Source organism: Microbacterium sp. GW823-FHT02G05 (assembly GCF_058797175.1).
Genome location: NZ_JBXAJK010000002.1, coordinates 1128499 through 1185548, shown reverse-complemented (window position 1 = coordinate 1185548; position 57050 = coordinate 1128499). Strand labels below are relative to the sequence as shown.

50 protein-coding genes and 1 tRNA gene (1 of these 51 running past the window's edge) are annotated in these 57050 nt (G+C 67.8%); 39 read left to right on the top strand and 12 right to left on the bottom strand.

Going from position 1 to position 57050, the window contains the following annotated elements:
- The 5 genes in view from phnD to AC1REM_RS15580 are tightly spaced (at most 5 nt apart) and all read left to right on the top strand, a layout consistent with a single transcriptional unit that may run on beyond the window.
- Window positions 1-818 carry the 3' portion of a phosphate/phosphite/phosphonate ABC transporter substrate-binding protein gene (phnD, locus tag AC1REM_RS15600; RefSeq protein ID WP_492515435.1) on the top strand. The gene continues 172 nt to the left of window position 1, outside the view, so the window shows 818 of its 990 coding nt (coding positions 173-990); its start codon lies beyond the left edge, outside the window; its stop codon occupies window positions 816-818.
- A complete protein-coding gene (phnC, locus tag AC1REM_RS15595; RefSeq protein ID WP_492515434.1) occupies window positions 818-1642 on the top strand; it encodes a phosphonate ABC transporter ATP-binding protein in 825 nt (274 codons plus the stop codon). Before phnD ends, phnC begins: the two co-directional genes overlap by 1 nt.
- 5 nt (window positions 1643-1647) lie before the next feature.
- A complete protein-coding gene (phnE, locus tag AC1REM_RS15590) occupies window positions 1648-2442 on the top strand; it encodes a phosphonate ABC transporter, permease protein PhnE (protein ID WP_492515511.1) in 795 nt (264 codons plus the stop codon).
- On the top strand, window positions 2439-3254 hold the full coding sequence (gene phnE, locus AC1REM_RS15585; RefSeq protein WP_492515433.1) for a phosphonate ABC transporter, permease protein PhnE: 816 nt from the start codon (window positions 2439-2441) through the stop codon (window positions 3252-3254). The genes phnE (AC1REM_RS15590) and phnE (AC1REM_RS15585) overlap by 4 nt, the downstream gene beginning before the upstream one ends.
- Window positions 3235-4101 carry a MurR/RpiR family transcriptional regulator gene (locus tag AC1REM_RS15580; RefSeq protein WP_492515432.1) on the top strand — a complete coding sequence of 289 codons (867 nt, stop codon included), beginning with the start codon at window positions 3235-3237 and terminating at the stop codon, window positions 4099-4101. The genes phnE (AC1REM_RS15585) and AC1REM_RS15580 overlap by 20 nt, the downstream gene beginning before the upstream one ends.
- Here AC1REM_RS15580 and AC1REM_RS15575 read toward each other — a convergent pair.
- Both AC1REM_RS15575 and AC1REM_RS15570 read right to left on the bottom strand, forming a co-directional pair.
- Window positions 4098-4949 (bottom strand): alpha/beta fold hydrolase, encoded by an 852-nt coding sequence (locus tag AC1REM_RS15575; RefSeq protein WP_492515431.1) that lies wholly within the window; start codon window positions 4947-4949, stop codon window positions 4098-4100. The two genes, AC1REM_RS15580 and AC1REM_RS15575, sit on opposite strands and share 4 nt — an antisense overlap.
- Window positions 4950-5005: 56 nt before the next feature.
- Complete coding sequence (locus tag AC1REM_RS15570; RefSeq protein WP_492515430.1) at window positions 5006-6505, bottom strand: PucR family transcriptional regulator; 1500 nt, start codon at window positions 6503-6505, stop codon at window positions 5006-5008.
- A 95-nt stretch (window positions 6506-6600) separates the two neighbouring features.
- Here AC1REM_RS15570 and gabT point away from each other — a divergent pair, with 95 nt between their 5' ends.
- The 17 genes from gabT (at window position 6601) to rplA (ending at window position 23462) form a co-directional block, all read left to right on the top strand.
- Window positions 6601-7962, top strand: coding sequence for a 4-aminobutyrate--2-oxoglutarate transaminase (gene gabT / locus AC1REM_RS15565; RefSeq protein WP_492515429.1), 1362 nt, complete (start codon window positions 6601-6603; stop codon window positions 7960-7962).
- 94 nt (window positions 7963-8056) lie between these two features.
- Window positions 8057-9415, top strand: a complete 1359-nt coding sequence (locus AC1REM_RS15560) for a flavin monoamine oxidase family protein (RefSeq protein WP_492515428.1) — start codon at window positions 8057-8059, stop codon at window positions 9413-9415.
- Window positions 9412-10317: a universal stress protein gene (locus AC1REM_RS15555; protein ID WP_204937958.1), complete on the top strand. Its 906-nt coding sequence runs from the start codon at window positions 9412-9414 to the stop codon at window positions 10315-10317. Before AC1REM_RS15560 ends, AC1REM_RS15555 begins: the two co-directional genes overlap by 4 nt.
- Window positions 10314-11876: an APC family permease gene (locus AC1REM_RS15550; RefSeq protein WP_492515427.1), complete on the top strand. Its 1563-nt coding sequence runs from the start codon at window positions 10314-10316 to the stop codon at window positions 11874-11876. Before AC1REM_RS15555 ends, AC1REM_RS15550 begins: the two co-directional genes overlap by 4 nt.
- A 44-nt stretch (window positions 11877-11920) precedes the next feature.
- Window positions 11921-13396: an NAD-dependent succinate-semialdehyde dehydrogenase gene (locus tag AC1REM_RS15545; protein ID WP_492515426.1), complete on the top strand. Its 1476-nt coding sequence runs from the start codon at window positions 11921-11923 to the stop codon at window positions 13394-13396.
- Between the two features lie 72 nt (window positions 13397-13468).
- Complete coding sequence (locus AC1REM_RS15540) at window positions 13469-14833, top strand: NAD-dependent succinate-semialdehyde dehydrogenase (RefSeq protein ID WP_492515425.1); 1365 nt, start codon at window positions 13469-13471, stop codon at window positions 14831-14833.
- A 105-nt stretch (window positions 14834-14938) separates the two neighbouring features.
- A complete protein-coding gene (locus AC1REM_RS15535; protein ID WP_492515424.1) occupies window positions 14939-15376 on the top strand; it encodes a pyridoxamine 5'-phosphate oxidase family protein in 438 nt (145 codons plus the stop codon).
- Between the two features lie 23 nt (window positions 15377-15399).
- Window positions 15400-16122, top strand: a complete 723-nt coding sequence (locus AC1REM_RS15530; protein ID WP_492515423.1) for a FadR/GntR family transcriptional regulator — start codon at window positions 15400-15402, stop codon at window positions 16120-16122.
- Window positions 16123-16166: 44 nt separating this feature from the next.
- On the top strand, window positions 16167-16451 hold the full coding sequence (locus AC1REM_RS15525) for a hypothetical protein (RefSeq protein WP_492515422.1): 285 nt from the start codon (window positions 16167-16169) through the stop codon (window positions 16449-16451).
- Window positions 16452-16597: 146 nt separating this feature from the next.
- Window positions 16598-18031, top strand: a complete 1434-nt coding sequence (locus tag AC1REM_RS15520) for a four-carbon acid sugar kinase family protein (protein WP_492515421.1) — start codon at window positions 16598-16600, stop codon at window positions 18029-18031.
- A 5-nt stretch (window positions 18032-18036) separates the two neighbouring features.
- Window positions 18037-18927 carry an NAD(P)-dependent oxidoreductase gene (locus AC1REM_RS15515; protein ID WP_378788139.1) on the top strand — a complete coding sequence of 297 codons (891 nt, stop codon included), beginning with the start codon at window positions 18037-18039 and terminating at the stop codon, window positions 18925-18927.
- A 66-nt stretch (window positions 18928-18993) separates the two neighbouring features.
- Entirely contained in the window at window positions 18994-20415 is a 1422-nt protein-coding gene (locus AC1REM_RS15510) for a GntP family transporter (RefSeq protein ID WP_492515420.1), read from the top strand.
- A 230-nt stretch (window positions 20416-20645) separates the two neighbouring features.
- Window positions 20646-20718: transfer RNA gene (locus tag AC1REM_RS15505), tRNA-Trp, on the top strand.
- Window positions 20719-20758: 40 nt separating this feature from the next.
- Window positions 20759-21037: a preprotein translocase subunit SecE gene (secE, locus tag AC1REM_RS15500; RefSeq protein WP_378788136.1), complete on the top strand. Its 279-nt coding sequence runs from the start codon at window positions 20759-20761 to the stop codon at window positions 21035-21037.
- A gap of 41 nt (window positions 21038-21078) precedes the next feature.
- On the top strand, window positions 21079-22089 hold the full coding sequence (gene nusG / locus AC1REM_RS15495) for a transcription termination/antitermination protein NusG (RefSeq protein ID WP_492515419.1): 1011 nt from the start codon (window positions 21079-21081) through the stop codon (window positions 22087-22089).
- A 240-nt stretch (window positions 22090-22329) separates the two neighbouring features.
- Complete coding sequence (rplK, locus tag AC1REM_RS15490; protein WP_204937947.1) at window positions 22330-22761, top strand: 50S ribosomal protein L11; 432 nt, start codon at window positions 22330-22332, stop codon at window positions 22759-22761.
- Window positions 22762-22772: 11 nt separating this feature from the next.
- Complete coding sequence (gene rplA / locus AC1REM_RS15485; RefSeq protein WP_492515418.1) at window positions 22773-23462, top strand: 50S ribosomal protein L1; 690 nt, start codon at window positions 22773-22775, stop codon at window positions 23460-23462.
- A 67-nt stretch (window positions 23463-23529) separates the two neighbouring features.
- Here rplA and AC1REM_RS15480 read toward each other — a convergent pair whose 3' ends face one another.
- Window positions 23530-24222: a LysE/ArgO family amino acid transporter gene (locus AC1REM_RS15480; RefSeq protein WP_492515417.1), complete on the bottom strand. Its 693-nt coding sequence runs from the start codon at window positions 24220-24222 to the stop codon at window positions 23530-23532.
- 84 nt (window positions 24223-24306) lie between these two features.
- Here AC1REM_RS15480 and AC1REM_RS15475 point away from each other — a divergent pair, with 84 nt between their 5' ends.
- Both AC1REM_RS15475 and ligD read left to right on the top strand, forming a co-directional pair.
- Window positions 24307-25215, top strand: coding sequence for a LysR family transcriptional regulator ArgP (locus AC1REM_RS15475; RefSeq protein WP_492515416.1), 909 nt, complete (start codon window positions 24307-24309; stop codon window positions 25213-25215).
- A gap of 41 nt (window positions 25216-25256) precedes the next feature.
- Window positions 25257-26318 carry a non-homologous end-joining DNA ligase gene (ligD, locus tag AC1REM_RS15470; RefSeq protein ID WP_492515415.1) on the top strand — a complete coding sequence of 354 codons (1062 nt, stop codon included), beginning with the start codon at window positions 25257-25259 and terminating at the stop codon, window positions 26316-26318.
- Here ligD and AC1REM_RS15465 read toward each other — a convergent pair.
- Window positions 26315-27355, bottom strand: coding sequence for an ATP-dependent DNA ligase (locus AC1REM_RS15465; RefSeq protein WP_492515414.1), 1041 nt, complete (start codon window positions 27353-27355; stop codon window positions 26315-26317). The two genes, ligD and AC1REM_RS15465, sit on opposite strands and share 4 nt — an antisense overlap.
- 50 nt (window positions 27356-27405) lie before the next feature.
- Entirely contained in the window at window positions 27406-28857 is a 1452-nt protein-coding gene (locus AC1REM_RS15460) for a phytoene desaturase family protein (protein WP_492515413.1), read from the bottom strand.
- Window positions 28858-28918: 61 nt separating this feature from the next.
- Here AC1REM_RS15460 and AC1REM_RS15455 point away from each other — a divergent pair, with 61 nt between their 5' ends.
- Complete coding sequence (locus tag AC1REM_RS15455) at window positions 28919-29419, top strand: hypothetical protein (protein ID WP_492515412.1); 501 nt, start codon at window positions 28919-28921, stop codon at window positions 29417-29419.
- A gap of 26 nt (window positions 29420-29445) precedes the next feature.
- Here the strand turns inward: AC1REM_RS15455 and AC1REM_RS15450 are convergent, their stop codons facing one another.
- Complete coding sequence (locus tag AC1REM_RS15450) at window positions 29446-30117, bottom strand: TetR family transcriptional regulator (protein WP_492515510.1); 672 nt, start codon at window positions 30115-30117, stop codon at window positions 29446-29448.
- Between the two features lie 214 nt (window positions 30118-30331).
- Here AC1REM_RS15450 and sucC point away from each other — a divergent pair, with 214 nt between their 5' ends.
- The gene (gene sucC, locus AC1REM_RS15445) at window positions 30332-31498 is read left to right on the top strand and encodes an ADP-forming succinate--CoA ligase subunit beta (protein ID WP_492515411.1); all 1167 of its coding nucleotides are present in this window, start codon (window positions 30332-30334) and stop codon (window positions 31496-31498) included.
- A 25-nt stretch (window positions 31499-31523) separates the two neighbouring features.
- The gene (gene sucD, locus AC1REM_RS15440; RefSeq protein ID WP_492515410.1) at window positions 31524-32426 is read left to right on the top strand and encodes a succinate--CoA ligase subunit alpha; all 903 of its coding nucleotides are present in this window, start codon (window positions 31524-31526) and stop codon (window positions 32424-32426) included.
- 100 nt (window positions 32427-32526) lie between these two features.
- Here the strand turns inward: sucD and AC1REM_RS15435 are convergent, their stop codons facing one another.
- Window positions 32527-33090, bottom strand: a complete 564-nt coding sequence (locus tag AC1REM_RS15435) for a TetR/AcrR family transcriptional regulator (RefSeq protein WP_492515409.1) — start codon at window positions 33088-33090, stop codon at window positions 32527-32529.
- 74 nt (window positions 33091-33164) lie between these two features.
- On the opposite strand from AC1REM_RS15435, the gene AC1REM_RS15430 reads away from it, so the two are divergent.
- Window positions 33165-33569: a VOC family protein gene (locus AC1REM_RS15430; RefSeq protein ID WP_492515408.1), complete on the top strand. Its 405-nt coding sequence runs from the start codon at window positions 33165-33167 to the stop codon at window positions 33567-33569.
- Window positions 33570-33635: 66 nt separating this feature from the next.
- On the opposite strand, the gene AC1REM_RS15425 is transcribed toward AC1REM_RS15430, so the two are convergent.
- A complete protein-coding gene (locus tag AC1REM_RS15425) occupies window positions 33636-35105 on the bottom strand; it encodes an NCS2 family permease (RefSeq protein ID WP_492515407.1) in 1470 nt (489 codons plus the stop codon).
- Window positions 35106-35210: 105 nt separating this feature from the next.
- Here AC1REM_RS15425 and AC1REM_RS15420 point away from each other — a divergent pair, with 105 nt between their 5' ends.
- The 7 genes from AC1REM_RS15420 (at window position 35211) to AC1REM_RS15390 (ending at window position 45164) form a co-directional block, all read left to right on the top strand.
- On the top strand, window positions 35211-36575 hold the full coding sequence (locus tag AC1REM_RS15420; protein WP_492515406.1) for a cell division protein PerM: 1365 nt from the start codon (window positions 35211-35213) through the stop codon (window positions 36573-36575).
- A 69-nt stretch (window positions 36576-36644) separates the two neighbouring features.
- Window positions 36645-37253, top strand: a complete 609-nt coding sequence (gene purN / locus AC1REM_RS15415; protein WP_492515405.1) for a phosphoribosylglycinamide formyltransferase — start codon at window positions 36645-36647, stop codon at window positions 37251-37253.
- A gap of 31 nt (window positions 37254-37284) precedes the next feature.
- Window positions 37285-38892 carry a bifunctional phosphoribosylaminoimidazolecarboxamide formyltransferase/IMP cyclohydrolase gene (purH, locus tag AC1REM_RS15410; protein ID WP_492515404.1) on the top strand — a complete coding sequence of 536 codons (1608 nt, stop codon included), beginning with the start codon at window positions 37285-37287 and terminating at the stop codon, window positions 38890-38892.
- A 147-nt stretch (window positions 38893-39039) separates the two neighbouring features.
- The gene (locus AC1REM_RS15405; RefSeq protein ID WP_492515403.1) at window positions 39040-40530 is read left to right on the top strand and encodes a DNA-3-methyladenine glycosylase 2 family protein; all 1491 of its coding nucleotides are present in this window, start codon (window positions 39040-39042) and stop codon (window positions 40528-40530) included.
- Window positions 40527-41042 carry a methylated-DNA--[protein]-cysteine S-methyltransferase gene (locus AC1REM_RS15400; protein ID WP_492515402.1) on the top strand — a complete coding sequence of 172 codons (516 nt, stop codon included), beginning with the start codon at window positions 40527-40529 and terminating at the stop codon, window positions 41040-41042. The genes AC1REM_RS15405 and AC1REM_RS15400 overlap by 4 nt, the downstream gene beginning before the upstream one ends.
- Before the next feature lie 430 nt (window positions 41043-41472).
- A complete protein-coding gene (locus AC1REM_RS15395; protein ID WP_492515401.1) occupies window positions 41473-43350 on the top strand; it encodes an ABC transporter ATP-binding protein in 1878 nt (625 codons plus the stop codon).
- Window positions 43347-45164, top strand: coding sequence for an ABC transporter ATP-binding protein (locus AC1REM_RS15390; protein WP_492515400.1), 1818 nt, complete (start codon window positions 43347-43349; stop codon window positions 45162-45164). The genes AC1REM_RS15395 and AC1REM_RS15390 overlap by 4 nt, the downstream gene beginning before the upstream one ends.
- A 158-nt stretch (window positions 45165-45322) precedes the next feature.
- Here AC1REM_RS15390 and AC1REM_RS15385 read toward each other — a convergent pair whose 3' ends face one another.
- Complete coding sequence (locus tag AC1REM_RS15385) at window positions 45323-45781, bottom strand: GNAT family N-acetyltransferase (protein ID WP_204937927.1); 459 nt, start codon at window positions 45779-45781, stop codon at window positions 45323-45325.
- Between the two features lie 174 nt (window positions 45782-45955).
- On the opposite strand from AC1REM_RS15385, the gene AC1REM_RS15380 reads away from it, so the two are divergent.
- Window positions 45956-48172 carry an NADP-dependent isocitrate dehydrogenase gene (locus AC1REM_RS15380; RefSeq protein ID WP_492515399.1) on the top strand — a complete coding sequence of 739 codons (2217 nt, stop codon included), beginning with the start codon at window positions 45956-45958 and terminating at the stop codon, window positions 48170-48172.
- A 225-nt stretch (window positions 48173-48397) separates the two neighbouring features.
- On the opposite strand, the gene AC1REM_RS15375 is transcribed toward AC1REM_RS15380, so the two are convergent.
- The 3 genes from AC1REM_RS15375 to AC1REM_RS15365 all read right to left on the bottom strand — a co-directional run bounded on the left by AC1REM_RS15375 (window position 48398) and on the right by AC1REM_RS15365 (window position 51015).
- Window positions 48398-49876, bottom strand: a complete 1479-nt coding sequence (locus tag AC1REM_RS15375; RefSeq protein WP_492515398.1) for a L,D-transpeptidase family protein — start codon at window positions 49874-49876, stop codon at window positions 48398-48400.
- Window positions 49877-49983: 107 nt separating this feature from the next.
- Entirely contained in the window at window positions 49984-50448 is a 465-nt protein-coding gene (locus AC1REM_RS15370) for a hypothetical protein (protein ID WP_492515397.1), read from the bottom strand.
- Window positions 50449-50601: 153 nt separating this feature from the next.
- The gene (locus AC1REM_RS15365; protein WP_204937923.1) at window positions 50602-51015 is read right to left on the bottom strand and encodes a RidA family protein; all 414 of its coding nucleotides are present in this window, start codon (window positions 51013-51015) and stop codon (window positions 50602-50604) included.
- A 103-nt stretch (window positions 51016-51118) separates the two neighbouring features.
- Here AC1REM_RS15365 and AC1REM_RS15360 point away from each other — a divergent pair, with 103 nt between their 5' ends.
- The 3 genes from AC1REM_RS15360 to AC1REM_RS15350 all read left to right on the top strand — a co-directional run bounded on the left by AC1REM_RS15360 (window position 51119) and on the right by AC1REM_RS15350 (window position 57049).
- The gene (locus tag AC1REM_RS15360) at window positions 51119-52342 is read left to right on the top strand and encodes an alanine racemase (RefSeq protein ID WP_492515396.1); all 1224 of its coding nucleotides are present in this window, start codon (window positions 51119-51121) and stop codon (window positions 52340-52342) included.
- A 131-nt stretch (window positions 52343-52473) separates the two neighbouring features.
- A complete protein-coding gene (locus AC1REM_RS15355; protein WP_492515509.1) occupies window positions 52474-55755 on the top strand; it encodes a family 20 glycosylhydrolase in 3282 nt (1093 codons plus the stop codon).
- A 100-nt stretch (window positions 55756-55855) separates the two neighbouring features.
- The gene (locus tag AC1REM_RS15350; RefSeq protein ID WP_492515395.1) at window positions 55856-57049 is read left to right on the top strand and encodes an ROK family transcriptional regulator; all 1194 of its coding nucleotides are present in this window, start codon (window positions 55856-55858) and stop codon (window positions 57047-57049) included.
- The last annotated feature ends 1 nt before the right edge of the window (window position 57050 follow it).

The window sequence follows — 57050 nt, the reverse complement described above, 5'->3', positions numbered from 1 at the left end:
ACGGCCTTGTCGAGACCGCTGCCCCTCTCACCGACTACCTCACCGAGGAACTCGGCATCGAGGTCACTGGTGTCGTCTCGAAGGACTACCAGGCCGCCGTCGAGGCGATGGGCGCAGGCCAGGCGCAGATCGGCTTCCTGCCCTCGCTGCAGCTCTGGCAGGCGAACGACATGTACGGTGCGAAGACCGTGCTGCAGACCGAGCGCAACGGCAACATCACCTACCCCGCGCAGTTCATGACGAACAACCCTGACAAGTACTGCGAAGACACGCCCGTCGAGCGCGACGGCATGCTGTTCTGCAACGGTGCCGACGCGATGAAGGGCCCGGCCGGACTCGACGCGATCGAGAAGGTCAAGGGTGCGAAGACCGCGGTGCTCGGCCCCGGATCGCCCGCGGGCTACATCTACCCGATCCTCGCCCTGCAGGAGGCCGGGCTCGACACCGACACCGACATCCAGCAGATCCCGGTGACCGCGAACGACGCCTCGGTGCTCGCCGTCTACAACGGCGACGCCGAGGTGGGCTTCAGCTTCTGGGACGCCCGCACGATCGTGAAGAAGGACACCCCCGACGTGGGGCAGAAGGTCGTCGTGTTCGCGATGACCGAGGAGATCCCGAACGACGGCGTCGCGCTGTCGGCCGACCTCTCGCCCGCGCTGCAGCAGCGCATCACCGATGCGCTCGAGGAGTTCTCGAACACGAAGGAGGGCTCGGAGATCCTGCAGAGCATCTACTCGATCACCAAGCTCGCCCCCGCGAACCCCGACTCGCTCGACGTCGTCGCACGCGCCGCACAGGCTCTGGGGCTGCAGTAGTGCCACACGCAGCAGACACCGTGGGCGCCTCCGCTTCGGCGGCGGCGCCCACGCCGTGGTCGATCACGCTCGACGACGTGACCGTGCGCTATCCGAACGGCACCGTGGGGCTCAAGAACGTCTCGCTCGAGATCCCGGCCGGGTCGATGGTCGCCGTCGTCGGGCTCTCGGGCTCGGGCAAATCCACCCTGATCCGCACGATCAACGGCCTGGTCCCTGTGACCTCCGGCACGCTCGACGTGGGTGAGCACCGTGTGAGCGGGGCATCGACCCGGCAACTGCGGCGTCTCCGCGGTGACGTCGGCATGGTGTTCCAGGGGTTCAACCTCGCTGGCCGCGCCAGCGTGCTGCAGAACGTGCTCGTCGGGCGTCTCGCCCACACATCGCTGTGGCGCACCCTGCTCGGCGCGTACAGCGAAAGCGATAGGCAGCTCGCGTATCGGGCGCTCGAGAGCGTGGGCATTCTGCCGAAGCTCTACGCGCGGGCATCTGAGCTCTCCGGCGGTCAGCAGCAGCGCGTCGCGATCGCTCGCGCCCTCACGCAGCAGCCGGCGATCGTGCTCGCCGACGAGCCCGTCGCGAGCCTCGATCCACCGACCGCGCACGGGGTCATGGCCGACCTGCGCCGGATCAACGAAGACCTCGGCATCACTGTCCTCGTCAACCTGCACCTGCTCGACCTCGCCCGCGAATACGGCGTGCGGATGATCGGCATGCGCGCGGGCGAGGTCGTCTACGACGGCCCCGCGGCGAGCGCGAGCGACGCCGACTTCGAGAGCATCTACGGGCGCTCGATCAGTCCGGAAGATCGGCTGCGCACGTGAGCACAATGGACCGGCTCGCGCTCCCGCCCCGCCCGAAGGGCGCATGGAAGGCCCCCGTGATCGTCCTCGTGATCGTGACGATCACGGTTGTGATGTGCCTGCCGGGCATCGGGATCGGCGTCGATCTGGGGGCGATCGCTCGCAACTGGCAGAACGGCGCCGACAAGATCGTGAAGCTGCTCGTGCCCGACTGGAGCTTCTTCCCGCGCACGATTCCGCCGCTCATCGAGACCCTGCAGATGGCCGTCATCGCCTCCGTGCTGGGCGCCGCCGTCGCGCTGCCCGTCAGCTTCTGGGCGGCGCGGAACACGAACCCGAACACCGCGGTGCGCATGGTCGTGCGCGGCGTCCTGAACGCGGTCCGTGCGGTTCCCGACCTGCTGTACGCGGCCATCCTGGTGGCGATGGTCGGCGTCGGAGCGCTGCCCGGCATCCTGGCGCTGCTGTTGTTCAACATCGGCATCGTCGTCAAGCTCGTCTCGGAAGCCATCGACACGAATGACACCGGCCCGCTCGAAGCGGGGCGCGCCGTGGGGGCGACGCAGACGCAGATCAACCGCACGCTCGCGTTGCCCGACGCGTGGCCTGCGTTCGCGAACCAGGCGCTCTACGCCTTCGAGCTCAACGTGCGGGCCTCGACCGTGCTCGGCCTTGTCGGGGCTGGCGGTCTGGGGCTCCTCATCGACGCCGTGCGCACCTTCTACCGCTACGACCAGCTCTCACTCATCATCCTGGAGATTCTCATCGTGGTGATCGTCATCGACATTGTCAGCGACGCGATCCGGCGGCGGCTCGTATGACCGCGCCAGCACTGCAACTCCCGCAGAAACCGCGGCGGCCATGGGCCCTCGTCGGATGGCTCGTCATCACCGCGGCCGCCGTGCTCGTGTTCTGGTCGGTCGACATCGCCTGGGAGCGGCTGGCCGATCTGCCTGCCGAGATCGTGCGCTACTTCGGTCTCATGTTCGCTGCACCCAACTGGGAGAAGCTGCCCGAGGCGCTGTGGCAGACGTGGCGCAGTGTCGAGATGGCCTGGGTGGGGACGATCCTCGGCATTCTGCTCGCGACGCCGCTGAGCCTGCTCGCCGCGCGCGGTTTCGGTCCCGCCTGGCTGCGCGCGCTGCTGCGCGGACTGTTCTCGCTCATCCGCGCCGTGCCCGAGATCATCATCGCGATCGTCATCCTCTCGGTCACCGGCCTCACCCCGTTCACGGGTGCGCTCGCACTCGCGATCAACGGCATCGGCACGCTCGGCAAATGGGGGTACGAGGCCGTCGAGGCGGTGCCGCCGGGCCCGATCGAAGCCGCACGGGCCACAGGGGGATCGACGGCGCAGGTGCTGCGCTGGGGTGTGTGGCCGCAGGCCGAGCCCGCGTTCTGGTCGTTCTGGCTGTATCGCTTCGAGATCAACGTGCGCTCGTCCGCGGTGCTGGGGCTCATCGGAGTGGGCGGAATCGGCGACATGCTCACCTCGTACACGCAGTACCGTGAGTGGTCGACGGTCGGTGTGCTGCTGATCGTCGTCGTCATCGTCACGATGCTGATCGATGGGGCATCCGGTGCCATTCGCCGACGCATCATGGAGGGATCCCGTGCCCGAGTTCTCCGTTAGCGCCCCGCCCCTCGCCCGCATCGCCACTGTGCGGAACGCCCTCCAGCCCGCCGAGCGCCGCGTCGCCGATCTGATCGCCGCGCACCCGGCGGACGTCGTCGAGTGGACGGCCCAGGAGGTGGCCGAACGTGCGGGCGTCGGCCGCGCCACGGTCGTGCGTGCCTGCCAGAGCTTCGGCTATCGCGGCTATCCCCAACTGCGGGTCGCGCTCGCCGCCGCGCTCGCGCGGGGGAGCGAGGCGCGCATCGACCACGGGCCGAGTGTGCTCGGACGCATGCGCGGCGAGATCGATCGTCTCGCCGCGTCGCTTCCTGCGCTCGCGAGCGTGCTCGACGCCGATGCGGTGGAGGATGCGGTGCGGATCGCCGCGCAGTCGCGGAGGCTCCTGATCCTGGCGAACGGGCTCTCGTCGCCGATCGCGAGCGATCTCGCCATGCGCCTCACGGCCGCGGGGCGCCCCGCGGAGTTCATCGCCGACGCCATCGCGCAGCAGATCGCCGCGCGTCACCTCACGGCGGACGACGCCTGCATCATCGTGAGCGGATCGGGGGCGAACGAGGCGAGCCTGCGCGTCGCGTCCGCGGCCGTGCGAGGAGGCGCCGAGCTCATCGCGATGACGTCGTTCGCGTCATCCGCTCTGACGGAGCTCGCGAGCAGGTCGCTCGTGATCGCGCCGACCGGGGTGAGCTTTCGCGACGAGCTCGAGCACACCTCGCGCGTCGCCTACCTCGTGTTCGCCGAGGTCTTCGCCGACGCCGTGGCGACCGAGCGCGGCGCGGATGCCCGCGAAGCGCGGGCGCACGCGCTTGAAGTCGTGTCGGACAACCTCGGGGAGAGCGCCGGTTAGGCGCTCGTCGCCGCGAACTCGCCCACCTTCGCGTTGAAGTCCTCGGGGTGCGTTGCGAATCCCATGTGCAGCGGGATCGTGTCGAACTGGGCCTGCGGCATGTGCGCTGCGACCCAGGCGCGCGCGTCTTCGGCCCAGTCCTCGCGGGCGAGGAACATCGTCGGCACGGCGGCGCTCGCGGAGGCGGCTTCCGCCGAGTAGTCGCTCGTCGCGCCATCCATGACGGAGGCGACGGCGATGTGCTCGGGGGTCTGCAGGCCGAGTTCGACGATGCGAGCGACGTCGTCGGCGTTCTCCGAACCGATCATGTAGCTCGCGTAGGCGGTCCAGAATCCGACGCGGTCGTCCAGGACCGCGCGCTGCAGCCCGACGATGCCGTCGTGCGTGAGCGGCGCCTCGCCCCACTCCGACGCATCCGCCGGGTCGGCCGGAACCTTCGGGGTCTCGTCCACGATGACGAGCTTCTCGATGCGATCCGTGCCATGGGAGCGGATGTAGCTGAGCGCGTCCAGAACGCCGAACGACCAGCCGAGCAGCACGAACCGGTCGAGCCCGAGCGCATCGACGAGAGCGGCGAGGTCGTTCCCGCGCTGCGCGAAGGTGTTGCCCGTCAGAGGCTTGGATGATCCGCCGTGTCCGCGCGGGTCGATCGCGATCACATCGAACCGGTCGGCGAGGCCGGTGAGCTGGTGCACGAAGAAGTCGGCGGAGCACGTCCAGCCGGGCAGCATCACCAGGGGAGTGCCCGATCCCGCGCGCAGCACGCGCAGCGAGACGTCATCGGCGACGGGGATCTCCGAGATCGTGACGGAGTCGGGGAGGGCAGGCAGCACGGGTGAAGTCGTCATGGCCCCATCATGGCCGAGTGCTCTCGGCCGAGGGAAGTGTCGGGACGCGGCGTGACTCAGTCGCTCAGCGTCGACAGCGCGACCCACAGTTCGGCGCGCGCCGGGAAGGTCGAAAGGTCGAGGTCGAGCAGGGCGGACGCCTGCGCCACGCGACTACGCACGGTGTGACGGTGCACCCCGAGAGCGGCGGCAGCCGCGTCGAGTTTCGCATCGTGCTCCAACCACACGCGCAGGGTGCGCTCGAGGTCGGTTCCGGACGCCTCGTCGTGTCGTCGCACCGGAGCAAGGCGCGACTCGGCGACCATACGCGCCTCGTCGGTAGCGAGTGCGCCGATCATGCTCGCGCTCGCCGCATCGCTGTACCGCGACACGGGACCTGTTCCGCGTGCGAGAGCGAGATGCGCCTGCTCGTGCAGTCGCGCGAAGGTCGAGTAGCTGTCGGCCTCGGACACGCCCCAGCGCACGGTGAACCGCTCCGCTGCCTCTGTGATGAGGTCCTCGTGCCTCGCCGAGACGCACAGCGTGAGTCCTTCGCGGCCTTCGGCGGCGAAGAACGGGATCGCGTCATTCGTGCGGCGTCGCTCGCACCATTCGATGATGGCCTCGGCGGGAGCATCCGCCTCCGCGACGGCGACCACGACCGGCGCCGGCGGCACGGCACCCAGCACGCGACGGGCGAGCGTCGGATCGTCGAGCAGGAGCGACTCGAGCACCTGGCGGTTGAGGCGTGCCGTGCGTCGGCCGAGCTGCTCGCTCTGCTCGCGGGCGAGTCCGGCCATGGCGATGACCGAGGTCACGACGGTGCGCGCCTCGGGGTCGAGCGCGCCGGTGGCGAGGGCGATGACGCCCCGCAGGCTGCCGCCGCGGCCGAGCGTGAACAGCAGGAACGGCTGCGCTCCCACGGTGAAGGACTGTGTGGCCTGAGCGCCGCGGGTGATGAGGTCGCCGGCGTGAGCGGCGAGATCCTGCCGGGTCTCGGTGTCGAGCGCCGCGGAAGGATGCTGATGAGCGAGCGCCCCCGTCGCGTCGAAGAGCCCGACCCAGACGTTGAGCCTGCGGGCGAGTTCGCTGAGGGTGGACTCCAAGCCTCGCGGTCGGAGTGCGGCGATCGCGAGTGCGCGCTGGGTGTCGAGCGCCCAGGTGCGTCGTGCGTAGGCCTGTGCGGCGATCGCCTCGGCGTGCGCGCGGGCGATGGCGATGAACGGTGTGCGGTAGGGAACCTCGAAGAGCGGCATCCCCACCTCTGCGCACGCTGCGATGAGCTCGGCGGGGATGCCCGCGCGATGCACCTCGGTGCCGAAGCCGAGTCCGGCGACGCCACGTTCCATGAGCCGCCGGACGTAGGCGTGCGCGGCGACGGAGTCCTCATCGCGGAACTGGGTGCCGGTCGTGAGCAGCACCAGGTCCTCGGTGAGGAACGGCGTGGGGTCGGCGAGGTCGGAGCTGTGCACCCACCGCAGGGGGTGATCCAGAAGCGCGGTGTCGACGGGCGAGACGAGCTCAAGTGCGAGATCCGAGCGTCGCAGCAGCGTGCGTAGCGTGGGAGCGTCCGTCATTGCGCAGCATCCTTTGTACATTCCGGCGAAATTCTCACTGGAATTGTACGCTCCGGCGAGTGCATCCGTACGCGTGCCCTCGTACGCTCGCCAACATGACTCTCCTCGACGCCGCAACCGACGCAGCCCCCCTCGGCGGACCCTCGCTCCCGCAGGAGCGCCGACTGGTCACCGCCCTTCCCGGGCCGCGCTCAGCCGAGATCCTCGCGCGCAAGGCCAACGCGGTTCCGGCGGGCGTCGGGCACACGGTTCCCGTGGCCGCGGTCGCCGCGGGCGGCGGCGTCGTCGTCGATGTCGACGGCAACTCCCTGATCGACCTCGGCTCGGGCATTGCAGTCACGAGCGTCGGCAACGCGCACCCGAAGGTCGTCGCGGCTGTCGCCGCGCAGGCGGCGCAGTTCACGCACACCTGTTTCATGATCTCGCCCTACGAGTCGTACATCGAGGTCGCCGAGGCGCTCAACCGCGTCACGCCCGGTTCCTTCGCGAAGAAGACCGCCCTGTTCAACTCGGGAGCCGAGGCCGTCGAGAACGCGATCAAGATCGCCCGCAAGCACACGGGTCGTCAGGCCGTCGTCGCCTTCGACCACGGATACCACGGTCGCACGAACCTCACGATGGCGCTCACCGCGAAGTCGATGCCCTACAAGAGCGGCTTCGGGCCCTTCGCCCCCGAGGTCTACCGTGCGCCGATGTCGTACCCCTTCCGCGACGGACTGAGCGGCGCGGATGCCGCCGCCCGCGCCATCCTGCAGCTGGAGAAGCAGATCGGCGCCGACAACCTCGCGGCGATCATCATCGAGCCCATCCAGGGCGAGGGCGGATTCATCGTCCCCGCGGACGGTTTCCTCAACGCGATCGTCGATTGGTGTCGTGCGAACGGCGTCGTCTTCATTGCCGACGAGGTGCAGACCGGCTTCGCCCGCACAGGAGCCATGTTCGCGAGTGAGATCTTCGGCATCGAACCCGACCTCATCACGACCGCCAAGGGCATCGCGGCAGGGCTTCCGCTCGCCGCCGTCACCGGCCGCGCTGAGATCATGGACGCGTCGCACGCAGGCGGTCTCGGCGGCACCTATGGAGGCAACCCCGTCGCCTGCGCTGCGGCTCTCGCGGCGATCGACGCCTTCGAGAACGAGGGCCTGATCGAGCGCGCGCAGCAGATCGGCGAGAGCCTGAAGGCGCGTCTCACCGCGATCCAGGCCTCGGACGCGCGCATCGGCGACATCCGCGGCCACGGTGCGATGATCGCCGCTGAGTTCGTGGACCCGGAGACGAATGCTCCGGATGCGGCGCTCACCGCGACCGTCGCGAAGGCGTGCATCGCGGAGGGCGTGATCGTGCTCACCTGCGGCACCTACGGCAACGTCATCCGGTTCCTGCCGCCGTTGTCGATCGGCGACGAGTTGCTGAACGAGGGCCTCGACGTCGTCGCCGCAGCCCTGGCGGCCTCCTGAGACGTCCGGTCGCGCCTCGTGTCGGGGGATGTCGAGGCGCGACCGGTACTTCACCGAACACCCCTCATGGTTCATGAACAAAGGAGTTGTGTGAATGGTTGAGATCACCCGCGACGTAGTGATCGTCGGCGCAGGAGCTGCCGGACTCACCGCCGCCAACGAATTGCGAAAAGCCGGACTCTCGGTGGCGGTGCTCGAAGCCCGCGACCGTGTCGGCGGACGCCTGTGGACCGACGTCATCGACGGCGCGATGCTGGAGATCGGCGGCCAGTGGGTGTCGCCCGACCAGGACGCGCTCATCGAGACCGTCGCCGAGCTGGGTCTGGAGACCTTCAGCCGCTACCGCGAGGGCGACAGCGTGTACGTCGGACCCGATGGCGCGGTGCACCGCTTCACCGGCGAGATGTTCCCGGTCGCACCCGAAACGGAGCGCGTGATCGCCGAGGTCACGTCGCTGCTCGATCAGATGGTGTCCGAGATCGATCCGGACCGCCCCTGGGAGCACCCGAAGGCCGCAGAGTGGGACGCCATCACCTGGGATGCCTGGCTCCGGGAGCAGACCGACGATGACGAGGCCGTGCGCAACCTGGCGTTCGCGACGGGCTCGGCCATGCTCACGAAGCCCACACACGCGTTCTCTCTGCTGCAGTCGCTCCTTATGGCCGCATCCGCCGGGTCGTACTCGAACCTCGTCGATGCGGACTTCATTCTCGACAAGCGCGTCGTCGGCGGTCTGCAGCAGGTTCCGCTGCTGCTTGCCGAGCGCCTGGGCGACGATGTGCACCTGAATCAGCCCGTGCGAACGCTCGAATGGGGCGACGCGGGCGTCACGGTGACGACCGACGATCTGACCGTCCGCGCCCGCTTCGCGATCCTCGCGCACGCTCCTGTGCTCTACAACCGGATCAGCTTCGTGCCCGCGCTGCCGCGTCGTCAGCACCAGCTTCACCAGCACCTGTCGATGGGGTTCGTCATCAAGGTGCACGCGGTCTACGAGACCCCGTTCTGGCGGGACAAGGGTCTGTCGGGAACTGCCTTCAGCCCCTACGAGCTGTCGCACGAGGCGTACGACAACAGCAACCACGGCGACGAGCGCGGCACACTGGTCGGCTTCGTCTCCGACGCCAACGCCGACGGCGTCTTCGAGCTCAGCGCAGAGGAGCGCAAGGAGCGCATCCTGGAGTCCCTCTCGCACTACTACGGCGAAGAGGCGAAGAGCCCGGTCGTCTACTACGAGAGCGACTGGGGGAGCGAGGAGTGGACCCGCGGCGCCTATGCTGCGAGCTTCGACATGGGCGGCCTCCACCGCTACGGTCCGGACCTTCGTGAGGCCGTCGGCCCGATCCACTTCGCCTGCAGCGACATGGCGGGCGCCGGCTACCAGCACGTCGACGGTGCGATCCGGATGGGGCGCCTCGCCGCATCCTCGATCGTCGAAGCGAGCCGGGCATGAGCGGCGCGATCGTCGTCGGCTACACGGCGACGGAGTCGGGAGCGGATGCTCTCGCGCTCGGCGCGCGACTGGCCCGCGGGCTCGGGATGCGTCTGCACCTCGTGATCGTGCTGCCCTCCGAGGGCACACGCAGTGCGGCAGTGCCGCCGGAGCGCGCCTACGAGGCCCACATCCGCGCGCAGGCGCAGGAGTGGCTACGCGATGCGCTCGCGCAGGTTCCGCAGGACATCACACGCAGCGGGCACGTGCGTTTCGAGGAGTCCTTCGCCGCGGGCCTCATCGCCGCGGGCGAGGAGTTCGGGGCACGCCTCATCGTCGTCGGCGCCGCGAACGGCTCGACCTTCGGCCGTCACCGCCTCGGCTCCGTGGCATCCGAGCTCCTGCACTCCTCGACCATCCCGGTGGCGCTCGCGCCCGCCGGGTCCGCAACCCGCACGCGAATCGACACCCCGATCACGCGCGTGACAGCAGCCATCGGCACCCGACCCGGTGCCGACGTGCTCCTGGAAGAAGCAGTGAGCCTCGCCAGCGCAAGCGGAGGCTCACTGCGACTCATCTCGCTCGTGCCATTCGACGTCCCACCCGGACTCGACACCGGCGCGATCACGCTGGTGCGCAATGTGCACGGCGACGATGTCCTGGCCCAGGCGAGGGCATCTCTTCCCGAGGGCGTCTCGGCGGATGTCGAACGCGCCGCCGGTGACAGCGTCGAGGACGCCGTCGCTCACCTTCCCTGGCAGGACGGCGAGATCGTTCTCGTCGGATCCAGCCGTCTCGCACAGCCACGTCGGCTGTTCCTGGGCTCGACCGCGGCGAAGATGCTGCACGAGCTCCCCGTTCCCATGATCGTCGTGCCGCGCACCCGCGCCACCGACATCTCCACTGGAGGAGACCAGGCATGAGCAGCACACCTCGGGCAACGGCGCCCGACTCCGGCGGGGCGAACACACCCGACGCACCCGTCACCGGCGGCATCTCGCGCAAGGGACTGAGCGCCGGCACCGTCGGACTCCTCGGAGCCGTCGTCATCGGCATCTCCTGCATCGCACCGGCGTACACGTTCACGGCGGCCGTCGGCCCCGTGGCATCCGTCGTCGGATCGCAGATCCCCGCGATCATCCTCGTCGGCTTCCTGCCGATGCTGCTGGTCGCCTTCGGCTACCGCGAACTCAACAATCGGATGCCGGACTCCGGCACGTCCTTCACCTGGGCGACCCGCGCCTTCGGCCCCTGGATCGGCTGGATGGCCGGATGGGGCCTCGTCGTCGCGACGATCCTCGTGCTGTCCAACCTTGCCGGCGTCGCCGTCGACTTCCTGTTCCTGTTGATCTCGCAGGTGACCGGCAACACGGAGATCGCCGACCTCGCGGCCAACACGGGCATCAACATCGTCGTGTGTCTGCTGTTCATGCTCGCAGCGACGTGGATCTCGTACCGCGATATGAAGACGACGCAGAAGCTGCAGTACTGGCTGGTCGGCTTCCAGGTGCTCGCGCTGATCGGCTTTTCGATCGCTGCGATCACACAGGCGGTCTCGGGTGGTGGCTTCGATCCGCAGCCGTTCGACCTCAACTGGTTCAACCCCTTCGCCGTGCCGACGTTCAGCGCCTTTGCGGCAGGGCTCTCGCTGTCGATCTTCATCTTCTGGGGGTGGGACGTCACCCTCACGATGAACGAGGAGACGAAGGATCCCGAGCGCACGCCCGGCCGCGCCGCGACCGTCACGGTGCTCACGATCGTCTCGCTGTACCTGCTGCTCGCGATCGCGATGATCATGTTCGCAGGCACGGGGACCGGAGAGCTGGGTCTCGGCAATGAGGACATCCAGGAGAACGTGTTCTTCCACCTCTCCGGCCCGATCCTCGGCCCGCTCGCGTTCCTCGTGTCGCTCGCAGTGCTCACGAGCTCGGCGTCGTCGCTGCAGTCGACGTTCGTGGGACCGGCGCGCACGCTCCTCGCGATGGGGCACTATGGCGCACTCCCGCCGGCCTACGGCAAGGTCAATCCGCGCTTCTTCACGCCGGGCTACGCGACGATCGTGTCGGCCATCGTGGCATCCGCCTTCTACGCCGTGATGCGCGTGGTCAGCGAGAACACGCTGTGGGACACGATCCTCACGCTCGGCATGATGATCTGCTTCTACTACGGCATCACGGCGTTCGCCTGCGTCTGGTACTTCCGCAAGCAGTGGTTCGACTCGGCCCGCAATGTCTTCTTCACGTTCCTGTTCCCGCTCGTCGGCGGCATCATCCTGGCGATCCTCTTCGTCACGACGCTGATCGACTCGATGGACCCGGCCTACGGAAGCGGCGCGCAGATCGGGGGCCTGGGCATCGTGTTCATCCTCGGCATGGTGATCATCGTCCTCGGCATCATCGTGATGATCTGGCAGGCGATCCGTCGCCCCGCGTTCTTCCGCGGCCAGACCCTCGGAACCGATGCCCCCGCACGCGGAGCCTGAGCCGAAAGTTTCCTCCCTTCGCAACACCCCACAGAAAGAGCACCATGAGCACGCAGATCGCAGCACACGAGCAGGCACTCCTCGACGCAGTCCCGACGGGTCTGTTCATCAACGGAGAGTGGATCGCCGCGGAAGAAGGACGCACGTTCGATGTGCGCGACCCGGCGACGGGTGATGTGATCTCCTCGATCGCGGATGCCACCCCGGCGGACGGCATGCGTGCGCTCGACGCCGCGGTCGCCGCTCAGGATGCCTGGGCGGCCACGGCGCCGCGCACGCGCAGCGACATCCTGCGCCGCGCGTTCGACCTCGTGCAGGAGCACAAGGAGGACCTCGCACTGCTCATGACTCTCGAGATGGGCAAGCCCATCGCCGAGGCGCGTGGCGAGGTCGTCTACGGCGGCGAGTTCCTGCGCTGGTTCAGCGAGGAGGCCGTGCGCATCGCCGGGCGTTACGGCCTGAACCCCGAGGGCACGGGGCACATGGTCGTCTCGCAGCGTCCCGTCGGACCGTCGTTCTTCGTGACGCCGTGGAACTTCCCGTTCGCGATGGCGACCCGCAAGATCGCTCCGGCTCTTGCGGCCGGATGCACCGTCGTGATCAAGCCCCCGGCACTCACGCCGCTGACCACGATGTTCTTCGCGTCGCTGCTTGAGAAGGCGGGCCTGCCCGCCGGTGTGGTCAACGTCGTGCAGACCTCGCGCTCGTCCGCGCTGTCGGCGCCGATCATCGCCGACCCGCGCCTGCGCAAGCTGTCGTTCACGGGCTCGACCGAGGTGGGCCGCAAGCTCATCGCGCAGGCCGCTGAGGGTGTGCTGCGTGTGTCGATGGAGCTCGGCGGCAACGCACCGTTCGTCGTCTTCGAAGACGCCGACCTCGACAAGGCGGTCGAAGGCGCGCTCGCAGCCAAGTTCCGCAACATCGGTCAGGCGTGCACGGCGGCGAACCGCTTCATCGTGCACCAGGACGTCGCCGAGGAGTTCGCGCGCCGCGTCGCGGAGCGCGTGCAGGCGATGAAGATCGGTCGCGGCACCGAGGAGGGCGTCTCGATCGGCCCGCTCATCGACGATGACGCGGTCGCCAAGGCGGGCGAGCTCGTCGAGGAGGCCGTCGGACGTGGTGCACGCCTGCTCGCGGGCGGCAAGGCTCTCGACGGGGCGGGGTCGTTCTACGAGCCCACCGTCCTGACCGACGTCGTCGCCGGCAGCGCGATTCTGCGCGAGGAGATCTTCGGCCCGGTGCTGGCGATCGCCACCTTCGCCGACGAGGCCGAGGCCGTCCGTCTCGCCAACGACACCGAGTACGGACTCGTCTCCTACGTCTTCACCGAGGACCTCGCCCGTGGTCACCGCATGATCGACGCGCTGGAGACCGGCATGATGGGGCTGAACGTGGGCGTCGTCTCGAACGCCGCCGCGCCCTTCGGCGGTGTCAAGCAGTCGGGGGTCGGTCGCGAGGGCGGCTTCGAAGGCATCCACGAGTACCTGTCGACCAAGTACACGCTGATTCCCGCCAGCTGACATCAGCCGGCTCGGGGTGGGGATGCCGCATCCCCACCCCGCACAGACCAATCGAAAACGAGAGGACCAGACATGAGCGACTACGCCGTCATCAATCCGGCCACAGGCAAGACCGAGGCCACCTACGCCACAGCGACCGACGCCGAGATCGAGACCGCGGTGGCCGCGGCGGATGCTGCGCACCGCGGATGGTCGCGGTCCTCCACGGTCGCGGAGCGCGCCGCGCTCGTGCGGCGGATGGCCGAGCTGCACCGCGAACGCCGTGAGGAGCTCGCGGATGTCTTCGTGCGCGAGATGGGCAAGCCGCGTGAGGCGGCCCTCGGCGAGGTCGACTTCGCAGCGGACATCGCGGAGTACTACGCCGACCAGGCCGAGGCGATCATGAAGGATCAGCCGCTCGACATCCTCGGCGATGGCACGGCGATCATCCGCCGCTCGTCGCTCGGCCCGCTCATCGGCATCATGCCGTGGAACTTCCCGGCGTACCAGATCGTCCGATTCGCGGCGCCGAACCTCATCGTGGGCAACACGATCCTGCTGAAGCCCGCACCTCAGTGCCCAGAGTCGTCGTCGGCGATCGCGGCGATCTACCGCGACGCCGGCTTCCCGGAGGGCGCGTACCAGAACGTGCTCGCGACGAATGAGCAGATCGCCGCGATGATCGCTGACCCGCGCGTGCAGGGTGTCTCGCTCACCGGCTCGGAGCGTGCCGGAGCAGCCGTCGCCGAGGTCGCGGGCCGCAACCTGAAGAAGGTGGCGCTGGAACTCGGTGGCTCGGATCCCTTCATCGTGCTGTCGACGGATGATCTGGATGCCACAGTGCAGGCCGGCATCGATGCGCGCCTCGACAACAACGGTCAGGCCTGCAACGGCGCGAAGCGCTTCATCATCGTCGACGGTCTCTACGACGCATTCGTCGAGAAGTTCGTCGCCGGGATGGCGGCGGTGGCTCCGACCGATCCGATGCAGGAGGACACCGTGCTCGGCCCGGTCTCCTCCCTCGCGGCGGCGGAGAACCTCAAGAAGCAGATCGACACGGCGGTCGCGCAGGGCGCGACGCTTCTGACCGGCGGTGACCACGACGGCGCCTTCTTCGAGGCGACCGTGCTCGCGGACGTGACTCCGGAGATGGACGTCTACGGCCAGGAGCTCTTCGGCCCCGCAGCGGTCGTCTACCGTGTGGCCGACGAAGACGCCGCCGTCGCACTCGCGAACGACACGACCTTCGGTCTCGGCTCCTACGTCTTCACGACAGATGCGGCCCAGGCGGAGCGCGTGGCCGACAAGATCGAGGCCGGCATGGTCTACGTGAACCTCGTGCTCGCCGACAGCCCCGAGCTGCCCTTCGGTGGCATCAAGCGCAGCGGCACCTCGCGTGAGCTGGGCCACCTCGCCGCTGAGGAGTTCGTCAACAAGAAGCTCATCCGCGTCGGTTGAGCTTCCTCCTGAAGACCCCTGCGTCCCTCTCCGAGGGATGCAGGGGTCTCTTCGTCCGAGCTGCCGCCCCTGTCGCCCACCGTGCGAAAAGCGCAGAATGGGGGCATGAACGAGAACATCGACCCTGTGATCGTCCTTGACTCGGTGCAGAGCATGGCGCGGTTGCGCGCACAGGAGCTGGGCCGCATCGTCACGCATATCGGCGAGACGATCGACATCTTCCCCGTCAACTACGTCGTCGACGGTGACAGCATCCTGTTTCGCACGGCGCCGGGAAGCAAGCTGTTCGAGCTCACCGTCAACGCGGACGTGCTGTTCCAAGTCGACGACCACACGGAGGCCGATGCGTGGAGCGTCATCGTGCGCGGCCACGCCGAGGCGCTGGAGACCGACGCGGAAGTGGATCGCGCCGAGCGCGCTGGCCTTCGTCCGTGGATTCCCACGCTGAAGCGGGTGTTCGTGCGGATCACCCCGACGACGATCACGGGACGCGCCTTCCACCGAGGCTCTGAGCCGGAGCGCACAGGCGTCGCAGAGTACTGACGCGAGCGCGCTACCGTGGAGGCATGACGCAACGCCCGGTGGTGACCGAACGGGTCACCCGCACGCAGGCTGTGGTCGAGGGGATCCTCGACGCAATCATCGAGGGGCGTCTGGTGGCGGGCGAGCCGCTTCCGCCCGAAGGTGATCTGGCGGGGGAGTTCGGCGTTTCTCGGCTGACCCTGCGCGAAGCCGTGCGACTGCTGCAGGCACAGGGCGTGATCGCGCCCGTCCCCGGCAGCCGGCATCGCATCGCACCCGTCGACGAATGGACGGGCCTGGAAGCAGTCGTGCGCTATGCGCGCAGCGGGGGAGCGCGTCGTCGTTCGTCTCTTGAGCTGCTGGAGATGCGCGTCATGTTCGAGACGGGTGCCGCCGAGCTGGCCGCACCGCGGTGCGATGCCGACGATCTCGCGGCGCTCGAAGCCACGCTGGAGCGGATGCGCCGCGCGCACGAGTCCGGGGACGTTCCGGGGTTCGTGGACGCGGATCTGGAGTTCCACGACGTGATCATCGCTGCCGCTGACAACAGGATCCTCATCGCCTCGATGCGTCCGCTCACGACGATGCTGCAGGAGACCCGCAGCGAGACGAGTGCCGTGCTCGAGATCCGCGAGCATGCGTTGGCGGAGCATGAGGCGGTGCTCGCGGCGATGCGCTCCGGCTCGGGGGACGACGCCCGTGAGGCGATGGCGAGCCACATGCGTCAGACGCGGGATGATCTGCTGCACTTCGTGCTGGGCGGCTGAGCGCATCCTTTCTGCGAACGGGCTGGCGGCCCTAGGGTGGACGCGTGAACCCCCACGAGCTGCAGATGTCGAAGGCACTGATGCTGTTGGACCGTGGGATGGGCGACCGTGCCGAGAGTGTGCTGCGCGGGCTGCTCGACGGTGACGCCGAGATGGATGCGCCGACGCGCATGCGCGCGCTCGTGATCCTCGGCGATCTTCTGATCGAGAGTGACCGCATCGCTGAGGCGCGCCCCCTGCTGGAGCAGGCATTGCGCATCGATGTGGGCGACGACCTCGTCGACGCGGAGCGAGACCGCGCGCGCGAGCTCCTGGCCGGCCTGGACTGAGGGTGCAGACGCGCGTCGATTCGTCGCGCAGCGGGCGCCGCATCCGTTCTCGGGGAGCGGGTGTTCCGCCGTCGCTTGCCGTACTCGAACTCCTGGCGTACCATCGTTATCTGATATCGGATAACCCGAGAATCAAAGGAGCTTCTGTGCAGATCGACGCGCTTCTCGCGCCACTTCCGGCCCCCGTCACGATCGACGCCGAGCAGGTGCGGTCCGCTCTCGACCCGCGCGGCGTCCTCGTCGTCCTCGATGACGACCCCACGGGCACGCAGTCGGTCGCGGGACTTCCCGTTCTCACCCGCTGGGAGCGCGACGACCTCGATGGTGCCTTCGCAACCGGCGCTCCTGCGGTGTACGTGCTCACCAACACGCGCTCGCTCGATGAGCAGACGACGATCGCACGCAACCGCGAGGTCGTCGCGGTCGCACTGGCCGCGGCCGCGGATGCGGGGCGCCACGTGACCTTCGTCTCGCGCGGAGATTCGACGCTGCGTGGACACTTCCCGCTGGAGACCGACACGCTCGCCGCCGAGATCGTCACCCACGGCGGCACTGCGCCGGACTTCACGCTGCTCGTCCCCGCCTTCCCTGACGCCGGTCGCGTCACGGTCGACTCGGTGCACTATTGGGTGGTCGACGGCGAGGCGACGCCGGTGGGTAAGACACCCTTCGCGCAGGACGCGACCTTCGGTTTCCGCTCCTCGAACCTCCGCGAATGGGTGGCGGAGAAGACCGCAGGCCAGGTGCCTGCTGAGGACGTCGCTGCGCTCACGATCGACATCATCCGTGCAGGCGTAGACAGCGTCACCGCCTTCCTGCGCGCGCTCCCCGCGGGCACGGTCATCGCGGTCGACGTGGTCGAAGAGTCCGACATGCGGGTCGTCGCCCTCGCGCTGCACCGGATGCCGGACCGCACCGCGCTGCTGCGCGTCGGTCCGCCCTACGTGCGCGCCCACATCGGACAGGAGATCGCCCTGCCCGTGCGTGCAGAGGACATCGCCTTCGCGCACAGCGGGGGAGGGCTCGTCGTCGTCGGCAGTCACGTGCCCCTCACGACCATGCAGCTCGAAGAACTGCACCGCGCGCGTCCGGACACGCTCACGATCGAACTCGACGTGCGGCAGCTGATCGATGGCCGCCGCGAGGCTCACCTCGACGCGCAGGCGCAGGCGGCGGCATCCGCTCTCCGCACCGGAACCGTGATCGTGCACACGACGCGCGAGCTCATCACCGGCGCCGACGGCGACGCGAGCCTCGAGATCGCCCGGAAGGTCTCCAGCGGCGTCGTCGAGCTCGTACGCCGCGTGCTGGCGATCGCCCCGCCGCGCTTCGTCATCGCCAAGGGTGGCATCACCTCGAGCGACGTCGCCAGCGAGGCGCTGGAGATCCGCCGTGCCACCGTACTCGGCCCGATGCTGCCCGGCATCGTCTCGCTGTGGCAGCCCGAGACCGGGCCCGCCGTGGGCATCCCGTACATCGTCTTCGCAGGGAACGTCGGCGTCGCCGACTCGCTCGCCCGGGTCGTCGCGACCCTCGCCGACGCGAGCGACAGCGCTCGTCCCGCACTGGAAAGGAACTGACTGACATGACCACCACCGTTGCCGTCATCGGCCTTGGCGCCATGGGGCTTCCCATGGCGACCCGACTCGCCCAGCGCTTCACCGTGCGCGGCTTCGACATCGCTCCAGAGCGTCTGGCTCTCGCCGCGGAGCAGGGCGTCGCGGCTGCCGAGTCGGCCGCCGCCGCGGTGCAGGACGCGGATGCTGTGCTCGTCGCCGTGCGCACGGGCGCGCAGCTCGACGACCTGCTCTTCGGTGCGACCGGTCTTGCCGAACATCTCGCCGATGGTGCGGTCGTCATCCTGACCAGCACGGTCGGCACCGACGGCATCGCCGACATCGCCGCACGCCTCGCCGCGCACGGCGCTGAGCTCGTGGATGCTCCGCTCTCCGGGGGACCGGTGCGCGCGGGCGAGGGCGACCTCCTCATCGTCGTGGGCGCCACGCCCGCGGCGCTCACGATCGCACAGCCCGTGCTCGATCAGCTCGCGTCGACCCTCTCGATCGTCGGAGACAAGCCCGGTGACGGTCAGGCGCTGAAGACCGTCAACCAGCTGCTGTGCGGTGTGCACATCGCCGCCGCCGCCGAGGCGCTCGCACTCGCTGACGCTCTCGGACTCGACCGTGAGAAGACCCTTGAGGCGCTCACCGCCGGGGCTGCGAACTCGTTCATGCTCGGCAACCGCGGTCCGCGCACGCTGCAGGCCTACGACGAAGACGGCGCTGAGGTGCTGAGTCGCCTCGACATCTTCGTGAAGGACCTCGGCATCGTCGGCGACGCCGCACGTCGCGCGCACCTCTCGGTGCCGGTCGCCGCGGCCGCTGAGCAGCTCTTCCTCCTCGGGGAGGCGCAGGGCCTCGGCGGGCTCGACGACTCCGCCGTCATCCGCGTCATCGCTCCCGAGCGTCTGTCGTAACACCCACCACATCCACGTGGCACGTGTCAGACTCGTGCCCGAGCCCCTGAAAGAAGAGATCCACTGATGCTTCCTCTTCCCGCGCTGATCGCAATCGGAGTCGCAGGCCTGGCTCTGCTGCTCCTGCTGATCATCCGCTTCAAGATGCAGGCGTTCTACGCCCTCATCCTCGTCTCGATCGTGGTCGGCCTCGCCGCCGGCCTGCCGATGACGACGATCCCCGCCACCGACAGCTCTCCCGAGCAACTCGGAATCATCCAGGCGATCATCGCGGGAGTCGGAGGAACGCTCGGTTCCGTCGCCGTCCTCGTCGCGCTCGGTTCGATGCTCGGCAAGATCATCGAGCTCTCCGGCGGCGCAGAGTCTCTCGCCGGTCGCTTCACGTCGTGGCTGGGCCCGAAGCGGGTAGGAATCGCACTCGTCATCGCCGCGGGCATCCTGGCGATCCCGGTGTTCTTCGACGCCGGATTCATCATCCTCGTGCCTATCATCTTCGCCTTCGCGAAGGTCGCGGGCCTCAACCCGATCAAGTTCGGCCTCCCTGTCGCGGGCATCATGCTCGCCGTGCATGTCGCCGTCCCGCCGCACCCGGGTATCGTCGGCGGATCGACGATCCTCGGCGCCGACATCGGCTGGGTCACGATCTTCTCGCTGCTCGTCTCGATTCCCCTCGGCGCTCTGGCCTACTTCGCCGCGAAGGTGCTCAACCGCCGGGAGTACGCGATGATCGAGGCGACCAAGGAGATGTTCGACAGCTTCGGCACCGACACGCCCTCGGCCAACGTGGGCCTTCGCGACGGCGAGAAGGCTCCGAGCGCGTTCACCGTGCTGGGCCTGATCCTTCTGCCGCTGGCCCTGATCATGATGGGCACGGCGGTGGCGCCGATCTTCGAGAAGGGCACCTTCTGGAACAGCTTCCTGTCGATGGTCGGCCAGCCGATCTTCGCGCTCATGGTCGCGATCGCCGCAGCGATGTTCTTCCTCGGCGTCCGTCGCGGCTGGTCCGCAGCGAAGCTCGGTGAGGTCATGGAGTCGGCTCTCCCTGCGGCAGCCGTGATCATCCTCGTGACCGGTGCCGGTGGTGCCTTCGGTCGCATCCTGACCGAGACGGGCATCGGCGGCGCTGTCGCCGAACTGCTCGCGGGCAGCGGCATGCCGCTCATGCTGGCCGCGTTCCTCATCTCGCTCATCATGCGCGCAGCGCAGGGATCGGCGACGGTCGCGATCACCACGACCGCGGGCCTGATGCTGCCTGCCGTCGCGGTCCTCGGTCTCGACCCGATCCACGTCTCGCTCGTCGCTCTCGCGATCGGCTACGGCGGTCTCGGACTCAGCCATGTCAACGACTCCGGCTTCTGGGTCGTGACGCGCTACCTCGGCCTCTCGGTCAAGGACGGTCTGCGCACCTGGACGCCTCTGACGACCGTTCTCGGCGTGGCGGGCTTCCTGCTCACCTGGCTGATCTACGGACTCATCCCGGTCTCCTGAGCGTGCAGGGGAGGGGTGCCACCGAGGTGCCCCTCCTCTGGCATGCGCCGAGGTCGGCTGAGAGGGATGTGACGCGCCCGGGCGTGCGTGAGATTCCACAGCGGTTCGGCTGGATGGTGCAAATGCCGTATGCTGGGACAGCAGTTCCAAACTGCATACTTCCGCTATGCCCGAGGCTCACAGGCCGAAAGCACAGCAGAAGGATGCGGTACCGAGATCCCCGGATCTCTAGGGCGGTAGCTCAATTGGCAGAGCAGCGGTCTCCAAAACCGCAGGTTGCAGGTTCGATTCCTGTCCGCCCTGCGCGTCAGCGCACAGCTGGCACACGAAAGGTACATTCAGGATGGTTCAGGACGCATCGGGCGCTGTGGTCCCTGCCGCGAACGGCGGCGCAGGCCGCGAGAAGAAGCTGGGCTTCTTCGGCCGGATCGCGCTGTTCTTCCGCCAGGTGATCGCCGAACTGCGCAAGGTCGTCGCACCGACGCGCAAGGAACTGATCAAGTTCACCTCGGTCGTCCTGGTTTTCGTCCTGCTGATGATGGGCATCGTGTACGGGCTCGACCTCGTCTTCTCGTGGCTCACATCGCAAGTGTTCGGGGTTCCGGGGCGTCCGACCCCGTGAGTTTTGCGGCACGAAGCCGCTCCTGAAGGAAAGATAACCAAGTGTCTGAACGAATTTCTGACGACGCCGACTGGGCGACTGCCGCAGAACAGTCGAGCGAAGAAGACGAAGCTCAGGAGGGCAACGTCCTCTCTGAAGAGGTTCTCGCATCGCAGCCCGCAGAGCAGGCCGCTCTGCACATCGAAGGTGACGACGACTTCGATGGCGCAGACGAAGACATCGACATCGACGACCCGGAGGCTGACGCCATCGTGAACGACGCCCTCAACCTGGACGAAGCAGCCGAGACCGAGGCTGCCGCAGAGGTTCTCAACGACTCCGTGGCCGAAGAGGTCGCCGACCTCGAGGCGGCAGAGGCTGCCGAGGTCGCTCCGTACGACGGACCCGAGCTCGGTGACGACGCTGCCGAGACCGACGCCGACGCTGAGGAAGACCCCTACGAGGCGTTCCGTCTCGACCTGCGCATGCTCCCGGGCAAGTGGTACGTCATCCACTCCTACGCCGGGTTCGAGCGCAAGGTGAAGGCCAACATCGAGCAGCGCAAGTCGACGCTCGAGGTCGAGGACGACATCTACCAGATCGAAGTCCCGATGGAAGATGTCGTCGAGATCAAGAACGGCCAGCGCAAGATGGTCACGCGCGTGCGCATCCCGGGCTACGTGCTCGTGCGCATGGAGCTGACCGAAGACACCTGGTCGGTCGTCCGTCACACCCCGGGTGTGACCGGCTTCGTCGGCAACGCCCACAACCCGACGCCGCTGCGCTTCGAAGAGGCATTCAACATGCTGAAGTCGCTCGTCGAGGTGCGCGACGTCCCGACCGCGAAGGCTGTCGCGGCGAAGGGCGGTACGGCTGTGGCTCGCCCTGTCGCGGCCGAGGTCGACTTCGAGATCGGCGAGACCATCACGATCAAGGAAGGCTCGTTCGCTGGCCTTCCCGGTTCGATCAGCGAGATCAAGCCGGAGAGCGGCAAGCTCACGGTTCTCGTCTCCCTCTTCGAGCGTGAGACCCCGGTTGAACTGTCGTTCGACCAGGTCACGAAGATGATCTGACACACGTTTCACGAAACGGCCGCCCTCCGGGGCGGCCGTTTCGCATTCCCGGCATGTTCCGGTGCGGAATCGGGTACGGTCTGCGCGGCGACGTCGCATCAGGTAGACTTCTATGGTTTGTGTGCACGTTCTGCGTGTCTGCACGACAACCGCACTCCGGAAATGCCGGATCTGCGGGAGAACGGATGCGTCTGGCGCGAGCCGCCCGGCGCAGCATCCGCTCGATGAAAGGAAGAGGAAATGGCACCTAAGAAGAAGGTGACCGGCCTGATCAAGCTTCAGATCAACGCCGGTGCAGCCAACCCGGCGCCCCCGATCGGCCCTGCGCTCGGTCAGCACGGCGTCAACATCATGGAGTTCTGCAAGGCGTACAACGCCGCAACCGAGTCGCAGCGTGGCAACGTCATCCCCGTCGAGATCACCGTCTACGAGGACCGCAGCTTCACGTTCATCCTGAAGACCCCGCCGGCAGCAGAGCTCATCAAGAAGGCCGCTGGCGTGCAGAAGGCTTCGGCTACCCCGCACACGGTCAAGGTCGGCAAGATCACGGCTGAGCAGGTTCGCCAGATCGCCGAGCAGAAGCAGGCTGACCTCAACGCGAACGACATCGACGCTGCGTCGAAGATCATCGCCGGCACCGCCCGTTCCATGGGCATCACGGTCGAGGGCTAAGGAAGAGAATCATGGCTACCAAGTCCAAGGCATACCAGGCTGCCGCCGCAAAGATCGAGGCAGACCGTTTCTACACTCCGACCGAGGCAGTCGCCCTCGCCAAGGAGACCGGCTCGTCGAAGTTCAACTCGACCGTTGAGGTCGCGCTGAAGCTCTCGGTCGACCCCCGCAAGGCTGACCAGATGGTCCGTGGCACGGTCATCCTGCCGCACGGCACCGGAAAGACCGCCCGCGTCATCGTGTTCGCCACCGGCCCCGCGGCCGAGGCAGCGATCGCCGCTGGTGCAGACGAGGTCGGCGGCGCCGAGCTCATCGAGAAGGTCGCCGGCGGCTGGACCGCATTCGACTCCGCTGTCTCGACCCCTGAGCTCATGGGCCAGGTCGGTCGTCTCGGTAAGGTGCTGGGTCCGCGTGGCCTCATGCCGAACCCGAAGACCGGCACCGTGACCCCCAACGTCGCAAAGGCTGTTGAGGACATCAAGGGCGGAAAGATCGAGTTCCGCGTCGACAAGCACGCCAACGTGCACTTCGTCGTCGGCAAGGCATCGTTCACCGCTGAGCAGCTCGACGAGAACCTCGCCGCAGCGCTCGACGAGATCGTTCGTCTGAAGCCGTCGAGCTCGAAGGGCCGTTACATCCAGAAGGGTGCGGTGTCGACCACGTTCGGCCCCGGCATCCCGCTGGACGTCAACGCCATCTGAGTGTGACATGCACGAAGGCCCCCACCTCGCGGTGGGGGCCTTCGTCGTTTCTCCGAAGAACCCCGGTCTATCCGAAGAACACCGGCAGCATGAGGTTCACACCGAGCAGGATCATCAGGGCGGCGATGCCGGCGTCCAGCATCCGCCACGCGCGGGGAGTGCGCAGCCATCGCCCGAGGTAGTGGGCGCCGAAGCCGAGTGCGAAGAACCACAGCACGCTCGCGGTCATCGCACCGACGGCGAACATCCAACGGGCATCGCCGTGGGTGGAGGCGATCGAGCCGAGCAGCAGGACCGTGTCGAGATAGACGTTCGGGTTGAGCCAGGTGAGTGCGAGGGCCGTCAGCAGCACCGCCGTGCGTCCGGAGCGCACGCGCGTGCGGGTTGCGCCGGGTGTCTCCCCGCCGTCCACAGGGGATCCGGCATCCGCCGTGTCGCGCGCGATCGGCGTGCTGTCGTCGACGAGAAGCGACCCGCCGGAGGGATTCCACGCCCGTCGCGCGGCGAGGAACCCATAGACGATGAGGAAGCCACCGCCCAGCAGCCGCGCGACCGGCACGAGCCATGGGGCGTTCTCGACGAGGTATCCGAGGCCGGCGACGCCCGCGGCGATCAGGATCGCGTCGGAGACGGCGCAGATCACCACGACGGGCAGCACATGCTCGCGGCGCAGGCCCTGGCGGAGCACGAAGACGTTCTGCGCGCCGATCGCGATGATGAGGGAGAGGCCGAGGCCGAGGCCGGAGAGCAGGGGGAGCATGTCCTCAGCGTAGGCATCCGCCGGCTTTAGCTCCAGCGAGGATTCCTTAGGGATATGTAGCTGTGCTTATGCGAAAATGTCCGCATGAGGATCGATCCGGAGCTCGCCGGAACCATCGCCGCGATCGTCGATGAGGGCACACTCGAGGCCGCCGCGCGCCGCCTGCAGATCACACCCTCCGCGGTCAGCCAGCGCGTCAAGGCGCTCGAACAGCAGCTCGGCCGGGTGCTGCTCGTGCGCTCGAAGCCCGCGCGAGCGACCGAGGCGGGGGAGGCGGTCGTGCGGCTGGCCCGCCAGGTGGCGCTGCTGGAGCACGACACGATCAGTGCGTTCGGGCTGGATGCGAGCGCCGAGGAGCCCGATGCGGATGCCTCCGCGGGGCGCATCCGCGTGCCGCTCGCGGTGAACGCGGATTCCATGGCGACCTGGTTCCTTGCGCCGCTCGCCCGACTGGCTGCCGAGCATCGGATCGATGTCGACCTGCACCGCGACGATCAGAACTTCACAGCCGGACTCCTCGCGTCGGGGGCAGTGATGGCCGCCGTGACGTCGCAGGCTGAGCCGGTCGGCGGATGCTCGGCGACACCGCTCGGCGTGCTCGAGTACGAGGCCGCGGCGACGCCGGAGTTCGTGGCGCGCTGGTTTCCCGACGGAGTTCATCCGGAAGCGCTGCGGCACGCGCCTTTCGTGAACTTCGATCGTCGAGACGAACTGCAGCATGACTGGCTGCGCGCGCGGGGGGTCGACCCCTGGGCGGTGCCTCGGCACTACGTCCCCGCGTCGCATGATTTCGCGCTGGCGGTTCGGATGGGGCTCGGATGGGGCCTGCTGCCGACGATTCAGCAGACGACAGGTGCGCAGGCGGTATCGCTGGGCGGCCCGCGTGTGCGTGTTCCGCTGTACTGGCAGCAGTGGAACCTGCGTTCGCCCCTGCTCGATGCGATCGCTGCAGCCGTGCGCCAGGAGGCGCGGAGGATTCTGGCTCCGTTCTGACGCCCCTGGCGGATGTCGATGGCACGCCGTAGTTTGGGCGCATGGCATCTGAGCGCACGACGCTGACCATCCCCGGGCCCGACGGCGACCGTCGCGTCGATCTGTCGAGTCCGAATCGGGCGGTGTGGCCGGATGCCGCGGGCGGGCCGATCACGAAGGCCGAGCTGGCCGCGTACGTGCAGACCGTGGCGACGGCGTTCCTCGCTGCGAACGGCGACCGTCCGGTCTCGCTCGAACGCTTTCGCGACGGGATCGGCGGTGAGAGCTTCTTCTCGAAGAACCCGCCCAAGGGCACACCCGACTTCGTCGAGAGCGTGACTGTGACATACAACTCCGGTCGCAGGCATCCGCAGATCGTGCTCACCGAACCCGCCGCGATCGTGTGGGCCGTGCAGATGAACACGGTCGTCTTCCATCCGTGGGCGTCGCTTGCAGGCGCCACAGACAACCCGGTCGAGCTGCGCATCGACCTCGACCCGCAGCCCGGCACGGGCATCCCCGAGGTGATCGTCGCCGCCCATGAGCTGCGTGCGGTCCTGCGCGAGGCGGGGCTCGATCCCTTCATCAAGACGAGCGGCAACCGGGGGCTGCACGTGTTCTGTCCGATCGTGCCCGAGTGGGAGTTTCTCGTCGTGCGGCATGCGGTGATCGCGGCCGGGCGTGAGCTGGAGCGGCGGATGCCCACGCAGGTGACGACGAACTGGTGGAAGGAAGAGCGCGGCGAGCGGATCTTCGTCGACTTCAATCAGGCCAACCGCGACCGCACGATGGCGGGTGCCTACAGTCCGCGTGCGCTGCCGAGTGCCACGGTGTCCACGCCTGTGCACTGGGACGAGCTCGACGATCTCGACCCACAGCGTTTCACGGTGCGGACGATTCCAGACAGGCTGGCAGACGTCGGCGATCCCTGGGCGGACTTCGCGCAGCGTCCGGGACGCATCGACACTCTGCTGGAGTGGTGGGAGCGCGACGTGGCAGACGGTCTCGGGGAGCTGCCGTTCCCGCCCGAGTTTCCGAAGATGCCAGGCGAGCCGCCGCGCGTGCAGCCGAGCAAACGCGTCGCTGCGAACTGGGACGCGGAGGGCAACCGCATCGACGACTAGTGCAGCACGCGGGCGAGATCGTATCCGTCGACGGTGTCGAGCTGGTCGTAGGTGCAGGAGCTCGCGTCACGGTCGGGGCGCCAGCGGGCGAACTGCACGGTGTGGCGGAAGCGCGAACCTTCGAGTTGGTCATAGCGCACTTCGAGCACGCGCTCGGGGCGCAGGCGCACGAAAGAGACGTCTTTGCTTCCGGTGAAGCGTGAGCGTTCGCCCTCGCCGGTGACGATGTCGCCGTCGGCGTCGCGTTCGACGAGCGGCGCGAGATCGTCGACGAGCTGCTGGCGCATCGCATCGCTCCAGGCGGCAACGCCGCCGACCTGACGGAGCACGCCGTCGTCGTAGAGGCCTACGAGGAGCGAGCCGACTCCGCTGCCTGATTTGTGGATGCGATAGCCGAGTGCGACCACATCTGCCGTGCGCGCGTGCTTGATCTTGATGAGGGTGCGTTTGCCGGGGGCATAGGGATCGTCGAGCGGTTTCGCGATGACACCGTCGAGGCCGGCGCCCTCGAACTCGTCGAGCCAGCGCCGGGCAAGATCAGGATCGTCGGTTGTGCGGGTGAGGTGGAGCGGATGCTGTGCGCCGGCCAGGAGCGCTTCGAGGCGTGCCCTGCGCTCGGCGAACGGCGTCTGCTGCAGATCCTCGTCACCGGCAGCGAGCAGGTCGAAGGCGATGAACATCGCGGGCGTCTCGACGGAGAGCTTCGCGACGCGGGAGGCCGCGGGGTGGATGCGCTGACTGAGCGCTTCCCAGTCCAGGCGCTGCGCACCGCTCGGCCCGGTGGCGACGACGATCTCGCCATCGAGCAGACACGGGCCGGGGAGGGTCGCCGAGAGTGCGTCGACGAGTTCGGGGAAGTAGCGCGTGAGCGGCTTCGCACCGCGCGAACCGATCTCGAGAGTCTCGCCATCCCAGGCGATCAGCCCGCGGAAGCCGTCCCATTTCGGTTCGTACAGCAGCGGCCCGGTTTTCGCGGTGGCGGTGGGCACGGTCGCGGCGGCCTTTGCGAGCATCGGCGCGGGGATCTCGTAGCGCATAGGCCCATACTGCCCCTCGCGGTCCGCGACGGCGAGAGGCAATCGAAGCCTCAGCCGAACAGGTCGGCGAGGTCGGTCGGCCGGCCAGCGTCGGCGAGAGCCGTGCGGGCGGCGTGCCATCCGGGCATCCCGTTCACCGCGGGCCCGGGGGCGGTCGCGGCCGAGGCGAGATAGACGCCGTGCATCGGCGTGCGCCAGGGGGTCGGAGAGATCACGGGGCGACGCACCGCCTGCAGCAGCGTGAACGCTCCGCCCAGCACGTCGCCGCCGATCTCTGAGGCATTGATCGTCTCTCGCTCGCTCGCGCGCACCGAGTGCGTCGCGAGGATGCGGTCGCGGAAGCCTGGCGCAAAACGCTCGACCTGGCGGGCGATGAGCTCCGTGGCGTCCAGGTCGGAGCGCGCGGGCACGTGGATGTAGGCCCACAGCACGGCCTTGCCAGCGGGCGCTCGGGTATCGTCCAGCACGGACGGCTGCATCAGCAGCACGTACGGTTTGTCGCTCACGCGTCCCGCGGCGACAGCGTTCTCGCTCTCCCAGATCTCTTCTCGCGTGCCCCCGAGGTGCACGGTCGGCGCGAGGGCCAGGTCGGGGTTCGTCCACGGCACGGGGCCGTCGAGGGCGAAATCGACCTTCGCTGCGGCGGGGCCGTAGCGGTACCGGGTGAGGGCCCGGGCATAGCGCGCCGGGATGTCGGGATGCGTCAGGGCGAGCCGGGGGGAGGAGTTCAGGAGCAGCAGGTCGCCGCGGGCGGGGTCGCCCCAGTCCACCCGACGGAGGTCATCCACACGTGTGCCGGTCTCGACCACACCGCCGTGCGCGGTGAGGTCGTCCACGAGCGCGGTCGCGATGGTCTGGGCCCCGCCACGGGGAAAGGCCCAGCCGCCCGCGTGCCCGTGGGCGACGAGCAGCAGCCCGGCAGCCGCCGCGCTGAGCGAGGGCAGCTGTGTGTTGGCATGGGCGAGAACGCCGGCGAGAAGAGCGGATGCCTCGGGCGTGCGCCATCCGCGCCGGGCAAGAGCGGTTCCCTGCTCCAGCATCCGCAAACCGAAGCGCGCCGTCGTCACCGGATGCCGTGGGACTCGCAGCAGCGCGTCGCCGGTGAACTCCACGACGTTGTCGATCTGGCGACTCAGCGGGCGTGCGAGTGCGCGCCAGGCGCGAGCATCCGCTCCGAGCCCCTCGGCCGTGCGCTCGATGTCGCGCCAGGCGAGCGCCGCGCGCCCACCGTCGAGGGGGTGTGCGTACGAGACCTCGGGGGTGATCCAGTCGACCCGCTCCTGGATGCCGAAGGCGCGGAAGAACGGGGAGGCGACGGTCGCCGGATGCACCGCAGAGCAGACGTCGTGCCGGAATCCGGGAAGCGTGGATTCCTCGGTGCGGACACCGCCCCCGACGGTATCTGCGGCCTCGAGCACACGAACCTCGTAGCCGGCGCGGGCGAGGGAGACGGCGGCGGTGAGGCCATTCGGTCCACTGCCGATGATCGTCGCGCGCACCATGCCGACATTCTGGCACAGGGCGGTGACCGCACCCGCTCCGCTCGTGCGATCCTGGTAGGTGATGAATGAACTACAGGGCCCCACCCCCGCCGGCACGTCCCGTCCGTATCGCAACCTCCCGGAGGCGCTGCGCGCGCACCGGATCGATCCCGTCAACTACGACTTCATCACCGCGATCGCGGACGCCGTGGGCATTTCGAGCTACATCGACCGCGGTCGCTACATCGAGGCGATCCGACGAGGTGAGGGGGCAGCCCTGCACATCGGCAAGACCTACACGAACGGCTTCGCCGAGAGCGACGTCATCGTCTACGGCGGCACGCGTCTGCCGATGCGACCCAGCGAAGGTCGCGCACCGTACTTCTACGTCGACCACCCGACCACGTTCGCGCCCGTTGTGCCGCAGCGCGCACCGCGCAGCGCCGCATCCCGCACCTCCGCGGCGACGCCACGCGCCGCGGCGACCGAGCGCATTACGACACCCAAGCCGATCGAGCGTGACTACGGAGTCTGCGACGTCTGCTTCATGACGAAGACTCCCTCAGGAACCTGCGGCTGCTGAGAGGACGTTGATCCGCGTGCGTGCGGTCAGATGCCGTCGGTGATCTGGGTCTGCACGCGGCGGGTCACTTCCGCGAGCGGCATCGAGCGCGGGAAGACTGCGACGACGACATCATCCGCACGCGGCTCCGGCGTCGCATCCGGATGCACTCCGAACCGTCGCATCGCGTCGTCGAGCGCACGACGTAGCACCGTCGAAGGTGTGCGTGCGCCGCGCAGCAGTCGGCGTAGCACGTGGTTGTGGGCGGCGGTCACAACGGCCGCGAAGCTCACAGCATCCAGCGGATCGAGCCCCGGCAGCGACCGTCGCAGGTACTCGTCGAAGAGGCGCTCATAGCGGAACACGGTGACGATCTCGCGGTCGCGCAGCGTGGGGACCTCGCGCACCACCTGGTAGCGGCGTCGGGAGAGCTCGGGATCCGCGGCGAAGCGGCGGAAGACGAGGACGGATGCTTCGCACACTGCGGCCCAGGGGTTCTCATGCGTGCGGTTGAGGTACTTGCGCAGCGACGCGAGCATGACCTCATGGTCGGCGAAGACGACATCGTCCTTGCCGCCGAACTGCCGGAAGAAGGTCGAGCGGGAGATGCCGGCCGCCTGGGCGATCTGCTCGACGGATGTCGCATCGAACCCCCGCTCGGCAAACAGGTCGAGTGCCGCGGCGACGACTTTGGTGCGCGCGGCGGATGCTTCAGCCATCTCGCTCATGGGAGATGAGCCTATTCCCCCTGGCGCTCGGGCGTGGCGTGTGTGACCCCGCGGGATGTGTACCTATTGGTCACTGCGCGAAAGGCGGCTCCGGAAAGGGGTCTGCGTTTCCGGTAGTAAGCTGGTGGATCGGGTCGAATCTTATCGACAACCGACAGATTTTTTTGTCGCGTCCCACCCGCCGCAACCAGCGAAGGACTGCACTGTGGATCTCTACGAGTACCAGGCACGAGACCTTTTCGAATCGTACGGAGTGCCGGTCCTTGCCGGCATCGTCGCTGATACTCCGGAGGAGGTGAAGGCGGCCGCCGAGAAGATCGGCGGTGTGGTGGTCGTGAAGGCCCAGGTCAAGACCGGAGGCCGCGGCAAGGCCGGTGGTGTCAAGGTCGCGAAGACTCCTGAAGAGGCGTACGAGGCAGCGAAGGCGATCCTCGGACTCGACATCAAGGGCCACATCGTCAAGCGCGTCATGGTCGCACAGGGCGCAGCGATCGCTGAGGAGTTCTACTTCTCGGTGCTGCTCGACCGCGCCAACCGCTCCTACCTCTCGCTCTGCTCTGTCGAGGGCGGCATGGAGATCGAGCAGCTCGCTGTCGAGAAGCCCGAAGCTCTGGCTCGCATCGAGGTCGACCCGCTGACGGGTATCGACAAGGAGAAGGCCGTCGAGATCGCTCGCGCGGCGAAGTTCCCGGAGGACCTCATCGAGAAGGTCTCCGATGTCTTCGTGAAGCTCTACGAGGTCTACAAGGGCGAGGACGCGACGCTCGTCGAGGTCAACCCGCTCGTCCGCACCGAGGACGGCTCGATCATCGCCCTCGACGGCAAGGTCACACTCGACGAGAACGCCTCCGAGATCCGTCACCCCGAGCACGAGGCTCTGGAAGACAAGGACGCCGCCGACCCGCTCGAGGCGAAGGCCAAGGCAAGCGGCCTGAACTACGTCAAGCTCGACGGTCAGGTCGGCATCATCGGCAACGGCGCAGGCCTCGTCATGTCGACGCTCGACGTCGTCGCCTACGCCGGTGAGAACCACGGTGGGGTCAAGCCCGCGAACTTCCTCGACATCGGCGGTGGCGCGAACGCGCAGATCATGGCCGCTGGTCTCGACGTCATCCTCGGCGACGAGCAGGTCAAGAGCGTGTTCGTCAACGTGTTCGGTGGCATCACCTCGTGTGTCGCCGTCGCCGACGGCATCGTGAAGGCGCTGGAGATCCTCGGCGACGCGGCTACCAAGCCGCTGGTCGTCCGCCTCGACGGCAACCAGGTCGAGGAGGGGCGTGCCATCCTCGCGGAGGCAAACCACCCGCTCGTCACCCTCGCCGCCACGATGGACGAGGGCGCCGACAAGGCCGCCGAGCTCGCCAACGCGTGATCGACTGAGACAAGGAATCAGAGAAATGTCGATTTACCTCAACAAGGACTCCAAGGTCATCGTCCAGGGCATCACCGGCGGCGAGGGCACCAAGCACACCGCGCTCATGCTCAAGGCGGGCACGAACATCGTCGGCGGCGTCAACGCCCGCAAGGCCGGCACCACCGTCACCCACGAGAAGCCCCACGAGGGCGAGATCGAGATCCCCGTCTTCGGCTCGGTCGCCGAGGCGATGAAGGAGACCGGCGCTGACGTGTCGATCGCCTTCGTTCCGGGAGCCTTCACGAAGGACGCGATGATCGAGGCCATCGACGCCGAGATCCCGCTCCTCGTCGTCATCACCGAGGGCGTTCCCGTCGGCGACTCCGCTGAGGCATGGGCGTACGCGAAGAGCAAGGGCAACAAGACCCGCATCATCGGCCCGAACTGCCCCGGCATTATCACGCCGGGTGAGGCACTCGTGGGCATCACGCCGGCGAACATCACGGGCAAGGGCCCGATCGGTCTCGTCTCGAAGTCGGGCACGCTGACCTACCAGATGATGTTCGAACTGCGCGACCTGGGCTTCTCGACCGCCATCGGCATCGGCGGCGACCCGGTCATCGGCACGACGCACATCGACGCCCTCGCGGCCTTCGAGGCTGACCCCGAGACCCAGGCCATCGTCATGATCGGTGAGATCGGTGGCGACGCGGAAGAGCGCGCGGCCGACTACATCAAGGCGCACGTCACCAAGCCGGTCGTCGGCTATGTGGCCGGATTCACGGCTCCCGAGGGCAAGACCATGGGCCACGCCGGCGCCATCGTCTCGGGCTCGGCGGGTACCGCACAGGCCAAGAAGGAAGCCCTCGAGGCTGCCGGTGTCAAGGTCGGCAAGACCCCGAGCGAGACCGCTGCTCTCATGCGCGCGATCGTCGAGGCGCTCTGACCTGAGCTAAGCTGAACACGAAGACCCCGGGCTCCACCCCGGGGTCTTCGCTTTTGTCTGCGCGGATGCTTCGCTGCAGCGCGTCTGTGAGGATGCTGCGCTACAGCGCGTCCAGCAGTCGATCGAGTGCCGCATGCGCACGGCGGCTCGCCGTGGCGCCCGTACTCTGGGCGAGCCATAGCGCGAGCTCGTTCATGGCGCCGGAGAGTGCCGTCGCCATCGGCTCGATGGCCTCATCTGCGAGCCCGGCGAGCGTGAGGCCATCCCGCAGCTGTGCGACGGGGCCTTCTGCGTCGAGGCGGCGCCACTCCTCCCAGCTCAGGACCGCCGGCCCGTCGATGAGGAGGAGCCGAGCGGCGGCCCCCTGGGTGATCGCGTCGAGGTAGGCATGGCTGCCGATGCGCAGTGCCGCATTGTCGGCGACATCGTCGGTGGCCGTCTCGATCGCTTCGGCCAATGCCTGCTGCTGGGCGCGGGCGACGGCGGTGAAGAGTCCTGGCTTCGATGCGTAGTGGTGGTACACGGCTCCGCGGGTGACGCCGGCGGCGGTGGCGATCTCATCGACGGATGCGGCGGCGAAGCCGTGCTCGGCGAAGTGAGCGGTGGCGATGTCGAGAATGCGACGCGCGGTGGCGGCGGCGTCTGCGGCGCTGGCTCTGGGCATGCTCTTCCTTTACGTGCGTTGTGTATGTATTCTAGCTTCGAAGATACAAACGCACTGTATGTAAGGAGTATGCAATGAAGATGACAGGGTTCTACCCGGTCGTGATGGTCGAGGACGTCGCGGCGGCCTCCGCGTTCTTCCGGGAGGTGCTGGGGTTCGAGTTCACCTTCGACTCCGACTGGTACGTGAGCCTGCGCGCGGACGGGGGAGAGCTCGCGATCCTCGACCACACGCACCCAACGATCCCGGAAGGGTTCCGGGTGCCGGCCCAGGGCCTGCTGCTGAACGTGGAGGTTGACGACGCGACCGCCGAGTATGCGCGCCTCGTCACCGAACTCGGACTCCCCGAGCGGCTGCCGCTGCGGGACGAGGACTTCGGGCAGCGGCACTTCATCATCGAAGGTCCGGGTAGCGTCTTGATCGACGTCATCGAGGAGATCGATCCGACACCGGAGTTCGCGGAGGGCTATGCCGAATGAGCGTCCGGACACACAGCGGGGCGCGGATGCCGCAGCATCCGCGCCCCGCTGTGGCATCTGGTCTGATCAGGCGACGCCGAAGAGCGCCTCGATTGGACCGCGTGCGAAGAACAGCACGAAGCCGACGGCGACGGCCCACAGCAGAGGGCTGATCTTCTTGGCTTTGCCCGACAGCGACTGCACGAGCACCCAGCTGACGAAACCGGCGCCGATGCCGTTGGCGATCGAGTAGGTCAGCGGCATGACCGTGACGGTCAGGAACACCGGAACCAGGACCGCGAAGTCGGTCAGATCGATGTACTTGATCTGAGCCATCATCATCGCACCGACGATCACGAGCGCCGCTGCGGCGATCTCGGTCGGGACGATCGAGGTGAGCGGGGTCAGGAACATCGCGAGCAGGAACATGAGACCCGTGACGACGTTGGCGAGGCCCGTGCGGGCACCCTCGCCGATACCGGCCCCGGACTCGATGAACACGGTGCTTGAGGATGACGACGTGCCACCACCGGCGATGGCGCCGATGCCCTCGACGACGAGCGCCGACTTGATGCGCGGGAAGTCACCCTTCTCGTCGGCGAGGCCCGCCTCCTTGGCGAGGCCGGTCATCGTGCCCATGGCGTCGAAGAAGTTCGAGAACACGAGCGTGAAGACGATCATCACCAGCGCGACGAGGCTGACCTTGCTGAGGTCGAACGAGAAGTCGACCTGCCCGATGAGGCTGAGGTCGGGAACGCTGATCGGCGAACCGGTCAGAGCAGGAACCGTGAGTCCCCAACCACCGGGGTTGAACGCGCCGTCGTCGCCGAACTGCGGCCCGAGCTTGAGGATCGCCTCGAAGATCACGGCGAGCACGGTGCCGCTGACGAGGCCGATGAGCAGGCCGCCCTTGACCTTGCGTGCCACCAGGACACCCGTGAGGATCAGCGTGACGATGAAAAGCAGTGTCGGGATCGTGGCGACGGAGCCGCCGACGCCGAGGCCGACGGGCGGCGAGTTCGCACCCGTCGCCGTCACGAAGCCGGAGTTGACGAAGCCGATGAAGGCGATGAACAGACCGATACCGACCGTGATCGCGATCTTGAGCTCGAAGGGGACCGCGTCGAAGATCGCCTTGCGCAGGCCGGTCGCGGCGAGCAGCACGATGATGACACCGTTGATCATCACCAGGGCCATGGCTTCAGCCCACGTGACCTGACCGACGACCGAGAACGCCACGAAGGCGTTGATGCCGAGCCCGGCGGCGAAGCCGAAGGGCAGTCGTGTCACGAGGCCGAAGAGAATCGTCATGACACCGGCGGTGAGGGCGGTGGCGGCGCCGACGGCGCCGAAGTCCAGGGTGGTGCCGGCGACGTCAGCGGCCCCGGTGAGGATGATCGGGTTGAGGATGACGATGTAGGCCATCGTGACGAACGTCACGAGACCACCGCGGATCTCGGTGCCGACCGTGGAGCCGCGCTTGGTGATCTCGAAGAACTTGTCGAGCGCGCTCTGCGGTTCGGCAGATGTCTGGGTGTGGGCAGGGGCAGTTGGCATTCGGGAAACCTCCAGGGAAACGTTATCGTGTGTTGCCCGCGGGGCCGATTTTTCGTGTGTGTTCGAGTGCCGGATGTCGGTGCGGCGACGTAGGCTCGATGAGATATGCAACGCCTCCTCGTCGTGCTCCTCGCCGCCCTCGATGCCGCCGTCACCGCTGCGATCGGTCTTGCCGCCGTTCTTGCGCCGCTGACGCTGCTGTGGACCCTCGCGTTCGGCATCGGCGCCGACTGGGGGGCGCTGTGGCCCGCCACGGCGACGGTGTGGCAGGCAGGCCACGGCGCGGCAGTCAACATCGCGCTCGACAGCGACACGGTGCGAGCGACGGGCATCGCGCCGGATGGCGCGGAGTTCGTCGTCTCGCTGGCACCGCTCAGCCTTCTCGTGATCACGCTTGTCTCGGCGGCGCGCTCGGGCAGGCGGGCCGCGCGGGCGGGATCCTGGCTGACCGGTGTCGTCGCCGGAACAGTCGCGTTCGCAGCCGTCAGCGCCCTCGTCGCGGCATCCGGCCATATTCCCGCGGCATCCACGTCGATGCTGACGGCTGTCGTCGCGCCTCCGCTCGTGTACCTCGTCGGTGCAGGAGCCGCCGCGATCGCCTCCGCTTGGCATGAGGGCGACGGCGGTCTCATCGACCGGCTGCACGACCGATGGGATGCGGCCGAGCCGTGGGGGCTCGTGATCGAGTACGTCGTGCGCGGCGTCGCGATCGTCTTCGTCGCGCTCATCGGCGCCGGGGGACTGCTCCTGGCGCTGTCGACGCTGCTGCGTGGGGGAGAGGTCGTCGCCCTGTACGAGTCGCTGCGGGTCGACCCGCTGGGCGCGCTCATGGTGACGCTTGTGAACTTCGCGTTCCTGCCGACGATGATCGTCTGGGCGATCGCCTGGATGGCCGGTCCAGGCTTCGTCGTGGGCGTCGGCTCCACGGTGTCGCCGGTCGGGGCCAACGTCGGTGTGATCCCCGGACTTCCCGCATTCGGGCTGCTGCCCGAGAGCGGATCCATCTGGATGCTGATCGTGGTGCTGATCCCCGTGGCCGCAGGCGCATTCGCGGGCTGGATCGTTCGCTCTCGACTCGTTTCGTCCATGGGAGACATCGCGCTTGCGCCGCGCTTCGTGATCGCCGCGGGAACGGCCATCGTCACCGCGGGGGTGGCAGCGCTGATGGCGGCTCTCGCATCGGGGTCGATCGGACCCGGACGACTTGCGCAGACGGGCCCTGACCCTTGGGCACTCGCGCTCGCCCTCGGGGCGGAGGTGTTCGTCGGCTCGGCGATTCTCCTTCTCGCCCCGCGACACCGGGACGAGCTCGCGGAAGCTCGCCGCACCTGGGCAGAGGACGAAGACCTGCGTCTGCAGAGCTACGCCGACCGCTACGTGCCGGAAGATGCCGAGACAGGACCAATCGACACCGTCTCCGACAACTCGCGAGGTGACGGAAGCGGAGCATCCGAGCCACGCTTCTTCTGACGTCCGTGCCGCGCGAGGGGTGCTGTCATGCGGATCAGGGTGGGTACGCCGCGCCGGTAGACTGATCCCGTGCTCACGGTCGCCGTTCTCATCTCGGGCACTGGCTCGAACCTTCGTGCCCTGCTCGAGGCCGCCAGCGACCCCGGGTTCCCCGCTCGCGTCGTCGTCGTCGGAGCGGATCGTGAAGCCGAAGGCCTCGCGCACGCGGAGGACTTCGGGATCCCCTCATTCACCGTCCCGTGGTCTGCTCACGAGAGCCGTGAGGCATGGGGCGCGGAACTCGATGCGCAGCTGCGTGTCTGGCAGCCCGATCTCATTGTGCTGAGTGGACTCATGCGTCTGCTTCCGGCCGCGGTCGTGGCCGCCTGGGCACCGCGCATCATCAACACTCACCCGGCGTATCTTCCCGAGTTCCCCGGTGCGCATGGCGTGCGCGACGCGCTGGCCGCGGGGGCTGCGCAGACGGGCGCCAGCGTCATCGTGGTCGACGATGGGGTCGACACCGGCCCGATCCTCGCGCAGGAGCGCGTGGACGTTCTCGCGGATGACACCGAGCACACCCTGCACGAGCGCATCAAGCCGGTCGAGCGTCGGCTGCTGATCGACGTCGTCCGTGCGATCGCCACGGGCGAGCTCGTGCTCGGCTCTGGCGCACGCCCCTCTGAACCCTCTGCTTGACCTCTGTCTCACCCGTGAAAAGGAGCCCATGATGGCTGGCCCTCGCCTCGACCCCTCGCTCTACCGTGATCGGGACGTCGTCCCGATCCGTCGCGCGCTCATCTCCGTGAGCGACAAGAACGGGCTGCTGGAGCTCGCCGCGGCGCTTTCTGCTGCCGGCGTCGAGATCGTCTCGACCGGCTCGACCGCGCAGACCGTGCGCGACGCCGGCTACGAGGTCACTGATGTCGCCGCCGTGACCGGTGTCGCCGAGATGCTCGACGGCCGCGTCAAGACGCTGCACCCGGGGGTGCACGCGGGCCTTCTCGCTGACCTCCGTCTGGAGAGCCACGAGCAGCAGCTCGCCGATCTCGGCATCGCGCCGTTCGAGCTCGTCGTCGTTAACCTCTACCCGTTCGTCGAGACCGTGGCATCCGGTGCTGCGGCGGGTGACATCGTCGAGCAGATCGACATCGGCGGTCCGGCGATGGTGCGCGCCTCGGCGAAGAACCACGCGAACGTCGCGATCGTCGTCTCGCCTGAGTCGTACTCGTCGATCATCGAGGCGGTCGCCGCGGGCGGCACGAACCTCGTGCAGCGCCGCGAGCTCGCCGCTCGCGCCTTCGCGCACACGGCCGCGTACGACACGGCGGTCGCGACCTGGTTCTCAGAGGGCACCCTCGCCGAGACCGGCGACCTGCCCGAGCACCTGACGATCAAGGCCGAGCGCCTCGCGACCCTGCGCTACGGCGAGAACTCGCACCAGCGCGGGGCGATCTACACGCACGTCGGCGGTCACGGCATCGCCCAGGCGACGCAGCTGCAGGGCAAGGAGATGTCGTACAACAACTACGTCGATGCGGATGCTGCGCTGCGCGCCGCCTACGACATGGTGCTACCGGCCGTCGCTATCGTGAAGCACGCGAACCCGTGCGGCATCGCGACGACCGCGCCCAACGCGCTCGACCCGATCGCGAGCGCGCACCTGCGCGCACACGAGTGCGACCCGGTCTCGGCGTACGGCGGAGTTATCGCCGCGAACGGCACCGTCACGCTCAAGATGGCCGAGAACCTGAAGGACATCTTCACCGAGGTCATCGTCGCGCCCGACTTCGAGCCTGCCGCTCTCGAGGTCTTCAAGGCCAAGAAGAACCTGCGTCTGCTGCAGCTGCCGAAGGACTGGCAGCAGGAGCGCATGGACATCCGCCTGGTCTCCGGTGGTCTGCTGCTGCAGGACGCCGACCGCTTCCCCGATGACATCGTCTCGGTCGCGAAGAACTGGGAGCTCGTCTCGGGCGAGCGTCCGAACGACGAAGAGATGGAGAACCTGATCTTCGCGTGGAAGGCGTGCCGCGCGGTCAAGTCGAACGCGATCGTGCTCGCCAAGGGCAACGCCACGGTCGGTGTCGGCATGGGTCAGGTGAACCGCGTCGACTCGTGCAAGCTGGCCGTCGAGCGCGCCGGCGCCCGTGCAGCCGGTTCGGTCGCTGCATCCGACGCTTTCTTCCCCTTCGCTGACGGCCCCCAGGTGCTGCTCGACGCCGGTGTCTCGGCGATCGTGCAGCCCGGCGGGTCCGTCCGCGACGACGAGGTCATCGAGGCCGCCCGCAAGGCCGGCGTCACGATGTTCTTCACGGGAGAGCGCCACTTCTTCCACTGAGACGTGGATCACGAGGGGCCGGGCATGCGCGAGCGTGTCCGGCCTTTCGGCGTCTGATGCGGCTCATGCGTGGCCGGCCCTTCGGCCGCCCACAGTGATGTCCGTTTTCCGCTAGCGAGTGTCGGTGCCCCGTGTCAGGCTAGACGCATGGCACTTCTGGCGATGACCTTCGATGAGCGGTACCGCGCGATCTCTGCGCGCGATACCCGCTTCGACGGGCAGTTCGTCACGGCCGTCAGCTCGACCGGGATCTACTGTCGTCCGAGTTGCCCGGCCCGCACGCCGAAGCCGTCGAATGTGTCGTTCTACCCGACGAGTGCGGCGGCGCATGAGGCGGGCTATCGTGCCTGCAAGCGCTGCCTGCCTGAGGCGGCTCCCGGCTCGCCGGACTGGAACCTGCGCGGTGATGTCGCAGGTCGCGCGATGCGCCTCATCGCCGATGGCGTGGTCGAACGCGAGGGCGTTCCCGCTCTGGCCGCGCGGCTCGGGTACTCGCCCCGCCATCTCACGCGTCTGCTCACGGCAGAGCTCGGAGCGGGCCCGCTCGCACTGTCACGGGCACAGCGGGCACACACAGCACGGATGCTGCTCGTCGGCACCGATCTTCCGATCGCAGACGTCGCCTTCTCCGCAGGATTCGCGAGCGTGCGTCAGTTCAACGACACGGTCCGCGAGGTCTTCGACCTGACCCCCGGGGCGCTGCGCGCGAAGAGGCGCATGGCAGCATCCGGTGCGGCCCCGGGCGGCATCGACCTGCTGCTGCCATACCGTCCGCCACTTGACGCTGCTGGCATCTTCGCCTGGATGCAGGCCCGTGCGCTGCCCGGTGTCGAGGAGGCGACCGCGAGCTCGTTCAGCCGCCATCTTCGTCTCGCCGGCGGTCCCGCCTGGTTCGAGGTGACTCAGGACGCGTCCCAGCAGCTGCGTCTGCGCGTCACGCTCACCGACCTCGGCGATCTCGCGAGCGTCGTCGCCCGCGCGCGCCGTCTGTTCGACCTCGACGCCGATCCGACCGCCATCGATGCGGCGCTCTCGGTTCACCCCGAACTGGTCCCCGCGGTGGCGCGCACTCCGGGCATCCGCGTACCCGGCTCCGCCGACCCTCACGAGATGCTGATCAGAGCGATGGTCGGCCAGCAGATCACCGTGGTCGCAGCGCGGACCGCGCTCACCCGCCTCGCAGAAGTGCTGGGGGAGCGCACCGAACACGGAATGCTGTTCCCGACGATGGCGGCGATCGCCGAACGCGGCCACGAGGTGCTGCGCGGACCCGCCGCCCGCATCCGCGCCATCACGGGCGCCGCCGCTGCACTCGCCGATGGCACGCTGTCCCTCACCACGGGCGACGACGGCGCGCAGCAGCGCGAAGCGCTTCTGGCGATGCCCGGCATCGGGCCCTGGACCGCCGACTACGTGCGCATGCGCGTGATCGGCGACCCCGACGTCTTTCTGCCCGGAGACGTCGCCGTGCGCACCGGCGCTGCCACCCTCGGCCTGCCCGGTGATCCCCGCGGACTCGCGGAGTGGAGCACCCGTGCCGCGCCATGGCGCAGCTATCTCACCGCCCACTTCTGGAACTCCGTGCCACCTCGCGCGCCGCGCGCCGCATCCGCCCGTCTCTCAAAGGAGCAGTCATGACCGCGCTCATCCAGACCATCCGCACCGCCGACGGCCCATTCACGCTGCTCGTCGACGACCGCCAGCGAGTGCTCGCCTCGGGCTGGACCGCCGACCACGAAGCGATCATCGGACGCCTGTCCGCCGCGAATCGTCCCGCCGAGGTCCGCGGGGGAGAAGCAGATGCTGCCGCTGCGGTCACCGCGTACTACGACGGTGACCTCGCGGCGATCGACTCCGTCGAGGTGCACCAGTTCGGCACGGCGCTGCAGCAGGCAGGGTGGGACGCGCTGCGCCGCATCGCCCCAGGTCGTCCTCTGACGTACTCGGAGTTCGCCGTCGAACTCGGGAGCCCGAGCGCCGTGCGCGCCGCCGCATCCATCTGTGCGCGAAATGCGCCCGCCCTGTTCGTGCCGTGCCACCGCGTGCTCCGCGCCGACGGCACGCTCGGCGGGTTCGCCTGGGGCGTGGACGTGAAGCAGCGACTCCTTGATCGGGAGGCCGTCGACGCGGGAGTCCTTCTCACGCTCTGAGACCGAGTGGGTAAACGGAGCCGTGGCGTCCGCCTCGTACCGGGACGAATGGCGGGCGGATGCTTCGGATTCCGGCCGTCCCGGGCGAATCCGCCCGCCGTCCGACGGATCTCCCGCCATCTGTCCCCGGGGTGGGCGGCGAGCGTTCGAAAGTCGGGCTTGCGCCCATCGTCGCAGCCGCAATATGCTGGTGAGCTGTCGCGCCATCTGGCCGATCTCGCCGAGTCATAGGAGGACACCATGCCCACGATCACCATCGCGTCGATCACCCGTGCTGTCCCGGCCTCGGCTGCTGCGCTTCCGCGCCACTAGCAACAGGTCGCTCTGACCTCGACGCCTCGGCCCGCCTCTGTGGCCGTGAGCAGGTGTATCTTTGCCCTGCCGCTCTCTTCCGCATGATTCCATGCACCGCTTTCGCATCTGAAATCTCATGAATTCTCCTTCTCAGAACTCTGCTCCCTCGTTGTCCACTGTCGCGGCCCTGAGCCGCCTGGCACCCTTCGTGAAACCCGTCGCCTGGAGGCTCGTCGGCGGTGCACTCAGCGCGCTCGGCGCCGCTGTCATCGCGCTGTGCATCCCGCTCGTGCTCGAATCCGTCCTCAAAGGTCCCATCGCCACAGGTGAGATGACGGCGATCATCTGGGGCGTCGCGCTTGTCATCCTGCTGGGGCTCGGCGAGGCCTTCATGGTGTGGCTGCGCCGCCAGTTCGTGCTCAACCCGTCCACGCAGGTCGAGTACACGATGCGCACGCACCTGTACTCGCGCCTGCAGAACCTGCCCGTGGCATTCCACGACCGCTGGCAGTCGGGGCAGCTCTTGAGCCGCATGATGCAGGACATCGGGCTCATCCGGCGCTGGCTCGCCTTCGGTCTCGTCCTGCTCGTGGTGAACATCCTGACGATCATGATCGGCGCGGTGCTGCTGTTCCGCTGGCACTGGCTCCTCGGCACGATCTTCCTGATCACCGGAGTTCCGCTGTGGATCGCCGGCTACCTCTTCGAGAAGAAGTACGGCGTGCTCGCGCGCCAGAGCCAGGATCAGGCCGGCGACCTGGCGACGAGCGTCGAGGAGAGCGTCCACGGCATCCGCGTGCTCAAGGCCTTCGGTCGGGGCAAGCACGCGCTGGTGCGGTTCACCAACCAGGCCGAAACACTGCGTCAGACCGAGATGCGCAAGGCGCGGTCGGTCGGCTGGATCTGGTTCTGGCTGGTTTTCATGCCCGACCTGGCCTTCGCGCTCAGCCTGCTCGCGGGCATCTGGCTGACAGTCCAAGGTGCGATCGAGGGGCCGGAGCTGTTCGCGTTCTTCGCGATGGCGGCCGTGCTGCGCTGGCCCATCGAGTCGATCGGATTCCTGTTCTCGTTCATGCTCGATGCCCGTACGGCCACCGATCGCGTCTTCGAGATCTATGACGCCGTCAACACGATCGACGACCCCGCCGAACCGCAGCACATCAGCGAACCACGGGGAGCGCTGGCCTTCGAAGGCGCCCGTTTCCGCTATCAGGATGCGGGTGCATCGGAGCGCGATCTGCTCGACGGCATCGACCTCGTGCTGACCCCAGGAGAGACGATGGCGCTCGTCGGACTCACCGGCTCCGGCAAGACGACCCTCACCACCCTGCCGACGCGTCTGTACGACGTCACGGGTGGTCGCGTCACTCTCGACGGCGTCGATGTGCGCGACCTTCCTCTGGCGGAGCTGCGGCAGCACATCGCGATGGCGTTCGAGGACGCCACGCTCTTCTCTGCGACCGTGCGTGAGAACGTGCTGCTCGGGCGGGCAGAACTCGACATCCACAGCCCCGAGGCGGAGGCGGTGCTGCGCGAAGCGCTGGGCATCGCGCAGGCGAGCTTCGTCGACGACCTTCCCGAAGGTACCGAGACGATGATCGGAGAAGAAGGTCTGAGCCTCTCGGGCGGACAGCGGCAGCGGCTTGCGCTTGCGCGAGCGGTAGCGGCCCGGCCCAAGGTGCTCGTGCTCGACGACCCGCTCTCCGCGCTGGATGTCGACACCGAGGCCCTTGTCGAGGAGGCGCTGCGTCGCGTCCTCGAAGACACCACCGCGCTGATCGTGGCGCACCGCCCCTCGACGGTCGCGCTCGCCGACCGGGTCGCGCTCCTCGAGCGCGGACGCATCACTGCCGTGGGCACGCACGCCGAACTGCTGCGCACGAGCGAGCACTACCGGCACGTGATCTCAAGTCTCGAGATCGAAGAGGCCACGCGCACCGGCAGCATTCCCATCATTCGCGACGCCGACAGCATCGCTGGCGTCGACTCTCTTGACGAGGAGGTGCAGGCATGACCACCGCGACCGTGACCGGCACTCAGGGCGAAGACCGCTCGGACTACACGAAAGAAGAGAGCCGCGTAATCCGACGACGCTCGCTGCGTCTGCTGGGCTCGCTCATCACACCGTTGCGTGCGCGCATCGTCGCGACGGCGCTCGTGCTCATCATCGCCACGGCTGCCCAGGTGGCAGGACCCGCGCTCATCGCGTTCGGGTTGAACAGCGCCCTGCCCGCGATCACCGAGAGCGCGAACTGGATGCCGGCCTTCGCGGTGGGTGCGACCTATGTCGTCGTGGCCTTCTTAGGCGCTGCCCTCATCGGATGGTACGCCGTGCTGACCGCACGCATCACACAGGCCGTGCTGCTGGAACTGCGCAAGCGGATGTTCCGACACACTCAGCGCCTGAGCTTGGAGTTCCACGAAAGCTACACGTCGGGCCGCATCATCTCGCGACAGACGAGCGACCTCGATTCGATCCGTGAGCTTCTCGAGGGCGGGCTCAACGAACTGGTCTCGGGCATCCTGTACGGCATCTTCACGATCATCGCGCTCATGCTCATCGACTGGCAGTCGGGACTCATCCTGCTGCTCGCGACCGTGCCGCTGGGCTACCTGATGCGCTGGTTCTACCTGCGATCCCAGCTGATCTATCGCGAATCGCGCGTCATCAGCGCGAAGGTGATCGTGCAGTTCGTCGAGACGATGACGGGTATCCGCGCGGTGAAGGCGTTCCGGAAGGAGCCTCGTAACGACGAGTCGTTCCAGAAGGTTGCCGGCGAGTACCGCGACGTCAACCGTCGCTCGATGATGCTCTTCGGCACGTTCGAACCGGGACTGATCGCCGTAGCCGCCGTAACTCTCGGTGCGGTCGTGCTCTGGGGTGGCATTCGCATGACGGAGGGTGTGTTCACCGTCGGCGTGCTGCTGGCAGCCGTGCTGTACGTCCGCAACTTCTTCGGACCCATGCAGGAGATCGCGATGTTCCTGAACTCCTACCAGTCGGCCACGGCCGCTCTGGAGAAGGTGTCGGGGGTGCTCGAAGAGGTGCCGACCGTTCCTGATCCCGAGAAGCCGGTCGACCTCTGGGAGTCGCGCGGGCACGTGCGCTTCGACGACGTCACCTTCGGGTATTCGGACGAGCGCACGATCCTGCCGAGCTTCTCGCTCGACATCCCCGCGGGGCAGACCATCGCGCTCGTCGGAACGACTGGTGCGGGCAAGTCGACGCTCGCCAAGCTCATCTCGCGCTTCTACGACCCGTCAAAGGGCAAGGTCACACTTGATGGCGTGGACCTGCGGGACCTGCACCCGAAGGATCTGCGCCGCGCGATCGTCATGGTCACGCAGGAGGCCTATCTGTTCAGCGGTACGGTCGCCGACAACATCGCACTGGGCAAGCCTGACGCGACGTTGGAGGAGATCCGAGCCGCAGCGAAGGCTGTCGGCGCGGATGCGTTCATCGAGGCGCTTCCCGACGGATACAACACCGACGTCAACAAGCGCGGTGGTCGGGTGTCTGCGGGGCAGCGTCAGTTGGTCTCGTTTGCTCGCGCGTTCCTCGCGGATCCGGCGGTGCTGATCCTCGACGAGGCCACGGCATCACTGGACATCCCGTCGGAGCGGCTGATCCAGGATGCGCTGCAGACACTGCTCGCCGACAGGACTGCGATCATCATCGCGCACCGCCTGTCGACCGTCGCCATCGCCGACCGCGTGCTCGTGATGGAGCACGGTCGGGTCATCGAAGACGACGCCCCTGATGTGTTGATCAACGGCACCGGCAAGTTCGCCCAGCTGCACGCCGCCTGGCGCGAGACGCTCGCGTAGTCGGAGACGCGACAAGAACAACGGCACTTCCGCGGGATGCGAGTCTGCATCCGATGGAAGTGCCGTTGTTGTGCCCCCTCACGCGGCGCGAGGCGCTGCGGTGAGAAGGCGACGAGGCTTCGGTGGGGGAGGGGGGATCCGAAGCCCCGCCGCCGGCCTTAGTCGGTCACGCGAATCTCAGCGATGACCTCGGCGTATGCCGTCTCACCGATCGGCGTGAAGCCGACCCGGTGGAAGAAAATCTCGGGGCCGTCCTCGCCGGCCTCGTACATGACGTTGACATGGTGAAAGCCGCGTGCGCGGGCTTCTTCGACGAGGCTTTCGACGGCGAAGCGGCCGACACCGCGTCCTTGGTCATCGGCGTCGACATTGATCCGCCACAGGATTGAGCGGAAGTGCTCTTCCGGAGCATCCGGATCGAAGTTGGCACTCACGAAGCCGACGACCTCATCGCCGTCGAGCACAACGCGCTGCCAGACGGTGAGCGGATTGGCCACAGTCGCGGCGATGCCGTACGACACGGGCGCAAGGAACTGCTCCTGCCCTGGCTTCAGGGACAGGTTGTTGACCGCAACGATGGTCTTCGCGGACAGTTCGACGAGGCGCAGTTCTGTCATGTCCCCAGGCTAACCCCATCCGGGCACCCGAACCCAGCATTACGGAATGTGTGTGGAAATCCCGACGTCGGAAACGGGCGGGAAAGCGCGGCCGTTGACCCGCACAGGCGCGGAATCTCCGGCTCGGGTATCTTGGTATCGAGACAAATTTCCCCGTGAACGGAGTACCTCCCGGTGACCGACGACGCCATCATCTACACCTACACCGACGAGGCACCGGCGCTCGCCACCGCCTCGCTCCTGCCGATCATCCAGGCATATGCCGGCAAGGCCGGCATCGAGGTCGAAACCCGCGACATCTCGCTGGCCGGTCGCATCCTCGCCGCCTTCCCGCAGCGCCTCACGGCAGACCAGCAGGTCGGCGACGCACTCGCCGAGCTCGGAGGCCTCGCCACGCTGCCCGAGGCCAACATCATCAAGCTGCCGAACATCTCGGCATCCATCCCGCAGCTGAAGGGCGCGATCGCCGAGCTGCAGAGCCAGGGCTACGACATCCCTGACTTCCCGGACGAGCCGAACACGCTCGAAGAGAAGGACGTCCGCGCCCGCTACGACCGCATCAAGGGCTCGGCCGTGAACCCGGTTCTGCGTGAGGGCAACAGCGACCGCCGCGCACCCCTGGCGGTGAAGAACTACGCCAAGAAGCACCCGCACCGCAACAAGGCCTTCGCCGAAGGGTCCAAGACCCGCGTCGCGACCATGGGACACGACGACTTCAAGTCCAACGAGAAGTCGTGGATCTCCGAGGGCGACAACGTCCTGACGATCCAGCACGTCGCCACCGATGGCACCGTCTCGGTGCTGAAGGAGAACCTCAAGGTTCTTCCGGGCGAGATCGTGGATGCGACGTTCCTCTCGGCTGCCGCGCTCGATGCCTTCCTCGCCGAGACCCTCGCGGTCGCCAAGGCGGAGGACGTGCTCTACTCGGTGCACCTCAAGGCGACGATGATGAAGGTCTCCGACCCGATCATCTTCGGCCACGTCGTGAAGGCCTACTTCGCCGACGTGTTCGCCGAGCACGGTGCCGCAATCGCGGCGGCAGGTCTCACCGCCAATGACGGCCTCGGCTCGATCCTCTCGGGCCTGGCCGACGTCGAGGGCGGCGAGACGATCGCCGAGGCGTTCTTCCGCGCCATGCAGAACGGCCCCCGACTGTCGTACGTCAACTCCGACAAGGGCATCACGAACCTGCACGTGCCCTCTGACGTGATCGTCGATGCGTCGATGCCCGCGCTCGTCCGCAACGGCGGCAAGCTGTGGGGTGCTGACGGAGGCGAAGCCGACACGCTCGCCGTCATTCCGGACTCCTCGTACGCGAGCGTCTACCAGGCCACGATCGAAGACACGATCGAGAACGGCCCGCTCGACCCCGCAACGATCGGATCCGTGCCGAACGTGGGCCTCATGGCGCAGGCAGCGGAGGAGTACGGCAGCCACGACAAGACGTTCGAGGTCGCCGCTCCCGGCCGCATCCAGGTCGTCACCGCCGCGGGCGAGGTCGTGCTCGAGCACGAGGTCGCCACGGGTGACATCTGGCGTGCCACGCAGACGAAGGACATCGCCGTGCGTGACTGGGTGAAGCTCGCCGTGTCGCGAGCGCGAGCCACGGGTGCCCCCGCGGTGTTCTGGCTCGACGAGAACCGCGCGCACGACGCGTCGCTCATCGGCAAGGTTAAGACGTACCTGGGCGAGCACGACACCGACGGCCTCACAACCGAGATCCTCGCGCCCGAGCAGGCAACCCGCTACTCGCTAGAGCGCATCCGTCAGGGGCTCGACACGATCTCCGTCACCGGAAACGTGCTGCGCGACTACCTGACCGACCTGTTCCCGATCCTCGAGGTCGGAACGTCCGCGAAGATGCTCTCGATCGTTCCGCTGCTCGCCGGCGGTGGACTGTTCGAGACCGGTGCCGGAGGCTCGGCCCCGAAGCACGTGCAGCAGCTGGTCGAAGAGAACTACCTGCGCTGGGATTCGCTCGGCGAGTTCTTCGCACTGGCAGCCTCGTTCGAGCACGTCGCTGACCGCACCGGCAACGCCAAGGCCAAGGTGCTGGCAGACACGCTGGATGCCGCAACCGGCACCTTCCTGGAGGAAGACCGTTCGCCCGGCCGCAAGCTCGGAACGATCGACAATCGCGGCAGCCACTTCTACCTCGCCCTGTACTGGGCGAAGGAGCTGGCCGCGCAGACGGCCGACGCAGAGCTCGCTGCCGCGTTCGCGCCGATCGCCGAGGCGCTCGCCGCCAAGGAGTCGGAGATCGTCGCCGAACTCATCGCCGTGCAGGGCTCGCCGGTGGAGATCGGCGGGTACTACCGCCCCGACACCGCACTGGTTGCAGCCGCGATGCGTCCGTCGTCCACGCTGAACGCGGTCATCGACGCGATCTGATCGCTGCAAGAAAGTGGGGGCGGATGCTGCGGCATCCGCCCCTTCTCCTTTTGTCCGTGCTTACCCTTCGCCCTTCACCCTCCGCGCGGTCCCGCACCCACAGAGCGGTCCCGAAAACTCCGACGTCCGAGGCATCCCAAGCGGAGTTTCTGGGACCGCTCGCTGAGCAGGGCCCGGACACACGCACGTCAGAGAGAGGGCTCAGCGGCGCGGCGCCTCGGGGGCTCAGTAGTGGACGTTGACGTCGACGCCCTCAGGCGCCCAGTCATACAGCCACTGGGCGCGCCACTCGGGCATACCGACGCAGCCGTGGCTCATCGGGGTTCCCCAGTTGGAGTGCCAGTACACGCCGTGGAATGCCTCATCGCCGTTGAAGTACATGACCCACTTCACGTCGGGCTGGTAGTAGAAGGGCGCCTGTGTGAGGTCTTCGTCGCCCATGTTCTGGCTCGGCGTCTTCCAGCCCACCTCGAAGCTGCCGGTTCGCGTGGCGAACTCGTCACGGCCTGACGACACATACCATGAGTCGATGACCGTGCCGTTCTCAAGGACCGAGACGAGCTGTTCGCTCAGATTGACGTCGATGACGCGGGCGAGGTTGGTCGTGGCGAAGGGAGTCTCTGTCACGGGAAGATCGATGACGCCGTTGCCCTTTTCCAACTGAGCGGCAGCCTTCTCTGCGAGCGTCGAGACGTCGCCGAGCGCGCGGCCCGCGACTCCTGCGGATATGTCGCGCAGCACTTCGCCGGAACTGTTCACCACGACCTGTGCGTTGACGGGCGGGCGGTTGACAGCCGGGGGGAGAGCATCGACGGCAGCCTTGATGGCCTTGCGATCCGCTTCGATCTCGAGCTGTCCGTCATTGTCGACCACGGTGATCCAGGTCGCGGCAGTCGCAGCGTTGACGGGCACGGTCCGCTCCAGGCCCACATAGAACCCGAGACCGGCCAGCATCTCGTTGATGCTCTTCGCCATCGTGGCGGCGTCGTCATCGCTGACCGGAGCGTCGACGCGGGATGCCACCGCGTCGAAGGAGACCGCGGAGGAATCGCCTGCCACGGCGTTCGCGATGCTCGCGGTGAGGTCGTCGAGGTCGATGCCGGTACCGGATTCTGCCGGTGTCGTGATGAAGGTTGATGTCGTGGCGTCGTACTCGACGCCGGCATCGATCGGATCGTCATAGGCCGCGCTCGCAAGATCGCGCAGCAGGGGCTCTGCTTTCGCGGGATCGACCGTGACCTTTCCCTCGATGGGGGCACCGAACCAGGCGCCGAGGTTCCAGGCAGGGCGTTCGGCGAAGGCCTGGTCAGCGAGGGCCTTGGCGTCGATCGACGCGCCGAGGTCGGAGGCCGTGACGACGGGGCTCTGCGGAGCGCCATTGAGGGTCACCTCGACCGTGCTGACGCGGCTGCTGAGCGCGTCAGCGGCAGCTCCGGGAGTGAGCCCGCCCACAGGAACGCCGGCGATTGACGTCCCGGGAGCGATCAGGATAAGGGATGCGGCGCCGGCGGCCAGCGCGGCGGCGCCGAGTCCGAGTCCGATCCACAGCCCGATGTGACGCTTCTTGGTCACGGGCTCGCGCTCGGCCCACTGCACCGGTCGCTCATCCGCGGAGGGAGCAATCCCGGCGGGGGAGGCGGCCGTCGACGCGGCTGCTCCGGAAGACCCGGATGGTGCGTCTGGCGCAGGTGCCTTCTCCGTCACGATTCACCCCCCATGGATCCAATATGACGTCGGATTCCATGCTACGTGACCCCTGGTAACAGAAGGGCAACGGAAATGCAGGTGATCCCTGAGAAAAGGGAGTGCGCTCAGGAGTTGCAGAGCGTTGCGAAGGTCTCGAGCGCAGCACGCACCTCACCGCTAACGGTGCCGATGTTCGCCACCGCGGTCACGTCACCGTCGACGAGCAGCTTCTTGAGCGTGTCTCCGGTGGCCTGGAAGCTGTTGTGGATCGACGTCGTCGCCTCCCGCACCTCGGAGTTGCCGACGGCATCTTGCGCGGCCTTCAGTGCGTCAACGGCCTCCGTGAAGACGGCGATGGTCGCCTGCGGGTCGTCGGCCGCGGTGCTGATGTCGAAGTTCTGGAACGAGTTCGCGACACCGGACACCTTGTCGGCGACGGTCGCGCAGGCCTCGGCGACGGTCTGCGTATCGGGTCCGCTCGCCGCGCCCGCATCGTTCGAACCCGATGCGCCCGAGGCAAGGCCCGCGCATCCACTGAGTCCGAGCAGAGCCACAGAGGCGAGGGCGATGGCGGCGACGCGGCGGTTCATGGCGATTCCTTCTCGGGATCGGGGAGGGAGGACGGCCCAGTAAAGCACAGCACTCTGGGCGGGCCTGATCGGATGTCCACAGGGTGACGCCACGCGGACAACCGCAAAGAGAGGGCGCGGCGCCACGACGCCGCGCCCTCTCTTTGATCGCGATCAGGCAGGGTCGACGATGGCGATGCCATCGATCTCGACGAGCATCTCCTCGCGGGGCAGGCCCGTGAAGACCGTCGTGCGGGACGGCAGGACTCCACCGGCCGAGATGTTCGCCTCGACGAATGCACCGTAGGCATCGTTCATGATGGGGAAGTCCTCGCGCTTGGTGAGGTACACGCGCAGCATCACGACGTCATCGAAGCTGGCGCCGGATGCTTCGACGATGGCCTTCACGTTCTCGAGGGTGCGAGTGGTCTGGGCGGCGACGTCGCCCGGGAAGAGGTACTCGTTCGTGACGGGGTCGACGGGGCCCTGGCCGGAAACCTGGACGAAGGGTCCCTTGCGGACGCCCTGCGAGAAGGTGTGGGCGGGTGCGGGTGCGGCGTCAGTGGAAACGCGAGTCTTTGCGGTCATGACGTTCAGCCTAGAACTCAGGATTCCCGACCGAGAAACTGTGATGCATCAATTGCAACAGCGGTTGCGCGAACAGGCATCCGGGCTCGGCTAGCGTGGTGGTGTGACCCTTCAGATTCCCGACCCGACGCTTGGAACCTGGGCGAAATCCTTCCCCGCGCGCCTCTTCGGCCTTCCGCTCTCCGCCGTCGCGGCTGCCGACGTGCGCCTCTCCGAGTTCAGCACCCCCATCCTCACGGTGCACGAGGCTGCTCTCGCGCACAACGAGAACACCGTCTTCGATTGGGCGCGGACCCAGGGCATCCTGCTCGCTCCCCACGGGAAGACGACGATGGCGCCCGCGCTCTGGCAGCGACTGCTGGATGCCGGGGCCTGGGGCATCACCGTCGCGACCCCGTGGCAGGCGACGATCGCGATCGAGGCAGGGGTGCCGCGCGTCATGATCGCGAACGCGGTCACCGATGCTGCTGCGGCCCGTGACCTCGGCACACTCCTGGACGCGAATCCCGAGCTCACCCTGCTCTGCTGGGCTGATTCCGTGGCGACGGTCGACATCCTCGCGGCGGCGCTCGACGGTGCCGCGCGTCCGCTCGGTGTGCTCGTCGAACTGGGTGGTGCGCACGGCCGCACCGGCGCACGCACCGTCGCTGAAGGCGAGGAGATCGCCGCCGCGATCACGCGTGCTCCCGGTCTGCGCCTCGCGGGAGTCACAGGCTACGAAGGACCGTTCGGGCCTGATCGCTCGGATGCCTCCGTGGCGTCCGTCGACGCGTACCTGCAGACACTCGTTGACCTGCACGCGCGCATTCTGCCGCTCTATGACGACACCGTGCGTCCCCTGCTCAGCGCGGGCGGAAGCTCATGGCCCGACCGCGCTGCGGCCGTGCTGGCGCCGAGCACCGACTCCGCCGACGTCGTGCTGCGCTCCGGAGCCTTCCAGGTCCACGATGACGGCTTCTACGCGCGCATGGGTCCTTTCGGGCGCGACGTCGACACGGCGCCGCTGCGTTCGGCGATGCACGCCTGGTCGCGGGTGGTGTCGCACCCCGAACCCGGGCTTGCGCTTCTCGACGCAGGGCGGCGCGACGTGCCGTTCGACATCGATCTGCCGATCCCGCAGTCTGTCGAGGGCGAGGTCACAGCCCTCAACGACCAGCACGCGTTCCTCCGCCTGCCAGACGACAGCCCCGTCGCTGTCGGTGATGTCGTGCGCCTCGGCCTCTCGCACCCGTGCACGGCCTTCGACAAGTGGCGCGTCGTTCCCGTGATCGACGACCCGGATGCCGAGGACCCGCGAGTCATCGGCGCTGTCGCGACCTGCTTCTGAACACCGAAACATCCCTGCTGCGCCGCGCGTCGTCGCGTTCGAGGAGAACCACAATGTCTGCAACCACCCCGATCACTGATCACAGCGGCGCGGCGAACGGTGAACCGCCGGTGACACTCGCACTGAGCGCGATGCATGCTGCCGCGGGGCGCGTGCGCGTGTACCGCGGGGCGACGGTGGTCGACGGCACAGGCGCGGAACGCATGGTCGCAGATGTCGCCGTGGAGGGCTCGCGCATCGTGCTCGTGCATCCGGTGCTCGTCGCCCGTGTCGAGGAGGAAGCCGAGACGGATGCTGCCACGCCGCTGCATCCGCTGCTGGAGAGTCTGCCCGAGGGGGCCGTCGAGATCGACGCGACCGGGCTCGTGCTCGCGCCCGGCTTCATCGACATGCACGCGCACAGCGACCTCGCGGTGATGGATGGCGCCGCGCATACGGCGAAGCTGCTGCAGGGCGTCACGACCGAGGTCATCGGTCAGGACGGCCTCGGCTACGCACCGGTCGATGAAGTCACGGCCGCGCAGATCGCCGGCCAGATCGCAGGCTGGAACGGCCGTGCGGCGCCGTTCGCATGGCGCACGATGGGGGAGTTCCTCGACGCGATCGACGAGCGCACGGCAGGCAACGTGGCGGCTCTCGTACCGCAGGGAAACCTGCGCATGAGCGTCGTCGGCCATGAGAACCGCCCGGCGAGCGTCGAGGAGCTGCGTCGCATGGGCGAGGTGCTGGGTGCGGCGCTGGACGAGGGCGCCTTCGGCATGTCAAGCGGGCTCACCTACACGCCCGGCATGTACGCAGAGACCGCCGAGCTCGAGTACCTGTGCCGCATCGTCGCGGAGCGTGGGGGCTACTGGGCGCCGCATACCCGGAGCTACGGCGGCGCGGCGCTCGACGCGTACGCCGAGGCGATCGAGATCGGTCGCCGCACCGGCTGCCCGATCCACCTGACGCACGCGACCATGAACTTCCTGCCCAACCGCGGGCGGGCGGATGAGCTGCTCGCGCTGGTGGATGCGGCGATCGCGGACGGTGTCGACGTGACGCTTGACACCTACCCCTACCTGCCCGGTGCGACGACCCTGACCGCTCTGCTGCCGAGTCATCTCGCGGAGGGCGGTGACCTGCTGCAGGCGATCGCCGCACTCGATGCCAACGGGCGCGAACGCGTGCGCGTCGAGGTGGACGAGCTCGGCTGCGATGGCTTCCACGGCGAGCCCGCGGACTGGTCGACGATCGAGATCTCCGGCGTCTCGGTGTCAGAGCTGGAGCCGCTGGTCGGACGACGGATCTCCGAGATCGCCGAGAGTCGGGGCGCGCGGCCGATCGATGTCGTCCTCGACACGATCCTCGCGGACGGCGGGGCCACCGGGATCCTCATGCACATCGGAGATGAGAACAATGTGCGCGCCATCATGCGGCATCCGCGTCACTGCGGTGGCAGCGACGGCATCCTGATCGGATCCAAGCCGCACCCGCGCGGATTCGGCACCTTCCCGCGCTACCTCGGCCACTATGTGCGCGACCTCGGCGTGCTGAGCCTTGAGGAGGCGATCCGGCACCTCTCCGGCACGCCCGCCGAGCGGCTGGGGCTGCACAGGGGAGACGCTCCGCGCGGTGTGATCCGGGCGGGCGCCACGGCGGACCTCGTCCTCTTCGATCCCGAGACGATCGCTGCAGGAGCCACATTCGATGCCCCCCGCAGCGCGCCCGAGGGCATCGTCGAAGTTCTCGTCGCGGGCGAGGTCGTCGTTCGAGACGGGGTGACGACAGGCGCGCTCCCGGGACGCGCGTTGCGGATGCCTCCGCCGGCGCACCGCGCGACACTGCCGCTCATGCAGGCTTCCGTGGACGCCGACGGTGCCGTCGTACGAATCGGCACGACCGTCCACGCGTCCGAGGAGCTGTCCGGAATCCGCGCACTCCTCACGGAGGCGCTCGAAGCCGCCGCCGTTGACGGCGTCGAGGAAGAGGGCGTCTCGATCACCCTGAGGATCGATCCCGCACTGGGAGTCGATGCGGCCGACGGCGGGCGTGTGGCGGAGGAAGCGTTCCGTGTGCGGATCGCACCGGATGGCATCGTGCTCGAGGGCGCGGCTCCGATCGGCGTGTTCCGGGCGTTCACGGTGCTGCGCCAGCTCGCCGCCCCCGAAACGGGGCTGCGCGGCGTTCTGCCGGTGGGCGAATGGAGTGGGGCGCCCGCGTACGCCTGGCGTGGGCTGATGCTCGACGTGGCGCGGCACTTCCGTCCCGCAGCCGACGTGCGCCGGCTCATCGACCTGTTGGCTGATCATCACCTCACCGTCCTGCACTTGCACCTGAGCGATGATCAGGGGTGGCGTTTCGAGGTGCCCGGCTACCCGCGCCTGACCGAGATCGGCGCGCGACGGGAGGCGACCCAGCGCGGCCACGGGGTGCATTCGACAGTCGAGCACGGCCTTCACGAGGGGTACTACACGACCGACGAGCTGCGCGAACTTGTCGCCTACGCTTCGGCCCGGTACATCACCCTGGTTCCCGAGGTCGAGCTTCCCGGACACGTGCAGGCCGCGCTCGCGGCCTACCCGGAGCTCGGCAATCTGGACGCGCAGGAGCCGCCGACGGGGGCCTGGGAGCGCTTCGGCGTCAACATTCGCACGCTCGCCCCCACAGAGCAGTCGCTCACTTTCGGGTACGCGGCGATCGATGCGCTCTGTGAAGCCTTCGACTCGCCGTGGATCGGGATCGGCGGCGACGAGGTGCCGACAGACGACTGGGCGCAGAGCGCGCAGGCCGCCATACGCATGGATGAGCTCGGTATGCAGGACGTGCACGAGATCCAACCGTGGTTCACGCGGCATTTCGTTGCCCACGTGCGCTCTCGCGGACGCATCCCTCTGGCCTGGGACGAGGTCCTGGAGGGCGAGGTGCCCGAGGGGACCCGGATCATGGCCTGGCGCGGACCTGTCGCACTTGCCGAGGCCATCGCCCGAGGCATCCCGGTCATCGCCTGCCCTGACCTGGAGGTCTACTTCGACTATCGCCAGGAGGACATCGAGGACGAGCCGTCTCAGGTGGGCCCGCCGCTGACCATCGAGCACGCCTACACCCTGACGCTTCCGGCGGAGGTCGACGGCGGTCAGGCGAATGTCTGGACCGAGCATCTGCCCACGCGCGACCGTGTCGACTACGCGATCTTCCCGCGCCTCGCGGCGACGGCGGAACGCCTCTGGGCCGGCGGTGTGCCGGGTGCGATCGACGACTTCGAGCGTCGTCTTCCGGTGTACCTGCGTCGCCTTGCGGCGGCGGGGGTGGCGTATCGTCGTATGGACGGTCCGCTGCCCGAACAGCGTCGTCCGGGAGTCCCCGGAAAGCCCATGACCGTTGCGCAGCGTGAAGCGATCGTGGAGGGCCTGGTCGCCAATATTCGGCGGTAGTCGCCAGGAGCGTTGCAATCAAGTAACGTTTTGATAAACCTGGTCGGCAACGGGCCGTTCAGGCTTGCGCAAATTTTGTTCGTAAGGTCTACTAACAAACATGTCCGTATCGGATGAGCACCGTCGCCCCGCGCCGGCCGAGTATGCCGGCGGTGATCGGCATGCCTTCGGACCAGCGCGACACCTGCGCACGCGCGGCAAGGTTCTTCCCGAGCACGCACGCGGACACAACCGTGCGCTCGTCCTGCAGACGCTGTACCACTCCGGTGCGATGAGCCGCGCTGACCTGTCTCGTGAGACCGGTCTCACCCGCGTGACGATCTCCGATCTGATCGCCGAGTTCATCGCCGACGGCATCGTCATCGAGAAGGGCGTGCGCGAGACCACAGGTCCCGGCAAGCCGCCGATCCTCATCGACATCGATCGTCAAGGCCACCAGATCCTCGGGATCGACCTGTCTGGGCATCAGACGTTCGAGGGCGCCGTGTTGAGCCTCGATGGCGATGTGCTGGAGCGACGAACCGTTCCGCGCCCCGCCGCGGTCGACGGCACCGCCGTCTACAACGCGATCCGGGAGCTCGCCGCACAGCTCGTCGCGGCCGCTGAGCGTCCGATTCTCGGCGTCGGCGTCGGCGCTCCGGGTATCGTGCGCCCTGACGGCATGGTCGTCAGCTCCCCGAACCTCGGGTGGAGCGACTTCCCGCTCCAGAGACTGCTCGGTGCTGAGCTCGACCTTCCGGTGCTCGTGCGCAACGACGCGAATGCGGCGGTGCTGGCGGAGTACACGTTCGGCGCGGCGAAGTCCGATCTTCTGCTCATCAAGATCGCACGCGGTGTCGGTGCCGGACTCATCTCCGGCAGTCAGCCGATGGTCGGCAGCCGTTTTGCCGCGGGTGAGATCGGCCACGTCGTGGTCGGCACCGACGGCGGCCCGCTCTGCGTCTGCGGAAAGGAAGGCTGCCTGGAGGCGTGGCTCGGGGAGACCCGGTTGCGAGAGCGCCTCGCCGCCTGCGAAGACGACGAGAGCCGCGAGAATGTCCTGCGCGACGCGGGAACGCGTCTGGCGATCGCCGTCGCGCCGATCGTCGCCGCACTCGACCTCTCCGAGATCGTGCTCTCCGGAGCCCCCGATCTCTACGGCGGTGTTCTGCTGGATGCCGCGGGAACCACGGTGCTCGCGCGCACGCTGGAACGCGTCTTCGATGACCTGGTCGTTCGCATGACTACGCAAGACGACATCGTGCTGCGCGGTGCCGCCGTGATGGTGCTCTCAGGTGAACTGGGGGTTTCGTGAC

What these genes read in the sequence shown, in the direction of transcription:
- purH (WP_492515404.1), top strand. Translation starts at nt 37,285, where the DNA reads ATGGCTGGCCCTCGCCTCGACCCCTCGCTCTACCGTGATCGGGACGTC.
- AC1REM_RS15430 (WP_492515408.1), top strand. Translation starts at nt 33,165, where the DNA reads ATGAAGATGACAGGGTTCTACCCGGTCGTGATGGTCGAGGACGTCGCG.
- ligD (WP_492515415.1), top strand. Translation starts at nt 25,257, where the DNA reads ATGGCATCTGAGCGCACGACGCTGACCATCCCCGGGCCCGACGGCGAC.
- AC1REM_RS15540 (WP_492515425.1), top strand. Translation starts at nt 13,469, where the DNA reads ATGAGCGACTACGCCGTCATCAATCCGGCCACAGGCAAGACCGAGGCC.
- AC1REM_RS15355 (WP_492515509.1), top strand. Translation starts at nt 52,474, where the DNA reads ATGCATGCTGCCGCGGGGCGCGTGCGCGTGTACCGCGGGGCGACGGTG.
- AC1REM_RS15480 (WP_492515417.1), bottom strand. Translation starts at nt 24,222, where the DNA reads ATGCTCCCCCTGCTCTCCGGCCTCGGCCTCGGCCTCTCCCTCATCATC.
- rplA (WP_492515418.1), top strand. Translation starts at nt 22,773, where the DNA reads ATGGCTACCAAGTCCAAGGCATACCAGGCTGCCGCCGCAAAGATCGAG.
- AC1REM_RS15475 (WP_492515416.1), top strand. Translation starts at nt 24,307, where the DNA reads ATGAGGATCGATCCGGAGCTCGCCGGAACCATCGCCGCGATCGTCGAT.
- sucD (WP_492515410.1), top strand. Translation starts at nt 31,524, where the DNA reads ATGTCGATTTACCTCAACAAGGACTCCAAGGTCATCGTCCAGGGCATC.
- AC1REM_RS15515 (WP_378788139.1), top strand. Translation starts at nt 18,037, where the DNA reads ATGACCACCACCGTTGCCGTCATCGGCCTTGGCGCCATGGGGCTTCCC.
- AC1REM_RS15385 (WP_204937927.1), bottom strand. Translation starts at nt 45,781, where the DNA reads ATGACAGAACTGCGCCTCGTCGAACTGTCCGCGAAGACCATCGTTGCG.
- AC1REM_RS15370 (WP_492515397.1), bottom strand. Translation starts at nt 50,448, where the DNA reads ATGAACCGCCGCGTCGCCGCCATCGCCCTCGCCTCTGTGGCTCTGCTC.
- AC1REM_RS15510 (WP_492515420.1), top strand. Translation starts at nt 18,994, where the DNA reads ATGCTTCCTCTTCCCGCGCTGATCGCAATCGGAGTCGCAGGCCTGGCT.
- AC1REM_RS15575 (WP_492515431.1), bottom strand. Translation starts at nt 4,949, where the DNA reads ATGACGACTTCACCCGTGCTGCCTGCCCTCCCCGACTCCGTCACGATC.
- AC1REM_RS15420 (WP_492515406.1), top strand. Translation starts at nt 35,211, where the DNA reads ATGCAACGCCTCCTCGTCGTGCTCCTCGCCGCCCTCGATGCCGCCGTC.
- AC1REM_RS15435 (WP_492515409.1), bottom strand. Translation starts at nt 33,090, where the DNA reads ATGCCCAGAGCCAGCGCCGCAGACGCCGCCGCCACCGCGCGTCGCATT.
- phnE (WP_492515433.1), top strand. Translation starts at nt 2,439, where the DNA reads ATGACCGCGCCAGCACTGCAACTCCCGCAGAAACCGCGGCGGCCATGG.
- AC1REM_RS15465 (WP_492515414.1), bottom strand. Translation starts at nt 27,355, where the DNA reads ATGCGCTACGAGATCCCCGCGCCGATGCTCGCAAAGGCCGCCGCGACC.
- AC1REM_RS15555 (WP_204937958.1), top strand. Translation starts at nt 9,412, where the DNA reads ATGAGCGGCGCGATCGTCGTCGGCTACACGGCGACGGAGTCGGGAGCG.
- AC1REM_RS15405 (WP_492515403.1), top strand. Translation starts at nt 39,040, where the DNA reads ATGGCACTTCTGGCGATGACCTTCGATGAGCGGTACCGCGCGATCTCT.
- AC1REM_RS15535 (WP_492515424.1), top strand. Translation starts at nt 14,939, where the DNA reads ATGAACGAGAACATCGACCCTGTGATCGTCCTTGACTCGGTGCAGAGC.
- AC1REM_RS15365 (WP_204937923.1), bottom strand. Translation starts at nt 51,015, where the DNA reads ATGACCGCAAAGACTCGCGTTTCCACTGACGCCGCACCCGCACCCGCC.
- AC1REM_RS15460 (WP_492515413.1), bottom strand. Translation starts at nt 28,857, where the DNA reads ATGGTGCGCGCGACGATCATCGGCAGTGGACCGAATGGCCTCACCGCC.
- rplK (WP_204937947.1), top strand. Translation starts at nt 22,330, where the DNA reads ATGGCACCTAAGAAGAAGGTGACCGGCCTGATCAAGCTTCAGATCAAC.
- secE (WP_378788136.1), top strand. Translation starts at nt 20,759, where the DNA reads ATGGTTCAGGACGCATCGGGCGCTGTGGTCCCTGCCGCGAACGGCGGC.
- AC1REM_RS15455 (WP_492515412.1), top strand. Translation starts at nt 28,919, where the DNA reads ATGAATGAACTACAGGGCCCCACCCCCGCCGGCACGTCCCGTCCGTAT.
- AC1REM_RS15560 (WP_492515428.1), top strand. Translation starts at nt 8,057, where the DNA reads ATGGTTGAGATCACCCGCGACGTAGTGATCGTCGGCGCAGGAGCTGCC.
- AC1REM_RS15450 (WP_492515510.1), bottom strand. Translation starts at nt 30,117, where the DNA reads ATGGCTGAAGCATCCGCCGCGCGCACCAAAGTCGTCGCCGCGGCACTC.
- AC1REM_RS15350 (WP_492515395.1), top strand. Translation starts at nt 55,856, where the DNA reads ATGTCCGTATCGGATGAGCACCGTCGCCCCGCGCCGGCCGAGTATGCC.
- phnE (WP_492515511.1), top strand. Translation starts at nt 1,648, where the DNA reads ATGGACCGGCTCGCGCTCCCGCCCCGCCCGAAGGGCGCATGGAAGGCC.
- AC1REM_RS15545 (WP_492515426.1), top strand. Translation starts at nt 11,921, where the DNA reads ATGAGCACGCAGATCGCAGCACACGAGCAGGCACTCCTCGACGCAGTC.
- AC1REM_RS15550 (WP_492515427.1), top strand. Translation starts at nt 10,314, where the DNA reads ATGAGCAGCACACCTCGGGCAACGGCGCCCGACTCCGGCGGGGCGAAC.
- AC1REM_RS15425 (WP_492515407.1), bottom strand. Translation starts at nt 35,105, where the DNA reads ATGCCAACTGCCCCTGCCCACACCCAGACATCTGCCGAACCGCAGAGC.
- AC1REM_RS15390 (WP_492515400.1), top strand. Translation starts at nt 43,347, where the DNA reads ATGACCACCGCGACCGTGACCGGCACTCAGGGCGAAGACCGCTCGGAC.
- AC1REM_RS15570 (WP_492515430.1), bottom strand. Translation starts at nt 6,505, where the DNA reads ATGACGGACGCTCCCACGCTACGCACGCTGCTGCGACGCTCGGATCTC.
- AC1REM_RS15530 (WP_492515423.1), top strand. Translation starts at nt 15,400, where the DNA reads ATGACGCAACGCCCGGTGGTGACCGAACGGGTCACCCGCACGCAGGCT.
- AC1REM_RS15400 (WP_492515402.1), top strand. Translation starts at nt 40,527, where the DNA reads ATGACCGCGCTCATCCAGACCATCCGCACCGCCGACGGCCCATTCACG.
- AC1REM_RS15395 (WP_492515401.1), top strand. Translation starts at nt 41,473, where the DNA reads ATGAATTCTCCTTCTCAGAACTCTGCTCCCTCGTTGTCCACTGTCGCG.
- gabT (WP_492515429.1), top strand. Translation starts at nt 6,601, where the DNA reads ATGACTCTCCTCGACGCCGCAACCGACGCAGCCCCCCTCGGCGGACCC.